Genomic DNA, 53,784 nt, shown 5'->3' with positions numbered 1-53,784 from the left:
CTGCCCGGCGTTGGCGAACCGGCTCGGCCCGGTGAACCGCTCCAGCACCGATTCTCCTGCCTCCTTGGCCTGCAGGAACAGCGGGTCGTGCTCGTCGTTGCCGAGCAGCAGGATCATCCAGCAGCGGGTGCCGACGCTGCCGACGCCCACGACCTTGAGCGCCATGTCGGCGACCGCGTAGCGGTCCAGCAGCGCGCGCCGTTCCGGCTCCAGCGAGCGCCGGTACGCCTGCAGGATCGCGTCCAGCCGCTCCGCCGTCTCGGCCGGGTCCACCCCGTCGCCCGCGACGCGGTCCAGCGGGATGATCCGCGGCTCGTCCGGGACGATCCGCAGCCGCCCGCCGTCGACCGCGGCGAACCGCCGCAACGAGCCGCTGTGGCCGGAGCTGCGGGCCTTGGCCACGGTCCGGTCCAGGCGCCGCCGCCGCCCGGCCGAGAGCTCGCCGGCGTACACCTCGCGCACGGTCTCCACGTCGGCGTGGGCGTACCAGACCTCCAGCGCGGTGCTCGCGGCGAACTCGCGCAGCGCGCGCCGGTACTCGCCGACCACCGCGAGCACGGCGGTCGTCCGCTGCCCGCCGGTGTGGCCGTTGTCCCGCCCGGCGACCTCGACGCTCGCCGCCAGCCGCTTGACGTCCCACTCCCACGGCCCCGGCAGCGTCTCGTCGAAGTCGTTGATGTCGAAGACCAGACGCCGTTCCGGCGAAGCGTAGAGACCGAAGTTCATCAGGTGGGCGTCACCGCAGGCCTGCACGGTGAACCCGGTGACCGGCGTGCCGGCCAGGTCGGCGGCCATCGGCAGCGCGGCGCCGCGGAAGTAGGTGAACGGCGTGACCGCCATCCGCCCGTAGCGGATGGGCACCAGCTCGGGCACGCGGGAGGCGTCCTGGCCGGCGAGAAGTTCCAGCGGCCCGGGCCCGTCACGGGTCCAGGCGGCGTGCCGGGACCGCGGAACCCGCGTCCGCGCGGCCTTTCCGCGTCCGGCCCGCTCGGCGCGGGTCAGGCCGGCGCCGTCCACGGCCGCCAGGGGCATCGTGCGTGTCGTGGTGCGTGTCATCCCGGCACGGTCCGCGCCGGCGCCGCGGAACGCCTCCTCCGGCCCGGGTGAGGCCGGTCCCGGGCCCCGCGGTCACAGTGGTGGCCCGGCAGCGGGAGGCGGTGTGTGGCGATGACCGGTCGTGCGGTTCGCGTCCCCGCGGCGCGGCGCGGGTTCGCGCTCGCCGCTCTGCTCGCGGGCGCCGCGGCGCTCGCCGTCACGGTCCTGGTGCTGTTGCGGGACCCGCTCGAGCTCGTGGTCGCGGCGGTACTCGTGGGGGTTGCCGTGGCGGCCGCGTGGGCGGCGCTGGTGCGGCGGGGACCGCGGCGCGTCCTGTCCGCCGCGGTGGCGGTGCTCGCGCTGGCCGCCACGGTGGCCCTCCCGGATCTGCGCGCCTACCTGTGGTTCCTCGTGGTGGTCGTGCTGGTCGCGCTGTCCGGGGCGGCGACGCGGGCCGCGCTCGGGCACCCGCCGTCCGCCGACGGCAAGCGCGTCGGCCCGGCCCGGCACGGGGTGCTGATCCTGAACCCGCGGTCGGGCGGCGGGAAGGCGGCCCGGTTCGGGCTGGCGGAGCGGGCCCGCGCGCTCGGGGTGGAGCCGGTCGAGCTGCGCCCCGGCGACGACCTGCGGGCACTGGCCGAACAGGCGGCCGACGGCGGCGCGGACGTGCTCGGCATGGCAGGCGGCGACGGGTCGCAGGCGCTGGTCGCCGACGTGGCCCGGCGGCACGGACTGGCGTTCGTCTGCGTCCCGGCGGGCACCCGCAACCACCTCGCGCTCGACCTGGGACTGGACCGGGAGGACGTGCCCGCGGCGCTGGCCGCGTTCGGCGACGCGCTGGAACGCCGCATCGACCTGGCCGAGCTCAACGGGCGGGTGTTCGTCAACAACGTCTCGCTCGGCGTCTACGCCTCGGTCGTCCAGTCGCCCGACTACCGCGACGCCAAGGCGGCGACGGTCGCCCGGCAGCTGCCCGGCCTGCTCGGCCCGGACGCGCCGCGGCCGGACCTCCGGTTCGGCCTGCCGGACGGTTCCCGCAGCGAATCGGCCGACGTGGTGCTGGTGTCCAACGGCCCCTACCGGCTGGAGCACCTGAGCGGGTTCGGCACGCGGGAACGCCTGGACCGCGGATCGCTCGGCGTGGTCACCGTGACGGTGAACCGCGCGGCCGAGGTGCCGCGGCTGGTCTCGGCGGAGATGGCGGGCCGGATCTCCCGGTTCCCCGGGTACCGGTCGTGGTCGGCGCCGGAGTTCGTGGTGGAGTCGGGACTGCCCGCGGTCGAGGCGGGCGTCGACGGTGAGGCGGCGCGGCTGGCGCCGCCGCTGCGGTTCCGGATCCTGCCGGGCGCGCTGCGGGTGCGGGTGCCGCGCGACGCGCCCGGAGCGTCCCCGGCGGCGCTGCTGCCACCGGGGACGCGGGCCGTGGTCGCGGCACTGTTCCGGGTGCTGTCCGGCCGGACCACCTGACGGTCACACCCGCTGCGCCTCCTCCGACTCGGCGAAGGCCTCGCGCAACCGGGTCTCCTGCTCGGCGGAGAGGTTGGTGGTGATCAGGGTCGCGCCGGTCTCCTTGAACGGTTCGAGCACCCGGTCGGCCACGACCTCGCTGGTGACGACGAACAGCGCCGACGTCCCGGGCGTCACCTGGCGCTGCACCTCGCGGATGAAGTCCTCGTCGATGCCGCCGTGCCGCATCGACCCGGCCAGCGCGCCCATCGCGGCGCCCACCGCCATGCCCAGCAACGGGATGAAGAAGATCAGCCCGAACAGGAAGCCCCAGAAACTGCCGCCGAGCGCGCCCGCACCGGTCAGCTTGCCCAGTTCCTTGGTCTTCGGCCTCTTCCGCCCTTCGGGCCAGCTGACGTACGCCGCGTCCTGGATCCTGATCAGCTGTTCCTTCTGCAGCCTGGTCAGCAGCCCGAGTGCGTTCTCGGCCCCGTGCGGCGACTCGAACTTCCACACGCTCAACGTGCCCATACCGTCCTCCTGTTCACCCGGTTCGGGTTTCGACGCGGGGGACTGTGCGCGGCGCGCGGCCCGGTGCCATCACCCGCGGGGAATGAGGCGTCCGCGCGGGCGGCGGTGCACCGTGGAACGTCCGGACCCCGGCTTCCGCGGGAGGCGCGACATGACCGACAGCTACACCTCTTCCACCCCAGCCCGGACGGCCACGGGCTGGACCGGGTGGGTCTCCTTCGGCGGGATCATGCTGGTCCTGCTCGGCCTCTTCCACGCGGTGGAGGGCCTCGTCGCGGTGTTCGACGAGGACTACTTCGCGGTGCCCTCGTCGGGTCTCGTCGTCGAGGTCTCCTACGACGTGTGGGGCTGGGTGCACTTCGGGCTCGGGGTCACCGCCGTCGTCATCGGCTGCGGCGTCCTGGCCGGCAACCGCGTCGCGCAGTACCTCGGCGCGATCCTGGCCGGCGCGAGCGCGATCATCCACCTCGCCTTCGTGCCCGCGTACCCGGTCTGGTCGCTCATCGTCATCACGCTCGACGTCTTCGTGATCTACGCGCTCATCGCGCACGGGCGGGAGATGCGGCTCACCGACTGATCCGCTCCAGCAGGAGGAACCCATGACTCAGCAGCATGCGCAGCCCCACGTCGAGCCGCTGGGCGGCACCCGTCCCCCGGAACCGGCGCCCGCCCCGTACGAGTCACGCTCGGCCTGGATGGGCTGGGTGTGGTTCGGCGGCGCGATGATGGTGCTGCTCGGGATCTTCAACGTCATCGAGGGGCTGGTCGCCCTGTTCAACGACGAGTACTACCTCGTCGGGGCCGCGGGCACGCTGGTGTTCGACCTGACCGGCTGGGGCTGGGTGCACCTGATCGTCGGGGCGCTCGCCGTCGCCGCCGGCATCGGGCTGTTCACCGGCGCCGCGTGGGCCCGTGTCACGGCGGTCGTCCTGGCCACGGTGAACGCGGTCGCCCAGCTGGCGTTCCTGTCGGCGTACCCGGTGTGGGCCACGCTCGTCATCGCGCTCGACGTGGTGGTCATCTGGGCGGTGGTCGTCCACGGCGGCGAGGCACGCCGGCTCCAGCGGTGACGGCCGCGGAGGGCCCTGCGCCACACGGATTTTCCTGGGAGCGCTGACGGATCCCCGGATAATCGCGGACGACGGCGGAGCCGGGGTGATCGTCATCGACCCGCTCCTCGTGCGCGTGGTCGTCCAGGTCACCCCCGGCACCGAGGCGCCCGCGGAGAGCGACGTGGCGCAACTTCTTCCTGACCGGAGCCGTGGAACTGCGGGGAACGCCGGCGAGCACGGCGTCGGCCGGACACGATCGCCGCGATGACCGCTGCCGGACCTGTTCGACGCCCTGGCCGGCCCGTCACCTTCCGACCGGAGAACCGGACGAACGTCACATCCGCACCCTACGCGAAAGTAACCTACGGTCCCGTAACCTGACGGGATGGCAGAGCTCGTGTACCCGCCCGTCGTCCTGTTCGCCAAGACCATGTTCCGGGTCCTCGACCTGAAGCTGCGGGTCGAGGGCAGCGAGCACGTGCCTGCCCGCGGCGGCGCGGTCATCGTTTGCAACCACGTCTCCTACCTGGACTTCGTCTTCTGCGGGCTGGGCGCGCAGCCCGCGAAGCGGCTGGTGCGCTTCATGGCCAAGAAAGAGGTCTTCGACCACCGGATCTCCGGGCCGCTGATGCGCGGAATGCGCCACATCCCGGTCGACCGCAAGGCAGGCCGCGGCGCCTACGACGAGGCGGTCGCCCGGCTGCGCGCCGGAGAGGTCGTCGGCGTCTTCCCGGAGGCCACGATCAGCCCGTCGTTCACCGTCGAGGAGGTCAAGTCGGGCGCGGCACGCATGGCGGCGCAGGCCGGGGTGCCGCTGATCCCGATGGCGGTGTGGGGCTCGCAGCGCCTGTGGACGAAGGGCAGGCCGCGCAACCTGACGCAGCGGCACGTGCCCGTCTCGATCCTGATGGGCGAGCCGCTGCGCCCCGGCCCGGACCACGACGCCGACGCGGTCACCCGCGAGCTGCGCGACCGGATGAGCCTGCTGCTCGACAAGGCGCAGGCGGAGTACCCGGACAAGCCCGCGGGCCCCGACGACCTGTGGTGGCTGCCCGCCCACCTCGGCGGCACCGCGCCCGCGCCCTGAATTCAGACGTCGATCAGCGCGGTGGCCAGCCACCGCCCGTCAGGCGCCGGCTCGCAGCGCAATCCCGTCGCGGACACGCGCTTCGGGAGCGCGCCGCACGGCAGGATCGCGCCCGCGTCCACCGTCGCGCATTCGACCGACAACCCGGTGGCCGTGCGGACGACCGTGACGGACACCGGGATGCGGTTCAGCACGCGGATGCAGTCGATCGCCCTGGTGAGCAGGGCGCGGAGCAGGTCGGTGTCGCTGCCGCCGGACACGCTGAACCGCACGTCGGACGACGGCCGCGGCACCCGGCCCAGGAAGCTGCGGACCATCGCCTCCACCGCCTCGGCCAGGCAGGCCTCGCGGCCGGCGGCCCACGCCCGGATCCGCAGATCCGCGGCGTGGACCGGACGGCGGCCGTCCCGGCCGGCCAGTGCCCGCGATCCCACGCGGTCCACGATCCGCCCGCCCGCGGCCGCACGCACCACCCGCCGGGGATGAACCGTGGTCAACCGGGCGCCAGGCGGACGTCCACGGTGATCTTGATGTGACGGCCGATCACGAACCGCGGGACGCGCATCCGCAGCGGGGCCCGGTCGAGGACGCCGGTCGCGATCAGGTGCGGGGCCTCCGGGCGGTCGTCCGGGGCCGGCTGGACCGTCAGCGTGATCGGGCAGATGGCGCCCCGGAGCTCCAGCGCGCCGTCGACACGCCCGGCGTCGACAGCAGTGCCGGTGAACCGCAGCACCGGCCGGGCCGCGCTGTCGAGCAGGCTCGGCTTGCGCAGGTCGGCGTCCCGTTTCGCGTGGCCGGTCTCCAGCCCCGCGAGGTCGAGCTCGGCCCGCACGGCCATGCCCTGCACCGAGCCGCCGCGCACCGGGATGGTGCCGGTGACCCGATTGAACCCGAGGTTCCGGACGGCGAACCGCGCGGTGGTGCCCGCGGCGACGACGGTCCAGTTCCCGCTGCGCACGGCGGTCATCGGGGATCACCCACCGGCGCGGGCAGGTCCGCGTGGAGCACGCGGTGCACGTCGACGCGGTCCGGGCCGGGGAGCAGGGCCTCGTCCTCGCCGGGCAGCAGCTCGGTCGTCATCACGGCCCGCTGCGCCGCCTCGATCGCCTCGACGCTGTCGGCGAAACCCAGCACCAGGCAGGCGTTGTCCTCCCCCACCAGCGCGTAGCAGTTGCCTGCTCCCGGCACCTCGCGGACGGCGGGCCAGATCCGGTCGCGTCCCGCGCGCGCCCCGGCGTCGGAGACCTCCTGCCTGCGCGGCCCGGCGAACCAGGTGAGCTGCGCGAACCGCGGTTCGCCCGGCGCGGTGCCGGTGAACTCGACCTGGCAGACCGCCGAACCGCCGTCCGCGGCAGCGCTGTCGCGGTCCGGCCAGAAGGTGATCTCGGCGCCGGCCGCGCCGGCGATCTCGGCGAGCACGCAGCCGCCGAGGGAGCCGGGCCGGGACGTGCCCCGGTCCTCGTCTCCGTCGCCGGACGAGCGCCGGAACTGGTGAACGGTGGCGTACATCGGGTTCTCCTTCCCGCTGTGGTGACCGCACGACTGTCCGCCCGGCGGCGGGGCCGCCACATCAGTGCCGGCACGGATGCGCGGCACTGAATCCCGTCACGGAGCGGGCCGCGCGGGCGATACTCCTGGCGTGGGCACCGAGCCGTTCGTCGGCCGCGCCGCGGCGCGGGGCGAGGTCGCGCGCCTGCTCGGCGACGCCGCCGCGGGCGCGGGCGGACTGCTGCTCGTCGCGGGCCCGGCAGGCATCGGCAAGACCCGGCTCTGCGAGGAAGCCACCGCGGGCGGCCCGGCGCCGGTGCGGTGGGGCCGGTGTGTCGACGATCCGGGCGCGCCGCCGCTGTGGCCGTGGCGCCGCGTCCTGGCCGGGCTGGACGTGCCGGAACCGGACCAGGTGGGCGACCTGGCCGCCGCGCGGTTCCGCTTCGCCGCGGCCGCCACCGACGCGCTGGTGGCCGCCGCCGAGCCGGAGGGCCTGGTGCTCGTGCTGGAGGACCTGCACTGGGCGGACGAAACGTCGCTGCGACTGCTGCGGCACCTAGGCGGCGAGCTGCACCGGTCCCGGCTCGCCGTGCTCGCGACCTACCGCGACACCGAGCCGGGGCGGCTCGACGCGGCGCTGCCGGACCTCCTCGGCCGTCCCGGCGCGCACGGCATCACCCTGCCGCCGCTGTCCGAAGCGGAGGTGCGCGAGTTCCTGGCTCACCACGGTTGCGGCCTCGACGCCCGGCACGCGTTGCGGCGATCCGGCGGCAACCCGCTGTACCTGCGGGCGATCGCGCGGTCCGGCGACGGCGTTCCGCTCGGTCACCTCGTGCGCACGACGGTCGCGGCGCTTCCGTCGCAGACGCGGGAACTGCTGGAGATCGCCGCCGTGCTCGGCGAGGAGGTCGACAGCGCCGTCCTCGCCGAAGTGTCCGGAGTGGACGAGGTGGCCCGCTGGCTCGATCCCGCCGTGCGGGCCGGGGTGCTGGTGCCGGCAGGAGCGGGGCTGCGCCGCTTCGCGCACGCCGTCGTGCGGGACGGGATCTACGCCGGCCTCGAACCCAGCGTCCGCGAGTCCCTGCACGCCCGCGCCGCGCGGGCGCTGGAAGACCGGGCCCGGCGGGATCCGGCGCTGGCCGGGGTGGTCGCCGGGCACTGGCTGCGGTCCGCCGCCGACACACCCGCACTGTCGCGCGCCGCGGACTGGGCCCGGCGAGCGGCCGCGGAGGCGACGCGCTCGCTCGCCTTCGCCGAAGCGGCCCGGTTCCTGGGTTTCGCGCACGACGCCCTGCGCCGGGCGGGCGAGTTGTCGCGCCTGCCCGAGCTGCTGATCGAGCTCGCCACCGCCGAGTACCGCGCGGGCCGCTTCCGGCAGGCCTTCGAGCACGCCCGGCAGGCCGCGCGCGGCCGTCCCGACCTCGCGGCGGCGGCGGCACTGGTCGTGCGGGACATCGCCGCCCCGGATCTGGTGCCGGCCCTGGCCGAGCTGGCCACGACCGCGCTCGGCGTCGTGCACGATCCCGCGCCGCGGTCCCGGCTGCTGGCCCAGTGCGCGTCACTGGCGGCCGAGACCGGGAGCACCGCGGAAGCCGCCCGGCTCGCCGACGAGGCGCTCGCGCTCGCCGAGTCCAGCGGCGACCCGGAGGCGCTCGTGGACGCGGTGCGGGCGCGGTTCAAGGTGTGGCCGATCGAGCTGCCGCTGCCGGAACGGCTCCGGCTCGCCACACTGGCCATCGACCTCGCCGCCCGGACCGGCCAGCCGCTGCTGGCGTTGTGGGGGCACAAGTGGCGGCTGGACGCGGCCTTCGAGGTTGGCACGATGACCGCCGTCGACGTCGAGCTGGCCGCGATCTCCGAGCTGGCGCGCGCCACCCGGCTGCCGCTGGTGCGCTGGCACGAGCTGCGGCTGCGCGCGTCGGTCCTGGCCTACCGCGGGTCGTTCGCGGCGGCCCGGGAGCTGGACGAGCTGGCCACCGAGGTCGCCACCGCCGAGCTCGCCGAGGACGAGACCGCGGCCGGGTTGTCCTTCGCGTTCCGCCAGCAGCTGGCCACGGTCACCGGCGACCCGGGCGAGATCCCCGAGGGCGCCGACTTGGCGCTGGACCAGACCCCGGCGCTCGCGATCGCCGTCGTGTCGGGACCGGTGGTGGCGCTCGTGCTCGGGCGGCGGGCGGAAGCGGCCGCCCGCTACGAGTCGGTCCGGCCGAAGGTCGACACCGCGTTCCTCGCCCAGAACCCGGCGACCGCGTTCCACCTGCTGTTGCTCGCGGACGAGTTCGGCGACCGCGAGATCGCCGGACTGGTGGCCGACCACCTCGCCACGCTGCCACCGGTGGTCTCCGGCGGGGCCGGGGTGTTCTGCTCGGACACGTTCGTGGCGTGGCGGGCGCGTGCCGCGGCGGTGCTGGGCCGTGACGAGGACGCGCGGCGCTGGTTCGCCGAGGCCATCGCGATCGACACCCGCACCGGCGCGCGCCCGTACGTCGTGCTGAACCGGCTCGCGCTGGCCGGACTGACCGGCGACACACCACTCGCGCGGGCCGCGCTTTCGGAAGCGCGGCGCCTGCGGATGCCCGGCGCCGTGCGGCGCGCGTCGGAGCTGCTGGACCGCCTGCGGGCGGCCGATCCGCTGACCGCGCGGGAACGGGAGATCGCCGGCCTGCTGGCGGCAGCGCTGTCCAACCGGGCCATCGCCGAGCGGCTGGTGCTCTCGGAGCGGACGGTCGAGAGCCACGTGCGCAGCATCCTGAACAAGCTGAACCTGGCCAACCGCACGCAGATCGCGGAGTGGGCGCGCACGGCCGGCGTCGGCTGACCGCCCGGCGGACCGGAGGTGACCGGTCCGCCGGGCGGGTGGATCAGGCCTTCCGGCGGGCGCGGACCACGAACAGCAGCGCCGCGCCGCCGAGGACCAGCGCCGCGCCGAGCGCGATCAGCCAGCCGCCGTCGAACCCGGTGTAGGCCAGTTCCTCGGCGTTCTGCGTGGTCGCCTTCGGGCCGCCACTGGTGGTCGCGACGGCGCCGCCGCCGGCCGCGGAGCTACTGGTGGTGCCCGCGCTGGACTCCGGCGTCGTGCTCACGGCGCTCGACGACGACGTGCCCGGGGACGCGGTCGTCGTCCCGGTGGTGGTCCCGGTCGCCGGCGTGCTGGGCGCGGTCGTCATGGTGGTGGTCGTGTTCTCGGTGCCGCAGACGAACCAGTGGCTCAGCTGCGGGATGTTGGCGTTCTGGCCGGTCACCGGGGCCCGCAGGTCCATCCACGATGGACTGTCCGGCAGGCCGAGCTTGCCGGGTTCGTAGACGTTGTAGGCGCTGCCGCCCTTGACGACGATGCCGGTCACCGTGATGTCCGGGGAGACGGTGAGGATGTCGAGGTACTGGTCGTCCTCGAGCTTGCCGCGGGTGTAGGTGTAGTCGTCCGGCGAGGTGAGGATCGAGCCGGCGAGCTTGGCATCGGCGCAGGTGCTGGCATTGCCCTCGTGCCGCGTGGCGCGGGGGTCTTCGGCGGCCGCGTGGGCCGTCGCGGTGCCGAGAACGAAACCGGTGGCCAGCAGGGCCCCGGCGACGGCCGCGCGCAGCGACCGGCGTCCGATGAACGTCATCGTGGGAACTCCAGGAAGGGTCGGGGATTTCGCGCGCCGCCGGGCGGCGCTACGAGCAGGCGCACGCTACCCCGGATGGCGGAACATGATCACGCGGGAATGCGCTCGGTGACCGTTTCGAGTCCGTTTGGTGCTCGTTCCGAAGTAGAACACCGGTAAACGCGAGTGTGTTTCAACCACGGTGTAGAGCAGTGGTGGGTGATTCTTTGACTGAACGCCGTGCAGATGGGGCCTCCACAGTGGACCGGTGTCGCCGCGAGGTCTCATTCCGGCGCCGATTCGGCGCAGGCGTGCCTGCACGTCCTCGGCCTCACCCGCCAGGCGCAGCGGGACGCCCGGGGCCAGGACGCACCACGAACCCGCCCGCTCCGTCGAACTCCACTTCGTACAGTGCGTCGAACCCTTCGGTCCAGTCCAGCGGCTCGAGCCGGGCCAGTGTCGCGAACAGGCCGACCTCCGGCACGCGGCGTGCACGGAAAGCGTTGCGCCGCAACGATCCCGCGCGGTCCGGCGGGCCCTGCCTCCGACAGCTCCGCGACCAACCGCGACTGAGGCGCCTCCCGCCGTCGCGCGTTCGGCCACAGGTCCTTGCTGACGTGCGCGTGGTCGCCGGCCAGGCATCGCGGGAAGAACGCCGTCTTGCCAGAGGCCTGCCGGCCGGCACGGCGAGCCGGGTCAGCGCGACGCCTCCCGGCGGTGCAGCGCCGACACCGCGGCCGTCAGCAGCTCCCCCGGGCGAGGCAGGCGCCCGACCGCCCGGCTGAACGCGCTGCCCCGGAACACCCGGCCGCCCTCGCTGCCGTGCACGCTCCCCGTCTCCGCCACCGGACTGTCCACATTGTCCACCCCGTTGTCCGGGCGCTCGTTGCGGAACGCCCCGGCTCCCAGCCGCCGCACCGAAAGCACCGCGTCGGTGAACGCGGGCGACAGCCGCTGCCCCAGGAAGAACGCCAGCGCCGCCCCGCCGACCGGGATCTCCCGTCGCGGGTGCTCCGCGGCGAACACCACGCTCTCGGCCACGCTTTCCGGCGCGTACACCGGGGGCGGCGGCTTCGGCAGGGCGCCCATCTTGCTGCGCGAGTGCTCGAAGAACGGGGTGTCGATCGCCGCGGGCAGGATCGTCGACACGGCGATCGGGTCGCCGCGCTGGGCCAGTTCGATCCGCAGGCAGTCGTAGAACCCGCGCAGCGCGAACTTGCTCGCCGTGTACGGGGCGTGCAACGGCACGGCGCGGACGCCCTCGACCGAGGCGATCCCGATGACGACCCCGCCACCGGCCCGCCGCAACGCGGGCAGCGCGGCCTTCGCGCCGTGCACGTGGCCCAGGAAGTTCACCCGCATGACGCGCTCGAACTCCGCGTCGCTGATCTCCTCGACATACCCGAACACCGCCACCGCCGCGGCGTTCACCCACGTGTCGATCCGCCCGAACTCGCGCTCGGCCTCGTCCGCCAGCCACCGCACCGCGGCCGGGTCGGCGACGTCGGTCGGCACCGCCAGGGCCTGGCCGCCGCCGTCGCGGATCTCCCGCACCAGCGAGTCCAGCGCCTCCACACCGCGCGCCGCGCACACCACCCGCGCGCCCCGCTCCGCGAAGGCGAGCGCGCTGGCCCGCCCGATCCCGCTGGAGGCCCCCGCGATGACGACCACCTGCTCGGACACCGGTTTCGGCATGGCGACTCCTTCCGTCCCCGGGGCGGTACCCGCTCGGCCGGGGTGGCAACCAAACGCCCCCGGCGCGCGTCGAAGCAGGAACAGCCAAGGGGAGGACCGGGATGACGACGAGCACGCGAGGCCGCTGGACCGGCTGGTGGTACCTGCCGGTGACGATCCTGTCGCTCGGCATCCTGGCGTGGGTGCCGTTCGTGCACGCCGCGGTGCGGCTGCGCCGGCCGCGGATCCACCTGTGGGCGGTCCTGTACTTCGCGGTGCTGGTGGCCGTGCTGGCGGTCCTGCCGCCCGCCGACCCGACGCCGACCCCGGCGGACGACACGCGCTCGGCCATCGGCGGCGCCGTGATGATCGCGATGATCGCCCTGGCGTCGGTGCAGCAGCACTTCCTGCGGCGCCGCGCGAGCACCCCGCGCCCGGCCGCGCCACCCGAAGATCCGGCGGTGGCCCGGGTGAAGGCCGCCCGGGAACGCCGTAGGCAGGCCCGCGAGCTGGCGGCGAACGACCCGGCGATGGCGCGCGAGCTGCGCATCGGCCGCCCCGACCTGCCCCGCGACTATGACGACGGCGGCCTGGTCGACCTCAACGCCGCCCCGGCCACGGCGATCGCCCAGACCTGCGCCGTCGACCCCGCGGTCGCGCAGCAGATCGTCGACGCCCGCGCCGGCGCCCGCTTCTCGGCCGTCGACGACGTCTTCGCCCTCACCGAGCTGCCCCTGGACACGTGGGACGCGATCCGGGAACGGGGCATCGTAATCTGAGCTACCAGGCGCGCGCCTCGCGCAGAAGGAGGTCCCGCACGCGCTCGACCGCGGGATTCACCTCGGCGCCGGGCCGCTGCGCCAGGAACACCGTGTTGAACGGCGCCTCCTCCGGCTCGTGCAGCGGGACGAGGGCGCCGGCCGCGAGCTCGGCCGCGCACAGGTACCGCGGCAACACGCTGTACCCGGCGCCGGCGGCCACCGCGGCCACCACCCCCCGCAGGTCGGGCATGGTCACCGCCGCCTCGACGGTCAGCCGCTTGCCGAACACGTCCCGCCAGTACCGGCGCGCGATCGGCAGGTCCTCGGCGTAGGTCACCAGCGGCAGGCCCGCCACCGCGCCGCACGGGTCGTCACCGGCCCGCGCGGCCCACGACGGCGCGGCGACGAGCACGTAGTCCTCGTCCATCAGCGGGTACGCCACCAGCGCACGGCCGCGGGGACGGCGGGTCGAGATCACCAGGTCGTGGTGCCCGGCGCGCAACTGCTCCAGCAGCGGATCCGTCAGCCCGGTCGCCACCCGCAGCCGCACGCCACCGGCGACCAGCGGCGCCAGCGCGGGCATCACACGCACGCACAGCAGCTCGGCCGGCCCGGCCAGGTACACCGGCTCCGGCGGTCCGGAGTGGACGGTGGCCGTCGCGGCGACGGCGGCCAGCGCGTCGACCGGCCCCGCGACCCGGCCCGCCAGCTCGTGCGCCAGATGGGTGGGTTCGGCGCCGCGCGGGAGGCGGGTGAACAACGCGCGGCCCAGCTGCTGCTCGAGGGTGCGCACCTGCGCGGTCACCGTCGGCTGGGACAGGCCCAGCAGCGGCGCCGCCGCGGTGAACGAGCCCGACCGATAGACGGCGAGGAAGGTGCGCAGCAGGTTCAGGTCCACACCAGCCAAGGTATCGGAACACCGATCGCACCGATTGCCAACTCTATTCGATTTCCGATGGCTTCCCGCCTACCGTCGCAGGCATGGCGAACATTCTCTTCGTGATGACCGGCGCCGACCGCTGGACGCTGGCGGACGGCACCCAGCACCCGACGGGCTTCTGGGCCGAGGAGGCCGTGGTCCCGTTCGAGGCCTTCACCGCGGCCGGGCACCAGATCACCGTGGCCACGCCCGGCGGTGTGGTGCCGCCCGTCGACGAGGCCAGCCTGAGCCCGGAGGCCACCGGCGGCGCCGAGACCGCCGCCCACCTGCGCGAGGCTGCCGCCGCCGACTTCGCCGACCCGGTCGCACTGGCCGACATCGACCTGGACGGCTTCGACGCGGTGTACGTGCCCGGCGGGCACGGCCCGATGGAGGACCTCGCCTCCGACGCCGACTCCGGCCGGCTCCTCGCCCGCGCCCTGCGGGAGGGCAGGCCGCTCGGCGTGGTCTGCCACGGGCCGGCCGCACTGCTGGCCGCCACCACCGACGAGGGCGGCAACGCCTTCGCCGGGTACCGGATCACGGCGTTCAGCAACGCCGAGGAGGAGCTGGCCGGCAACGCCGCCAAGGCGCGCTGGCTGCTGCAGGACCGGCTCACGGAGGCGGGCCTGAAGGTCGAGACGGGTGAGCCGTTCGCGCCGCACGTGGTGACCGACCGCACCGTGGTGACCGGGCAGAACCCCGCCTCGTCCGCTCTACTCGCCGCGGAACTGCTGAAACTGCTGGCTGCCGGGTCCGTGTCCTGACACAGGAGCCGACGCGCACCAGCCACCAGGACTGGCTGGTGCGCGCGGAGTCCACAGCGGACCGTGGCAGCATGGGGTGGTGACCGAATCCCGCGCCGAGGACGCCCCGCTGACCCTCTACCTGGTCAAGCGGCTGGAGCTGGTGATCCGCTCGCTGATGGACGACGCGCTGCGCCCGTTCGGGCTGACCACCCTGCAGTACACCGCGCTGACCGCGCTGCGGCACCGCAACGGGCTGTCGTCCGCGCAGCTCGCGCGCCGCTCGTTCGTCCGGCCCCAGACCATGCACACCATGGTGCTCACGCTGGAGAAGTACGGGCTCATCGAGCGCGCGGAGGACCCGGCCAACCGCCGGGTCCTGCTCGCCACCCTCACCGAGCGCGGCAAGCGGGTCCTCGACGAGTGCACGCCGCTGGTCCGGGAGCTCGAGGACCGGATGCTGTCCGGCATGGACGACGACCGCCGCGCCGGGTTCCGACGGGACCTGGAGGACGGCTACGGGATGCTCGCCTCGCACGCCAACGCTCAGCGCGCGTTGACGAACGGCGGCGGCGAGTAACGCGCGAACGCCGCGTCCCCGATCGTCGAAGCCACCTCCTGCAGCCGCTCCGGCCGCGCCGCGTCCGACCAGGCGCCGGTGCGGATGCGCTGCTGCACAGCGAACAACCCGGCGAGGTACTCGGCCGGGGTGAACGCGCAATGCCCCACCCGCTGCACGTACGCCTGCCGCAGCAGGGCGCTCTCCCCCGCGCGGGCCACGCGCAGCGCGTAGTCCCGCTGGTACTCCACCGGCGCGAGCTGATCGGCGATCGTGTGCAGGGTCAGCTCCGGCACGCGCAACTCCCCCGTCGGCGTCGACGTGCGCCGCATCCAGGCCAGCGCCCCGGCGTCCGGGGCGATGTCCGCGGCGCGGGTGAGCGCGCCCAGGTCGGCGTGCAGGTCCAGGCCCGCCTCCCGGTAGAGCGCGGCGACCTGCCGCAGCTGCGCGGACCGGTGCACCAGCCGCGCGTAATCGACGCCGGTGTTCCAGCCGCTGTCGCCGCCGGCCACCGAGACGATGCTGACGCGCGACGGGATCACGAACGGCAGCGTCTGCAACAGCCACGTGTACTGCGCTTGTTGCTGCTGGGCGAAGTCCGCAGGCGGCCGCGGCCCCGTGGACCACGTCGGCATGTTCATCAACGAGGCCGCGAGCGCGATCCGCGCGCGGCCGTCCGGAGTGGCCTGCGCCCGCTGCACCGCGGTGGTGAGGGCGGTGACGGTGGCGGCGGCCTGCGCCGGCGTGGTGAACCCGGTGAGCTGGACCTCCTGCCCGGGCAGCAACAGCTCGGCGAGGGCGTGCATGCCGTCGAGCTGGTAGTTGTTCAGGTTCACCCCGCCGCCGACGAGACCGCACGTGGTCAGCACCCCGTCGACGCGACCGCCCTCGGCGAGCAGCGCCGACACCAGGCCGCCCATCGACTGCCCCAGCGCGACCACCTCGCGCGCGGTTCCGATGCGCTCCTCGACCGTGGCGAGGGTGCCGAGCTGGTCGGCCACCGCGGTGTCGAGCGCCCAGCCCGCGTGGGCGTAGGACGATCCGGCGAGCGCGTAGCCGCGGTCCAGCAGCGCCTGCGCGGTCGCCGCGTCGGGCGCGTCGGCGGGCGGGTTGTCCGGGCCGGGGCGGAAACCGTGGCTGAACAACACCAGCGTGCCGTTCCAGCCGGCGGGCACGTCGGCGATCCAGGTGGCGCCGTTCGGCAACGTCCCGGTGAGCCGGGTCGCGGCGCTCGCCGGCGCGGCGGGCAGGACGACGGCGAGCACCAGCGCCAGCAGCAGGACCCCGAGACGGCGGGTCACGCCTCACCCCGCGGGGTCAGCGCGACGGCGACCAGCGCCAGCAGGGCCATCCCGGCGAGGTAGAGGCCCACCAGCAGCGAGCTGCCGGAGGCGGTGAAGATCGCGGTCGCCACCACCGGCGCGAGGCCGCCGCCGACCACGTTCCCCAGCTGGTAGCCCAGCGACACGCCGCTGTAGCGGATGCGGGTCGGGAACTGGTCGGACAGCAGCGCGGGCAGCGGCCCGTACTGGGCGGACACGGTGATGACCGTGACCACGCACGCCACCAGCGCCAGCACGAACACGCCGGTGTCGAACACGAGGAAGAACAGCAGCGCCGCGACGGCCTGCGCGATCGCGCCCGCGGCGATCACCTTGCGGCGGCCGAAGCGGTCGGCCAGCCCGGACAGCCCGTAGATCGCGCCGAGCTGCACCACGCTGGTGAGGATCACGACGATCAGCAGCTCGTTGCGGGAGTAGCCGACTTCCGCGGTGCCGTAGGACAGGATGTAGGTGAGGATGATGTAGCCCATCGCGGTCGACGCGCCGGTCACGAACACCGCCCGCAGCACGGCCAGCGGGTGGTCGCGCAGCACCTCCAGCAGCGGCACGCGCGCCGGGCGGTGCCGCGCGGCCTCCTCGAACAGCGGGCTTTCGGTGAGGCGGCGCCGGATCACCAGGCCGAAGATCACCAGCACGAAGCTGACCAGGAAGCCCAGCCGCCAGCCCCACTCGACGAACGCCTCGCGCGTCGAGGTCGAGGCGACCAGCAGCACCAGGTTCGCGACGATCGCGCCCGCCGGGACGCCGAGCTGCGGCGCTGCGCCGTAGAGCCCGCGGCGGGACGGCGGCGCGTGCTCGACGGCCATCAGCGCCGCGCCGCCCCATTCGGCGCCGACCCCGACGCCCTGTGCCAGCCGCAGGACCACGAGCAGGATCGGCGCGGCCACGCCGATCTGGGCGTAGGTCGGCAGCAACCCGACCAGCACGGTGGCCGTGCCCATGATCAGCAGCGAGATCACGAGCATCCGCTTGCGGCCGATCCGGTCGCCGAAGTGGCCCGCCACGATCCCGCCGACCGGGCGCGCCAGGAACCCGACCGCGAACGTGGTCAGCGACGCGAGCTGGCTGACCGCGGGGTTGCTGGAGGGGAAGAACTGCGGCCCGAAGACGAGCGCGGCGGCCGCGCCGTAGAGGAAGAAGTCGTACCACTCGATGGCGGTGCCCACGAAACTCGCCACGGCGACCCGCCGGGCTTCGCGGGTGCCCGAGGCCTGCGCGGAGACGGCTGGCTGGTGCGTCATCGAACCACCAATCATCAGAGACCCTGATATGAGGAGGAAGGATGGCATCGGGGCACGAACCCGTCAAGGCTCTTGACTGAGTACTCACTCAGGGGCAGTGTCGGCAGCGACCCGCGACGGCGCGGGAGACGAGGAGACTCACCATGGCGGGACGGGTTGCGGGCAAGGTCGCGTTGATCACCGGCGCCGCGCGGGGCCAGGGCCGGGCGGACGCGGTGCGCCTGGCGCAGGAGGGCGCCGACGTGATCGTGGTGGACATCGCCGCCACGCTGCCCAGCGTCACCTACGCCTCCCCCACGCTCGCCGATCTGGACGAGACCGTGAGCCTGGTGGAGAAGACCGGGCGGCGGGCGGTGCGGGTGCAGGCGGACGTGCGGGACCTGGCGGCGCTGCGGGCGGGCGTGGACGCGGGCGTCGCCGAGCTGGGCGGGCTGGACATCGTGGTGGCCAACGCCGGGATCTGCGTGCCCGCGCAGTGGGACGACGTGACCGAGGAGATCTTCGACGACACGATCGGCGTGAACGTGCGCGGCGTGTGGAACACGGTGATGGCGGGCGCGCCGCACCTGGTCGAGCGGGGCGGCGGGTCGATCATCCTGATCAGCTCGGCGGCCGGGATGAAGGTGCAGCCATTCCTCGTGCCGTACACGACGAGCAAGTGGGCGGTGCGCGGCATGGCGAAGGCCTTCGCGACCGAGCTGGCGCGGCACAACATCCGGGTCAACAGCGTGCACCCGACGGGCGTGAACACCGGGATGACCGGCGAGGGGCTGCAGGCCGCGTTCGCCAAGGGGTTCGAGCGCGACCCGAAGCTCGCCGGGATGCTGACGAACCTGTTGCCGGTGGTGATCACCGAACCCGAGGACGTCGCCGACACGGTGCTGTTCCTCGCCTCGGACGAGTCGAAGTACGTCACCGCGCACGAGCTGGCTCCGGACGCGGGGGTGACCGAGTTCTGAGCGCCGTGGACGAACCCGCCGCCTCCGGCCGCGACCGGATCCTGGCCGCGGCGGAGGAGCTGTTCGCCGAGCGCGGGTACGCGCGCACGTCGACCGCGCGCCTGGCGGCCGCGGCCGGGGTGCCGCAGGGGCTGATCTTCTACCACTTCGGCACGAAGGAAGGCCTGCTGCTGGCGCTGATCCGGGAACGGTCGACGCGCACGCTGGCGGACCTGGTGCCGGCCACCGTCCCGCCCGACGCGCACGCCGCGGTGGCCGAGCTGTGGCGGCGGCTGGCGCGGCACCTCGGCGAGCAGACGCCGATGCACCGGATCGTGTTCCGGGAAAGCGAGCACCACCCGGAGCTGCAGGCCCGCGCCCGCGAAATCCACGACTCCATCATCACGGCGGTGAGCGCCTACCTGGCCCGGGTGACTGGGGACGCCAGACCGGCGCCCCGGCACCACGCCGCGGCGCGGATGCTGGTGGCGACGTCGTCGGCGACCTCGGTGACGCCCGGCGCGCCCCCACTGGCCGCAAAGGTGGTGGCGGACCTGCTGCTGAACGGGCTCGGCTGAGCTTCAGCTCGCATAGGGCGGCGGGACGGCGGGACAGTGGTCACCATGACCGACACCGCACTGCAGCGCATGGACAACATCGCCATCGTCGTCGACGACCTCGCCGCCGCCAAGGCGTTCTTCACCGAACTCGGCTTGGAGCTGGAAGTCGAGGCGACACTGGAGGGCAGCCTGGTGGACCGCCTCCTCCGGCTCGACGGCGTCCGGACGGACATCGCGATGATGCGGACCCCCGACGGCCACGGACGGGTCGAGCTGACCAAGTACCACTCACCCGCCAGCCCGGACGGCGCCCAGACCGTGCACGCGCTGGGCGGGCACCGCATCATGTTCGCCGTCCGGGACATCGACGACGTGCTCGACCGCCTCCGGGCGCACGGCGCGGAACCCGTCGGCGAAGTGGTGCGGTACGGCGACAGCTACCGGCTCTGCTACGTCCGCGGCCCCGCCGGGATCTTCGTCGCGCTCGCCGAGGAGCTCGGCTGAGCGGCCACCCGGGCCAGGACGTCGACCGCGCGCGCCCAGCGCTCTTCGTCCAGCCCGGCCTGCGTCGTGATGCGCAGCCGGGAAATCCCGTCGGGCACGGACGGCGGCCGGAAACACCCCACCCGCACTCCCGCCGCGAGCGCGTCGGCCTGGGCGGCGAGCGCGGCGTGCGGTGAGGGCATCGGCACCGACAGCACCGCGCCCGCCGAGCGCGGCACGCTCAGCCGCTCGGCCAGTCCCGCGCCGCGCTCGTGGATCCGGGCCGGGAGGTCCGGCCGGGCGCGCAGTGTGCGCAACGCGGCCAGAGCCCCGGCGGTGGGCGCGGGCGCCAGCCCGGTGTCGAAGATGAACGGGCGCGCCCGGTTGACGAGGTGGTCGATCAGCGCGGCGGAGCCGAGGACCGCGCCACCCATCGCGCCCAGCGACTTGGACAACGTCGCCGTCATCACCACGTGCGGATGACCGGACAGGCCGAGTCCGTGCAGCAGTCCCCGGCCACCGTCGCCGGCCACGCCGAGCCCGTGCGCCTCGTCGACGACGAGCAGCGCGTCGTGCTCCGCGCACACCCCGGCCAGCTCGGCGAGCGGCGCGGCGTCGCCGAGGACCGAGAACACCGACTCGGTCAGCACGAGCGCCCTGCGGTCACCGGCGGCGGCCAGCGCATCCCGGACGGAGGTGACGTCGTTGTGCGGGACCACCCGGACGGCGGCCCGGGACAGGCGCGCGGCGTCGATCAGCGACGCGTGGACGTGGGCGTCCGAGACGATCACCGTGTCCCGGTCCGCCAGCGCGGTCACCGCCGACAGGTTGGCGTGGTAGCCGGTGGAGAACACCAGCGCCGCCTCGCGGCCGGTGAACTCGGCCAGTTCGCGCTCCAGCTCGGCGTGCAGCGTGGTCGTGCCGGTCACCAGGCGGGACGCGCCGGCGCCTGCGCCCCAGACGAGCGCGGCTTCGGCTGCCGCGCGGCGGACGCCGGGATCGCCGCTCAACCCCAGGTAGTCGTTGCTCGCCAGGTCGATGAGGTCATCGCCGGCCGTCCGCGGGCGCAGCGTGCGCTGCAGGCCGGCGGCCTCTCGCGCGGTGCGCTGCGTGGCGAGCCACTCCGCCCAGCTCATGCGACCGCCGCCGCGGCCGCGATGCCACGGCAGATCGTGGCGATGTCGTCGTCGGTGCACACGTACGGCGGCATGGTGTAGATCAGGTCGCGGAACGGCCGCAGCCACACGCCCTCCGCCAGCGCCGCCTCGGTCGCCTTGGCCACGTCGACCGGGTGGTCCAGCTGGACCACGCCGACCGCGCCGAGCACCCGCACGTCGGCCGCCTCGATCCCGTGCAGCGCCTGCAATCCCGCGTTGATCCGGCGCACGTCGGCCCGCCAGTCCACACTGGTCAGCAGGTCCAGGCTGGCGCTGGCGACCGCGCAGGCCAGCGGGTTGCCCATGAACGTGGGCCCGTGCATGAGCACACCGGAGTCGCTGGCCGACAGTCCCCTGGCGACCTCGGTCGTGCACAGGGTGGCGGCCAGCGACAGGTAACCGCCGGTGAGCGCCTTGCCGACGCACATCACGTCCGGCGCCACGCCCGCGGCGTCGGCGGCGAAGAGCGTGCCGGTGCGGCCGAAACCGGTGGCGATCTCGTCGAAGATCAGCACCAGCCCGTGCTCGTCGGCCACCTCCCGGAAGACCGGCAGACAGCTCGCCGGATAGGGGTGCATGCCGCCGGCGCCCTGCAGCAGGGGCTCCACGATCAGCCCGGCCAGACGTCCGGCGTGCTCGGCCGCGAGCGCGCGGAAGCCCGCCGCCCACCCGGCGACGTCCACGTCGGACCGGGGCGGGCGGTCGCCGAACACCTGCTCCGGCAGCAGCCCCGACCACATCGCGTGCATGCCGCCGTCCGGGTCGCACACGCTCATGCAGTCGAAGGTGTCGCCGTGGTAGCCGCCGCGAACGGTGAGGAACCGCGTCCGCTCCGGGTGGCCGGTTCCGCGCTGGTACTGCAGCGCCATCTTCATCGCCACCTCGACGCTCACCGAGCCGGAGTCGGCGAGGAACACGTGCTCCAGCCCGGCCGGGGTGAGGTCGACCAGCCGCGCCGCGAGTTCGACGGCGGGCTCGTGGGTGAGACCGCCGAACATCACGTGCGACATCGTCGCCAGCTGGCGCCGCGCCGCCTCGTCGAGCACCGGGTGCCGGTAGCCGTGGATCGCCGACCACCACGACGCCATGCCGTCGACCACCTCCCCGGCGCCGTCGACGGTGATCCGGCTGCCGGACGCGCCGGTGACCAGCCGCACCTGGGCCGGATCGGTCATCGAGGTGTACGGGTGCCACAGGTGCCCGCGGTCGAACGCGAGCAGTTCGGCGGGTGTCATCACGCGTTGGGGACGACGGCGGTGCCCGCGCCGCGCCGCCGGATCGCCGGGTCCACGGGTTCCCTCGCCGCGATGTCCTCTTCGGAGCCGAGCACGACGAAACCGTTGTCGCGGACCATTTCCAGGTCCGCCTCGGCGGCCTGCCCCTCGGAGGTGAGGTAGTCGCCGAGGAAGATCGAGTTGGCCACGTGCAGCGCGAGCGGCTGCAGCGAACGCAGGTGCATCTCGCGGCCGCCCGCGATGCGGATCTCCTTGTCCGGGCAGACGAACCGCGCCATGGCCAGGATCTTCAGGCACCGCAACGGGGACAGCTCCCACGTGTCCGCCAGCGGGGTGCCGTCGAAGGGCATCAGGAAGTTGACCGGGATCGAGTCGGCGTCCAGCTCCTTGAGCGCGAACAGCGCTTCGACCAGCTGCTCGTCGGTCTCCCCCAGCCCGGCGATGAGTCCCGAGCAGGGCGACAGCCCGCCGCGCTTCGCCTTCTCCACGGTGTCCACCCGGTCGGCGTAGGTGTGGGTCTGGACGATGTTGTGGTGGTGGCTCTCGGCCGTGTTGATGTTGTGGTTGTAGGCGTCCACCCCGGCGTCGGCGAGGCGCTCGGCCTGCCCGTCGGAGAGCAGGCCGAGGCAGGCGCAGACCTCGACGTCCGGGTGCTCGGCCTTCAGCGCCCCGACCATCTCGGCGACGCGGTCGATGTCCCGGTTGGACGGTCCGCGCCCGGAGGAGACCAGGCACACCCGCCCGGCGCCACCGGAGATCCCGGCGCCGGCCTGCTTGAGGGCCTCCTCCGTGGACAGCCAGGAGTACTTGAGGATGGGCGCCGCGGAGCCGAGCGCCTGGGAGCAGTAGTTGCAGTTCTCCGGGCACAGACCGGACTTCAGGTTCACCAGGTAGTTGACCTTGACGGTGTTGCCGAAGTGCGCGCGGCGCAGCCTGCCCGCCGCGGTGACGACGGACAGCACTTCGGCGTCGTCGGCGCCCAGCACGGCAAGGGCGTCGCCGGGCCCGGCGGGTACCCCGGCGAGGACCGCGTCGGCGAGCTGCTCGAACCTGGAGCCCATCCACTTTCTCCTGACTCAGAGTGACTATTCGATTACAACCTGAACGGTGTTCGGGTGAGCGGCGCTGACGGTACACTGGGCGCCGCGAACAGGTCAATGGGAGGAGTCCGGCGTGCGCTACCAGCGGCGCGATGTCGTCGAGCGCGCGATCGAGGTCCTCGACGAGTACGGCCTGGAGTCGCTCACCATGCGCCGGCTGGCCGCCGAACTCGGGCTGCAACCGAGCGCGCTCTACCACCACGTGCCGAACAAGCAGACGCTGCTGGCCGCGGTCGCCGACGAAATCCTCGAACGCGGCAAGCGTGAGCGCCGGGCCGCCGAGTGGGACCAGCGGGCGGTGGAGATCTGCGCCGAACTGCGCGACGCGATGCTGGCCTACCGGGACGGCGCCGAGGTGGTCGCCACCGCGCACACCTTCGGCCTCGGCGCGGGCGAACCGGCTGAGCAGTTACGGAAGGCCCTGCGCGACGGCGGCCTGCCGGACGACCTCGTCGACGTCGGCACCCGGGCGCTGCTGCACCTGGTGTTCGGCCACACGGCGGACGAACAGGCGGCGCTGCAGGCCTCCAGCGCCGGGGCGATCGACCGGGAACCCGGCGGTCCCGGCGACTTCGAGCAGGGAATCGAACTGCTCCTGGACGGCATCCGCTCGCGCGTGCGCCGCTGACCACCCTCCGGAGCAGCTCGCCAGGACGGCCGCGGCAAGTTCCTCCGGCGGTGCGACGAAGTCCGGGACGGAGTGCCCGAACTTCGGCTCCTCCGCAACGGCGACCGCCGCCTCGGCCCGCTCGTGGTCGGTCACGTCCAACGCGAACCGCAGCACGTTGCCGCCGGACCCGATCGACCCGGCCAAGGCCGCGCGTGTGCTGCTCGATCGCGCCAGTGAGATCCCGGTCCAGTCACGCCGGTACCAATCCGCCGTTCACGTGCTCGAGCCGTTCGCCCGGCGGCCGGCCGCCCCATCGCCGGGCTTCGGCGGAGCGGGCGTTCTCCGGTCAGCCGGGTGTCCCCGCCCGCGCCCGGTCCACGCCCGCCGCGTGCATCCGGTGCACGTGCAGTTCACCCTCGGACAACAGCGTCACGGCGGCACTGCGCCGGCGCGGGCAGCGGCGGCCACATCGGACAGAAGCCCGGCGCAGGTGCTGACTTAGGTCCTCGCCACGGGTGGCTTACGCCCGTTTCCCGCGGCGGCGCCGCTCGCACACGCTGGACCTGTAGAGCCGACGAGGAGGAACCATGCGACACACGCACCGGCACTGGCGCGAACTGAGCCGGACCGAGCAAGGAGCCATCGTTGCGGCGGCAGCCCTGCAGGTGGCCCTGGCCGCCGACGCGTGGTGGGACCTGTCCCGCCGCCCGGCCGAATCCGTGCGCGGCCCGAAGGGCGCCTGGGCGCTGGCGATCGCCGTGAACTTCCTCGGCCCGCTGGCCTACCGGCGCTTCGGCCGCAAGCCGGTCATCGAGCCGGAACCGGCGCACCCGTGAGGCGCTGCGCCCGGATCGCCGGGCTGGTCCTGGTCACGGCTCTGCTGGTCGCCTCGTGCGCGGCGGGGCCGAACGACGCCGCGGCGGGCACGCCCGACCCTGCCGGGTTCTGGCTCGGCGTGTGGCACGGGATCATCTGCCCGATCGCGTTCATCGTCTCGCTGTTCGACGACAGTGTCGGCATCTACGAGGTGCACAACAACGGCAACTGGTACAACTTCGGCTTCGTCTTCGGCATCGCCCTGATGAGCTCGATCTTCAGCCGCCCCGTGTTCACGGCACCAGCCAGGCGGCGACGGCGGAAGTCCTGACCACGGCGGCTCGGGAAGCCCGCTCACCGGTGGTGCGCGATCTCCTCCTGGAGCCGCTCGAACCGGTGCCGCGCACGCTCGTCGGCCGCGGCCTGCTCGGCGGCGGCCGCCACGTGCCCGTCCGGCCCCGGGAACACCAGCGTGATCCGGTCGTCCTCCAGCCAGTGCACCAGGTAGGGCGGCGCACCGTCGGGCGAGCGCACCTCGATGACCTGGCCGCGCCGCGCCGGCTGCCCGATCACGGGCGACTTGATGACCAGCCAGTCCCCTGGTTCAGCGCGCATGATCCACCGGTTCCCCTCCGTCGCCGGCCATCTCGGACCCCGTGAACGAGTTGAGCGACCGGAAGCTGCTCATCAGCTGCGCCGGGAAGACGATCGTGGAGTTGCGCTCGATCGCGGTCCCGGCGAGCACCCGCAGGTTGAGCGGAAGCCGCCGCAGTCGTGCCTCGGCCGCGGTCCAGCCGACCACGATCGGGCCGGCGGGGTGGCAGGACATCAGTGGGGCCTCGTTCTCAGGTCGGATTTGGTGCCGCATGCCAGGGGTTCAGGCCCTCGGGACGCGTTCGACGGCGTCGAAGTGCTCGACGTCTCCCGCATAACACCGCGCCTCGATCACGCCCGGCACGCCCTCCGCGAGCGCCGCGGCGATCTCGTCGTCCCGCTGCCCGCCCTCGCTGTCGAGGATCAGCGCCCGGCCGTCCTTGACGTCCACGTACCACCGGTCCGCCCGCCCGAGCACGGCCAGGCGGGCGCGGATGTCGTGTTCCAGCAGGGCGTCCGGCCGGGCCAGCACGCGGACCAGATCGCGCGCGGTGATCACGCCGACGATCCGGTTGCCGTCCACCACCGGGACGGCGCGGATCGCGCGGCCGGCCATCATCCGGCCCACTTCGGTCACGTCGGTCTCCGGACCGACCGTGACGACGCCGGTGGTCATCACCTCGCCGACCCGGCGGGCGACCTTCGTGCCCTCGCCGCGGAAGCGGTCGGCGACGAAGTCGGATTCGGTGACGATCCCGGCGAGCCGGTCCTCCTCGGTGACCGGCAGGGCCGTGAACCCGCGCTGGGCCATCAGCCATTCCGCCGTCTTGACGGGCGTGCCCGGCTCGACGGTGACGGCCGGGGCGCTCATGATGTCTCGTGCTCGCATGGGATTCTCGTTTCAGCGGTCGTGTTCGGGACGGACGACCATCACCGGGCACTGGGCGTGGTGCAGCAGCGCCTGGCTGGTCGAACCGAGCAGCAGCCCGCCGAACCCGCCGCGCCCGCGGCTGCCGACCACGACCAGCTGGGCCTGCGCACTCCAGTCGAGCAGCTGGTGACGGGGGCGGTCCCGCACCACGACCCGCTCGACCTTCACGTCCGGGTGCCGCTCCTGCCTGCCGCTCAGCTGCTCGGCCAGAAGCCGCTGCTCGTCCTGCTCGATCTCGTCCCAGTCCACCGCCAGCGGCAGGGTCCCGTAGTAGCCGGTGAACTGGTCGTCGCTCCACGCGTGCACCGCGATCAGCGGCGCGCCCCGCCAGGACGCCTCCTCGAACGCCGTGTCCAGCGCCCGCTCGCTGTTCGAGCTGCCGTCCACGCCGACGACCACCGGCCCGTCCTCGGTGTCCCGGCCGCGGACGACCGCGACGGGGCATCGGGCGTGGGCCGAAACCTCGACGGTGGTCGATCCGGTGAGCATGCCGGTGAAGCCACCGGCGCCCGAGCTGCCGAGCACGATCATCCGGGCGCCGCGGGACCGGGACACCAGCAGGGGCGCCGCGGGCTCGTCCGGCATCTCCGAGGTGATCGTGACTTCGTCGCCGGCGACCTCGCGGGCGGTCCGCACCGCCTCCGCCAGCGTCTTCTCGCCTGCCCGCACCAGCTCGTCGTAGGTGTTCTGCAGCACCGGCATCCCGGCCCCGTAGAACCCGGCGAGCGGGGCGAACGCGTACACGACGTGCAGTGGCTCGTGGCGGCGCCGCGCGTTCGCGGCGGCCCACCGAAGTGCCCGGAGGGAATGTTCGGATCCGTCGATCCCGACGACGATCGCGTCCTGCGCGCTGCTCATGGTCATGCCCACGAACGTAGGGAGACGAGGCGCCCGCGGGCAGCAGGCCATGGTCACCGGCCGCAGGGACTTCCGGCCCTGCCGCGGCCGCCGGGCCGAAGGTCCCGGCGACCGGGGACCAGCGGCCGTCGTGCACGCGCGAGCCGCGGGCGCACGGTGGAAGCGCCAAGGAGGTGGTCACCGTGACCGACACCGAACTCGACCGTCGCCGGCTCGCACTGGCGCGGCTCAAGCGCAAGCACGACTACTACGCGCACGTGCTCGTCTTCGTCCTCTTCAACGGATTCCTCGTCGGGATCTGGGCGCTCACCGACGCGGGGTTCTTCTGGCCGGTGTTCTCGCTCGGGCTCTGGGGCTTCGGCCTGATCATGCACACCTGGGACACGTTCGCGCCGAACTCGCCCAGCGAGAAACGAATCCGCAGGGAGATGGACCGGATGCCGTGACCGCGTCGCTCCGGCCCCGTGCGGCTCCGCGGTCCACATCGGACTGGGCGTCGTCCGGGCTCAGCTGATCCACACGCCGCTGTCCACCACCCAGATCCCGCCGTCGCCGGCGCGCGCCGGCTGCCGCAGCTGCAGGCTCACGATGCGGCCGGTCGCGGTGTCGGTCACCTCCGCGGTGTGCGGGTCGGCGAGGGCGACGTCCGCCCCGCTCCAGCCGAGCCGGGACCGCACGAACGCTCCGGCCACGGCCGCCACGTCCAGTCGCCACGGCTGGTGCCCCTGGTCCACCGACTCCTGCAGGGCGGCGGCGTCCGCGGCGGACATGCCCTCCCCGGCGATGGTCGTGCCCGGCGCGGGGGTCTGCGCGGTCTTCGTGGTCTGTGGGGTCTGGGGCGCGGTGGTGGTCTTCCTCGTCGTGGTCGCCGGGCCCGGCCCGCTCGCCGAGGTCGGGCCCGCCGGCTGCGCGGAACTGGTCTGCGGCGCGGGCGGCGGATTGTCGTCCCCGCCGCACGCGGTGAGCGCGCCGACGAGCGCGGCCGCGGCCACCGCGGCGGCGGTCCGGGCGACTGTGGTCATGGCGGTCCCCTTTCTGCTGTCCCCCGCCTCATCAACCGCCGGGAGCGGAAAGCGGCGAAAGAGCCGGTGGTCCCCGGAACAGGGCCCGAAGTCCCGGGCAGGAAGGACGGAACCGCCCGTGGCGGACGGGCACTTCGGCCCTGGGCCGGCCGCCGCGGGAGCAGCAGCATCGGCCTTTTCCGGGAGAGGAGCCAAGCATGACGGTCCGGGTGGGCATCAACGGATTCGGCAGGATCGGACGGGACCTCCTGCGCGGAGTGCTCGACCGCGCGGGCAGCGACATCGAAGTGGTCGGCGTCAACGACGTGGCCTCGGCCACCACGCTCGCGCACCTGCTGCGCTACGACTCGACGTTCGGGCCGCTCCGGCAGCCCGTCGAGGTCCACGACGGCGGGCACTTCGGGCCGGTTCTGGAGGTCGGCGCGCACCGGGTGCACGTCAGCTCCTGCCCGGACCCGGCGGACCTGCCCTGGGAGGCGCTCGGCGCCGACGTCGTCATCGAGTCGACCGGCCGGTTCCGCACACGGGAGGCCGCCGCGGCGCACCTGGCCGCGGGCGCCCGCAAAGTGGTGATCTCCGCGCCCGGCAAGGGTGTCGACGCCACCATCGTGATGGGCGTCAACGAGGACGACTACGACCCGCACGCGCACGACGTCGTCTCCAACGCCTCCTGCACCACCAACTGCGTGGCGCCGATGGTCAAGGTGCTGCACGAGGCGTTCGGGGTGCGGCGCGGCCTGCTGACCACGATCCACAGCTACACCAACGACCAGGCGCTGCTCGACGGCCCGCACAAGGACCTGCGCCGCGCGCGCTCGGCCGCGGTCAACATGATCCCGACCAGCACCGGCGCCGCCAAGGCGGTCGGCGAGGTCCTGCCCGACCTGGCAGGAAAGCTCGACGGGGTCGCCGTCCGCGTCCCGGTCGAGAACGGCTCGCTCACCGACCTCGCCGTCGAGGTCTCGGAGCCGGTCACGCCCGGGCAGGTCAACCGCGCCTTCGCGGTCTCCGCCGACGGCGAGCTCAAGGGGATCCTGCGGTACACCGAGGACCCCATCGTCTCCCGCGACATCATCGGCGACCCCGCATCCTGCGTGTTCGACGCGAGCCTGACCAAGACCGAGGACAACCTCGTGAAGGTCTTCGGCTGGTACGACAACGAATGGGGCTACAGCCAGCGCACCCTCGACCTGGTCGAGCTCATCGGCCACAGCCTGTGAGGAAGAGCCGGCCATGACCGCGTGCAGCAGCATCAAGGCCGACACCGGCGGGTTCGTCGGTCACTCGGCAGTGCACCCCGAGATGCTCTCCACCGCGCAGGACCTGCTCTCGGACGCGTTCAGCGGCAAGCTGCGCGGCGTAGGCGCCGGATACGCGGAGCCGGTGATCCGCTTCCTGGCGGACAAGACCGGGCCCGGCGCATGGAACCTCCGGCCGCACAAGATGCGCTCCGGGTTCTCCTTCGAGGTCTACGACCTCTACGAGGAGAGCCGCATCGTCTTCGACTGCCCGGAACGGATCTACGACCTGCTCATCGCGTTTCCACACTCCCTGGTCGGCTGTATGCGCGGCTCGCACCACGCGCCCGTCGTGCCGGTGTCGGAGTCGCACCCGGCGCGGTTCGACGGAGCGCGTCGACAGGCCGGGGAGATCATGGACTACCTGCGCCGCCACGGGCCGTTCGAGCCGCACCGCCTCGCGCTGGAGGACCTGGAGTACACCACCATGCACGCGCTGGAGGAACGGCTGATCGACCGCTGGCAGCCGCTGCCCGCCCAGCCCGTGCCGGCCGGGCACTGAGGAGCCCGCGGTGCTCCGGGGCACGATCCCGCTCGGGCGGTACGCCGGTGTGCCGGTCGGCGCGCACTGGTCGGTGCTGGTCATCCTGGTGCTGCTGACCGACGTCATCGCGACGTCCGTCCTGCCCGCCGCCGCCCCCGGTCACGCCACCGGCGCGTACTGGGGGACGGCGGTGGCGGCGTCGGTGTGCTTCCTCGCCTCGTTGCTGGCGCACGAGCTGGGGCACGCGGTCACCGCAAGGCACTACGGCGTCGGGGTCAAGCGGATCACGCTCTGGCTGCTCGGCGGCGCGGCGGAACTGGAAGGCAGCACGCCGAACCCGCGCGCGGACTTCGTCATCGCCGCGATCGGGCCTGCGATCAGCCTCGTGCTCGGCGGCCTGTGCTGGGGCACCGCGTTCCTCGCCGCCGGCGTCCTGCCCGAGCTCGTGGCCACCGGCATCGCCTGGATCGGGATCACCAACGTCGTGCTGGCGCTGTTCAACCTGCTGCCCGGCACACCGCTGGACGGAGGCAGGGTGCTGCGTGCCGCGGTGTGGAAGCGCACCGGCGACCGCGCCCGCGCCGCGCTCGTCGCCGGGCGCACCGGCCAGGTGCTCGGCGTCCTGCTGATGGTGCTGGGCGTCAGTGAAGTGCTCGTGCTGGGGCAGCTGAGCGGGTTGTGGCTGGCGCTCATCGGGTGGTTCCTGGTGTCCGCGGCGCAGGCCGAGCTGACCGGGGACACCACCCGGTCCCTGCTCGGCGACCGCACGGTGCGAGCGGTCCTGGATCCCGCCCCGGTGACCGCGCCCGGCTGGCTGACCGTGGAGGCGTTCCTCGACACCGTCGCGGTCGCCGCCAGGACACGGGTGTTCCCGGTGGTCTCGTTCGACGGCGCCCCGCTCGGTGTGGTCACTCTGGGCGAGCTGGCCCGGCTGCCCGCGCGGCTGCGCTTCGAGACCCGGCTCGCCGACGTCGCGCGGCCGCTGGACGCCGCGGTGACCGCGGGCCCGGACGAGCGGCTCGCCGACGTGCTCGCCCGCACCGCCCTGCGGCCCGGCCGGGACCTGCTGGTCGTCCTCGACCACGGCAGGCTCGCGGGCGCCGTGACCGCGGACGACCTCGTCCGCACGGTCGAACTCGCCGTCCTCGGCAAGCAGGCGGAGGCGCCGGCCGCCGAGCCGCGCTCCCAGGCGTGACGCCGCCCGGGAGGCAGGGCCTTCCGCCACCGCGGCCGGGGACTTTCGCCGCTCCCCCGCGCCGGGGAGATCGCGGTTGGCTGAACCGGAGACCCACCGGAGGAGAGGACACCCGACATGTCGCGTGCGGCGAAGCCAGGGCCCCCGCCCGATCCCGCGCCCAAACCCCAGCCGCCGAAGCCGCCGGCCTGGCAGCGCTGGTTGTCGCCCCTGCTGTGGCTGGTCGTGCTGGGTGCGGTGCTGGGGCCCATCTGGCTGTTCTCGCCCGGCGGATCGACCCTGCCCTACACCGAGTTCGTGGCCAAGGTCGACGCGAACCAGGTCGAGAAGGTCACCGTCGACGACGTCGGCACGGTCACCGGCACCCTCCGCGACGGCACCGCGTTCAGCAGCCAGGTCCCGACCGCGCTCGGCGACACCGGGCTGGAGCGGAGGCTGGCCGACCACGGCGTCGCCGTCTCCGGCAAGCTGCACACGTCGTGGACCTCGCTGCTGGTCACCTTCCTGCCGGTGGTGCTGCTGATCGGCCTGTTCTTCTGGATGGGCCGCCGCGCGCAGGGTTCGCCGATCGGCGGTGTCATGGGGTTCGGCCGCGCCAAGGCCAAGATCATCGAGGCCCAGCGCCCGACCACCCGCTTCACCGACGTCGCCGGCTACGAGGGCGTCAAACAGGAGATCGGCGAGGTCGTCGACTTCCTGCGCAACCCCGGCCGCTACGCCGCAGCGGGCGCCAAGGGGCCACGCGGCGTGATCATGGTCGGCCCGCCCGGCACCGGCAAGACCCTGATCGCCCGTGCGGTCGCCGGCGAGGCCAGCGTGCCGTTCCTGTCGGTCACCGGCTCGGCGTTCGTCGAGATGTTCGTCGGGGTCGGGGCCTCCCGGGTGCGGGACCTGTTCACCGAAGCCCGCAACCGCGCCCCGGCGATCATCTTCATCGACGAGATCGACGCCGTGGGCAGCCGCCGCGGGCTCAACGGGTTCGGCGGGCAGGACGAGCGCGAGCAGACCCTCAACCAGCTGCTGTCCGAAATGGACGGATTCGACCAGAGCAGCGGGATCGTCGTGCTCGCCGCCACCAACCGGCCCGAGTCGCTGGATCCGGCGCTGCTGCGGCCCGGCCGCTTCGACCGGCAGGTCACCATCCCGCTGCCCAACCAGCAGGAGCGGCTGGCGATCCTGCGCGTGCACGTCGACGGCAAGCACGTCGGCGAGGACGTCGACCTGGAGGTCGTCGCCCGCGGCACGCCAGGCTTCTCCGGCGCCGACCTGGCCAACCTGGTCAACGAGGCGGCCATCAACGCGGTGCGGGACAACCGCACGGTCATCCGCGCCGCCGACCTGGCCGCCGCCCGCGACCGCGTGCTGCTCGGCCGCCGCGAGACCTCCAACGCGCTGCTCCCCGAGGAACGGCGCGCCGTCGCGGTGCACGAGTCCGGGCACGCCCTGATCGCGGCGCTGTGCGACCACGCCGATCCCGTCGCGAAGGTGACCATCCTGCCCGCCGGCATGGCGCTGGGCAGCACCGAGCAACTGCCCGAGGCCGAACGGCACCTCTACAGCGAGGCCTACCTCCGGGACCTGCTCGCCGTGCGGATGGGCGGCCGGGCGGCGGAGATCGTCACCTTCGCGCAGGGCTCCACCGGCGCCGCCAACGACATCGCCGACGCCACCGAACTCGCCACCAAGATGGTCACCGAGTTCGGCCTCTCCCCCGCGCTGGGCCCGGTCGGCTACCCCACCGCGACACCGGCGTTCCTCGGCGGACCGCCACAGACGGCCAGGCACTACGCCGAGGAGACCCAGCGGATCGTCGACACCGAGGTGGCCCGGCTGCTCCGCGAGGCCGAAGACTTCGCCGTCCGCACCCTGCAGGACCACCGTGTGGCGCTGGAACACCTGGCCGCCCAGCTGGTGGAGCACGAGACCGTCGACGGCAGCGCGGTCACCGAAGCCCTGCGCGCCGAACGATCGCAGCGAACCCTGGCGTCGTGAAAGGACACGGCATGCGCACACTCCTGATCACGGTCGCGGCGGCCGTCGCGCTGGCGCTGACCACCGGGTGCGGCGCTGATCCGCCGCCCGCGCCCCGGCCCGGCGCGCCCGCGGGCAGCTCGATCCCCGCGCCGGTCATCAGCCCCCAGCCGCCCGGCCCGGGACCGATGGGCCGCGGCCCGATGCGGACGGCGCCACCCGGGCCAGGCGGCTGCGGGATCACCGCCGGCTGGACCACCTGGCCGCAGGAGGCCGGCGCGATGGCGCCGGAGGCGCTGTACTTGGTGCGGGCAGGCCAGCACGGCTGCTTCGACCGGCTGGTGTTCGACGTCAACGGCCCGGAGGAAGCCGGGTACGCGCTGCGCTACACCGACGTGGTGACCGCGGACGGCTCGGGCGAGCCGGTCCCGGTCGCGGGCGGCGCGGCGCTGGAGATCGTGGTGCGGGCGCCCGCGCTCGGCTACGACTCGTCGGGGCACGCGCCGGGACGCCTGCTCGCCGCCGTCGGCGACCGCCTCTACACCACCGACCAGCTGCGGGACTGGGCTGCGCTGCACGAAGTCCGCTTCGCGGGCTCGTTCGAGGGACAGAGCACCTTCGCCGCCGGCGTGCGGGAGCGGTTGCCGTTCCGTGTGTTCACCGTGCTCGACGACTCCTACCGCCGGGTCGTCGTCGACGTCGCCCACTGAAGGTGCGCCATGGACCGGCTCAGCCCGCTCGACGCCCTGTTCCTCGCCATCGAGGACGAGGACCCCTCCGCCTCGCTCGCGATCGCCTCGATCGCCGTGCTGGAGGCACCGGCCCCGCCGCAGGACGAGATCGTGCGGGACCTCACCCCACGGGTGTGGTCCCTGCCGCGGTACCGGCAGCGCCTGCGGAGGTACCCGCTGGACCTGGCCGCCCCGGCGTGGGTCGAGGAGGACGGGTTCGACCCCGCCACCCACTTCCACCGGGTCGCCGCGCCGTCGCCCGGCGACGACGCCGCGCTGCGCGAGGTGGTCGGCCTCGTCATGTCCGAACGGCTGCCGCGGGACCGTCCACTGTGGGAGTGCTGGGTGATCGAGGGGCTGGCCGAGGGCCGGTGGGCGATGCTGTCCAAAGTGCACCACTGCCTGACCGACGGGATCGGCGGGAACGCGCTGCACGAGGCGATGTTCGGTGACGAGCCCCCGCCCCGGCCTGAAGCCTGGCCGGCCGCGGAGACGGCGCCGGAGCCGGGCGGGCTGCGCCTGCTGGCGGGCGGCCTGCGCACCGCGTTGTCCGTCCCGGTGGAGCAGATGCGCGTGCTGGCCGGCGCCGCGCGATCGCCACGGCGGATGGCCGCCCAGGTCACCGGCGCGGTTCGGGGCCTGGCCTCGCTCGCCCGTGCCCTGGTCCCGCTGAAGGCCTCGTCGCTGCGCGGGAAGATCCACGCCGACCGGCGGTACGCGATGACCGGCACCTCGCTCGGCGAGGTCGCGCGGATCGCCACCGGGTTCGGCGTGACCGTCAACGACGTCGTGCTCGCCACGATCACAGCGGGCCTGCGGCAGCTGCTCCTGGAGCGGGGCGAGGAGCCCTCCGCGACGTCGGTGCGCAGCCTGGTGCCGGTGAGCGTCCGGTCGCGCTCCGACCAGTCCACACTGGACAACCACGTGTCGCTCATGCTGCCCATGCTGCCAGTGGACGTCGCCGACCCGGTCGAGCGGCTGCGCACCGTGCACGAACGCCTCGCCGTGCACAAGGCGAGCAGGGAACGGGAAGCGGGCCAGGCGGTGCTGTCGTTCGCCGGGCACGAGCCCTATCCCCCGGTGTCCTGGGCGATGCACGCCGCGCCGTGGCTGGTCGAGCGCATGCTCGTCACCGTCACCACCAACGTGCCGGGACCGCGCGAGCAGCTGCACCTGCTCGGCCGTCCGGTGGTCGCGCTCTACCCCTACGTGCCGATCGCCCTGCGGCTGCGGATCGGCGTGGCCGTCCTCAGTTACCACGACCGGCTCGCGTTCGGCGTGACCGCCGACTTCGACAGCGTGCCCGACGTGGACGTCGTCGTCCGCGCCATCGAGAAGGACCTGGACCAGCTGGGCAAGGCCGTGCCCGGGAAGGAAGGCAGCCGTGCTGCACACCGTCGACGTCGGTGACCTCGCCGTCTCCGCGTACCGCCACGTGGTCCCGGACGAGATCATGGACCCGCTGCTCGACCTCGCCCGCGAGCTGCGCGGCGCCCGGATCCTGCACGTGAGCGCCACCCCCTACGGCGGCGGGGTGTCGGAGCTGCTGCGCTCGGCCGTGCCGCTCTACACCGACCTCGGGCTGCCCGCGACGTGGAAGATCATCAGCGGCCGGCCGCCGTTCTTCACCGTCACCAAGAAGATGCACAACGCCCTGCAGGGCTCCCTCGAGCCGCTCACCACGGCGGACATCGCACTGTACGAGGAAACCGCCGAGCGCAACGCCGCCGAACTGGCCGCCGACCCGCAGTTCGCCGGCACCGACTTCGTCTTCGTGCACGACCCTCAGCCGGTGCCGCTGCTCGCCTACGCCGGCCGCGACCACCGGTCGTGGATCTGGCGCTGCCACATCGACACCTCCGAACCCGACCCCGCCACCTGGTCCTACCTGGCGGGGTTCGCGGACCACTACGACGCCGCCGTGTTCACCATGGCGGAGTTCGTCCCGCCCGACCTCGACCCGGGACGGGTGGAGATCATCCCGCCCGCGATCGACCCGCTCAGCCCGAAGAACATGTCGCTGGACGACCGCACGGCGCGGGCGGTGCTCAACTGGATCGGCATCGAGACCGACCGCCCGCTGATCACCCAGATCTCCCGCTTCGACCCGTGGAAGGACCCGCTCGGCGTGATCGAGGCCTACCGCCTCGTCCGCGCCGAGGTGCCCGGGGTCCAGCTCGCGCTCGCCGGCTCGATGGCGCTGGACGACCCCGAGGCGTGGGACATCTACCGCACGATCAGCGAGGCAGCCCAGTCCGATCCGGGGATCCACCTGTTCACCAACCTCACCGGCGTCGGCAACGTCGAGGTCAACGCGTTCCAGCGGCTGTCGGACGTGATGGTGCAGAAGTCGCTGCGCGAGGGGTTCGGCCTGGTGGTGTCCGAGGCGATGTGGAAGGGCACCCCCGTCGTCGCCGGCCGGGCGGGCGGTATTCCGCTGCAGATGGCCGACGGCGCGGGCGGGCTGCTGGTCGACTCGGTGGCCGGGTGCGCGGAGGCGGTCGTGGACCTGCTCACCGGGCGGGCGCGCGCGGCGGTGCTCGCCGCCGCCGGGCGGGAACGCGTGCGCAAGCACTTCCTGCTGCCGCGCCTGCTGCTCGACGAGCTGACCCTCCTCGCGGGACTGCGTGCTGGGAATCGCCCCGGCTCCCTGCGCACCGCCGGCGACGGACGGGACCCGGAGTGCGGCATGACCGTCGCCGCCGGGCCGGGGATCCCGCTCGACCAGGACGGCAGGCACTACCGGTTCTGCTCGCACCGGTGCCGGGACGCCTTCCGCTCCCGGCGGAAGGAGGTTTCCGCATGACCGCGACATCCTGGCACGGCGGAGAACTCCGCCAGGACCCGCTCACCGGCGACTGGTCCGTGCTCGCGCCGCACCGCGCCCGCCGCCCGCACACCGGCGCCGTGGGCTGCCCGTTCTGCCCCGGCCCGTCGGAGGACACGCCGCCCGAAACGTGGCGGCTGCCCGCGCCGGGCGGCGGCTGGCTCGTGCGGTCGGTGCGCAACCGGTACGCGCTGTCCGACCACCACGAGGTGATCATCGAATCGCCGCGCCACGACTGGGACCTGGCTACCGGCACCGACGCGGAGGCGGCGAACGTGCTGTTCGCGTGGCGGGACCGGCTGCGCGCGCTCCGGACGGACGCGGCGCAGGTGGTGGTGTTCCGCAACCGCGGCGCCGCCGCCGGAACGTCGCTGGACCACCCGCACTCCCAGGTCGTCGGACTGCCGGTGCTGTCCGCGTCGGCGCGGCGCGAGCTGTCCGCCCAGCGGGAGCGATACGAGCGGCAGGGCAGGCCGTACACAGGCGAGGTGTCCGACACCTCGCGCGTCGTCCTCGACGACGGGCAGACCGTCGCGTTCGCGCCGTTCGCGCCCACCGCGGAGTTCGAGGTCCGGGTGGCGCCCCGCCGCCCGGCGGCCGACTTCGCGGGTGTGAGCACCGGCGAGCTGACCTCCGCCGCGGCCACGGTCCGCGCGATGCTGCGCGCACTGCGCGACGAGCTCGGCGACCCGCCGTACAACCTGTTCCTGCACACGGCGCCGTCCGGTCTGGAGCACGCGCCGTGGTTGTGCTGGTCGATGCGGATCGTGCCGCGCCTGGCTGTGCCCGCCGGGCTGGAACTGGCCACCGGCATCCCGGTGGTGACCACGATGCCGGAGGACGCCGCCCGACGGCTGCGCGCCAGGGCCGCGATTCCGGCGGTTCCCCCGGCGTAGACCCGGGGGAACCACTCGCGGTCGTCAGTCGTGGTACAGGTTGAACGGCATGATCTCGGTGCGGCCGCCAGGGCCGATCGCCACCACGCTGAAGTGCGCCAGCAGCGGCTCGTCCGGGTAGGCCCAGGTGAGGGTCCAGGCGCCGTTCTGCACCACGCCGGTGCCGAGCAGCTTCGCCAGGGACTCGGTCTCCGTGCCGGTCGGGGTGCTGTAGAACTCCACGCGGTCGGCTCCGGTGACCTCGGCGGTGACGGTGAGCGTCCCAGGCCCGTCCGGCAGCCGCAGCCAGCCGTCGCCGGCCGGGATCGGCGGCTGCCAGGTCACGGCGCCGATCGTGGGCGCCGCCGGCTGCCCGGCGAAGGACACCCGCACCGAGGTGGCGTTGATGACCTCGCCGTTGGCCGCGGACTCCTCGAAGAAGACCAGCCAGCCGGACCCGGCGGCCGCGGGCGGCGTGAACGTCACCGGCCCGCTGAACGGCCGGATCACGTCGCCCCCACCGGTGACGAACCCCCGGCCGATCTCGCCCTTGCCGTCGGCGAGCACCCGCACCGTCACCGTGCCCTCGAAGGCGACCGCCCTGCCGGTCACGGTGACCGGGGAGGTGATCGCCTGCCCGGCGCGGGGCTGGTCCACCAGGATGTTCGCGGTGCGGGTCCCGGTGACCGACCACCCGCCGCCGCCACGCCGCAGTGACACGATGGTCGCCAGCGCCTTGTTGGGCTGGCCGTCGGGCGTGCGGCTGTAGAAGGTGGCCTCGGCGGTGCCGCTGCCGGTGCGGGTCACCGGTCCGGGCACCGGCCGGTTCATGCCGGCCACATCGGTCAGGAAGGCACGAGCCGCTTCGGTCACGGCCGCGTCCTGTCCGCTGTCGTCGGTGGGCGGGGTCAGCTGGAGCCATTCGTAGAAGGCCGCCACGTCGCCCTCGAAGGAGTACACAGTGGACTTCACCGTCGGGAACTGCTTCAGGGTGGCGTCGAGTTCGGCCAGCAGCGCGGCGCTGCCGTAGCTGGAGGAGGCGTTCGGGATGATCCGGCTGAAGTCCTTGAAGTCCGCGCGGGCCACGCCGTTCGCGACGCGGACGCTGATCAGGGCGTCCGCCGTGGCGGAGCTGAAGAACGAGTGGTAGCCGGCGGCGCGTTCGGCCGCGGTCGGGCCGGCGAGCAGCTGCCCGAGCGCCGCGGTGGCCACCTGCTCGCTCCGCGGCACGGTCCGCTCGACCGGCACGACGCGGGCGGGGTCGTCGGCTTGGCCCTGGTGGAAGTACACGCGCACGACCATCGTGTCGCCGCCCGGCGGCGTCGGCCCGGGTGGCCCGCCGGGTTCGGCGGCCCGGTCGCGGATGGCGAAGAAGGTGACGCCGACAGCGACCAGGACGACGCCGGCGAGTGCGCCGATGGTGGCCCAGAGGCGGCGCTTGCTGACGGTGTTCATGGGTACCTCCCCGTTTTCCCACCGACGCTAGGAACCGGCCCCCGCGGCGCGGAACGGCCGGAAGGCCACTGCCGCGGGGACCAAGTTCCCGGCCGGCGCGGCGGTCAGGTGTCCCGCTGTCCCGACGGCGGGACCAGCTCGCCCGGAGCGTCATTCGCACGCTCCCCGGCGGCGCCGCGGGTGCGCAGCCAGCTCGCGGTGACCGCCGCGGCGAGCAGCACGGCGACCACGGCGAGCGACACGACGGTGGGGATCTTGACCAGGTCCAGCAGCAGCATCTTCACGCCGACCCACACGAGCACCAGCGCGAGGCCGAGCTTGAGGTACACGAAGCGGTGCACCAGGTCGGCGAGCAGGAAGTACATCGCGCGCAGGCCGAGGATGGCGAAGGCGTTGGAGGTGAACACCAGGAACGTCTCCTGGGTGACGGCGAAGATCGCGGGGATGGAGTCGACCGCGAATACGATGTCGGTCACCTCGATCAGCACGAGCACGGCCAGCAACGGGGTCGCCACCCACCGGCCTCCCTGCCGGACGAGGAACTTCGAACCGTGGTAGTCGGCCGTGACCGGGACGAACCGACGGAACAGCCGGAGCACCAGGCTGTGCCCGGGGTCGACGGTTTCGTCGCGGTGCCGCGCCAGGCGAACTCCGGTGGCGACCAGGAACGCGCCGAACACGTACAGGATCCAGGCGAAGCTCGCGATCAGCACCGACCCCGCGGCGATGAAGGCCGCCCGGAACACCAACGCCCCGAGCACCCCGTAGAACAGGACCCGGTGCTGGTGCTCCCGCGGCACCGCGAAGTAGCCGAAGATGATCGTGAAGACGAAGACGTTGTCGACCGCGAGCGACTTCTCGATCAGGTACCCGGCGAAGTACTGCGCGGCGAACTCACCGCCCCACACCCACCAGACGATCCCGCCGAACCCCGCGCCGAGCGCGACCCACACCGCCGACCAGGCGGCGGCCTCCCGCACGCCGACCACGTGCGCTCGGCGGTGGGCGAACAGGTCGGCGGCTAGCATCACGACGATCACGCCGAGCACGGCGGCCCACACCCACACCTCGACGACCACTGTCACACCTCCGGTTCAGTCCGACGAACCGGAGGTCTCCCCGACCACCCGGCTCCGCGAGCCGGGGCGGGTGGCGCCGGGACCGGGCAGCCGCATCCGCTGCCGTAGTGACGATCCCGGACGGGGTGGGTACTCCCCTCCGCACCACCAGAATGACGAAACAGAGTTCGCCTGTCAAGGACGCGGGCCCTATGCTCGGCGCCATGGCGGCGAGCGATCACCCTGGCACCGGCGGCGGCACGTGGACCTTCCTGAGCAACCACGCCCACGTGCTGCTGTGCCTCGTGGCCGATCCGGACCAGACGCTGCCCGCGATCGCGGCGCGCGTCGGCATCACCACCCGCGCCGTGCAGCTCATCCTCGCCGACCTCATCGAGGGCGGTTACGTCGAGCGGACGAAGGTCGGCCGCCGCAACCACTACCGCGTCAACGGCGACGGTCACCTGCGCCACCCGCTGGAGGCGCACCACCGGGTCGCCGACCTCATCGCCGCGCTCGGCCCGGCCTGACGCGCCGCTCGAAACCGCCGCGGCGGGAGCCGCGCCCAGCGGCTGCCCGCGCTTCGGGGAACAGGCCGGCCAGGGATCCGCCCTCCTCCCGCACTGGGCCGAGCGCGGCGTCCCGGTGATCGCAGGCGCCCGGCTACGCCCTGCGGCGCAAGCGGTCCCACGGGGACGCCGCCGCGGTGGTCCACGGCTCCCGACGTGTGGCGGCGAGCGTCGCCTTCGCGGTCGCGACCGCCGTGATTCTCCTCGACGCCCGCTGAGCGCCCGGAGCGCCGCGTTCAGGCCAGTTTCCGCGCCATGCGCCACGACGCCGCGCCGACCAGCACGGCCGCGAACCCGGCGAGCACCGCCAGCTGGCCCGCGATGTCGGCGACCCCGCCGCCGCGGGAGAGCACCGTCGTCCAGGCGTCCACCGCCCACGCGTGCGGCGTGACGTGCCCCACCGCACGCAGCGCCGGCGGCACGATCTCCAGCGGCCACATGCACCCGCCCAGCATGCCGAACGCGATGCCGATGGCAGGCCCGATCGCCGAGGCCTGTTCGGAGGTGCGGAACAGGGTGCCGCTGAGGATGCCGGCGCCCGCGCCGACCACCGCCCACAGCCCGGTCAGCAGCAGCGCCGCCACCGGATCGCCCCAGGACACCCCGAACAACGCGGCCGACGCCCCGATGATCAGCGCCGACTGGCCCAGCGCGAGCACAACGTAACCGAGCGCCTCGCCGAACACGATCTCGCGCGGACGGACCGGTGCCGCCAGCGAACGCGAGTAGACGCCCAGCTTGCGGGTCTCGATCACGGCCGCCCCGGCGGCGAGCGTGTTGACGAACACGAACAGCACCAGCATGGTCGGCGCGCTGCCGGTGAACCCGCCCGCCCGCTCGTCCGGGGCGCCGCCCGCGGATTCGGTCCGGACCGTGATCCGGTCACCCGTGGCGGCGAGCGATCCGGCCAGCGGCAACCACCGCGCCGGATCGGTCCCGGTGCGCTCGGCGGCGAACCCGGCCGCCTGGACGAGCGCCGCGTGGTCGGCCACGACCGCGGACACTGCCGACCACGCGCCCTGCGTGGTGCCCGCCGAACCGGTGCTCAGCAGCGGCAGCTCGACCGGGGCGCCGGACAGCAGGCGCTCGTCGAAGCCGTCCGGCAGCACCAGGACGGCGTCGACCTGGTTGCGGCGCAACGCGGCGGTGGCGGGGTCCTCGTCGGAGTAGGTCCGGGTCTCCAGCGCCGGCGAGGTGTCCAGGGCGCGGGACAACCCGGCGGCCAGCGGGGTGCCCGGCTCGACGACCCCGATGCGGAAGCTGTCCTGGCCGCGGATGGTCGCGCCGACGATGAGGATCACCACCAGCGGCAGCAGGACGATGAAGAACATCGCGACCCGGTCGCGGGCGAGCCGGCGCAGCGCCACGCCGGTGAACAGCAGCGCGGTCATCGGGCCGCATCCCGTCGCGCCAGGAGCGCGGACGCCCCGCCGAGAACCATGCAGAACGCCAGGATCGCCAGCAGCGGCGGCCAGACCGCGGGCCAGCCCGCGCCGCCGGAGAGGTCCGTGAACCCGCGCAGCGCCCAGCCGTTCGGCGTGGCGAGGGTGAGGGTGCGGATGACGTCCGGCGCGCCGCCGAGGTAGACGAAGTTGCCGCCGAGCAGCACCAGCCCGAACGTGACGATCGCGGCCAGCCCCTCGGCCTGTCGCTCGGTGCGGGCGAGCGTGATGACGAACGCGGTCAGGCACACCAGCGCCAGGCCCAGTGCGACGATCAGCAGCGCGACCGGACCCGGCGGCCCCCAGTCGGCGCCGAACCCCAGCGTGGTGATCAGCGCGACGGTGCCCAGGCTGGCCGTCCCGTACGCGAACGTCGCCAGCGCCTTCCCGGTGAGCACGGTGCCCGGCGCCACCGGCGCGGCCGCGACGCGGTCCAGCAACCCGCTGCGTTGTTCGGTGAAGTAGCCGCGCGCGGTGAACCCGATGGAGAAGAACATGAAGAACATGCCCATCGCGGGGGCGTAGTAGCTGACTCCGGCCTGTTGCGCCGTGCCGCCGGCCCGGCTGACGACCTTTTCCGGCAGCCGCAGGGCGGCGGCCCGTTCGGCGAGCCCGGCCGGATCCGCGCCGGCCGCCAGCGCGGTCCGCGTGGCGAGCAGGTCGGCGTTGAGCTGGGCCACGAACGCCGCGGCCACCGAGCGGGCCACCTCGCCCGCCAGCGGCGCGTCCACGTCGGTCAGCACCGTGACCGGCACCGCGGCCCCGGAATGCGCGGCCGCGGAGAACCCGGCGGGGATCACCAGTGCCGCGCTCGCGCCGCCGTCGTCGACCCGCTGCCTCGCCTCGGCCACCCCGGGCACGGTCTCGACGGCCAGCACCGAGTCCAGCTCCGGCCCGGTCAGGAACCCGGTGAACGCGGCCGCGACGGGTCCCCGGTCCAGATCGGCCACCGCCACCGTGGTGTGGAAGGTCTCCGCGCCGCGGAAGGCGAAGCTGATGAGCATCGCGACACCGACGGGCGCCAGGATCCCCAGGATCCACGCCGAGCGGTCGCGCAGGCGCTGGCGCAGGTCCTTTCCCGCGATCACGAGTGCCGGATGCATGCTCACTCCCGCAGGGCCGTGCCGGTCAGGTGCAGGAACACCGCTTCCAGGTCCGGTTCGGTGACCTCGGCGGACCGGATCCCGGACCGCAGCCGTTCGGCGACGTCGAACACCGTGGGCAGCAGCCGCCTGCCGTCGCGCACGATCAGGTGCAGCTCACCGCCCGCCACGTCGACACTGTCCACTTCGGACAACTCGCGGCAGGCCGCGGCGAGCGCGGCGACGTCGCCGTCCACGGTGAGCGTGATGCGGTCGCGCTCGCCGAGACGGGCGACGAGTTCCCGGCGGGTGCCCTCGGCGACCAGCCTGCCGTGGTCGATGATGCCGACCCGGTCGCACAACCGCTCGGCTTCCTCCATGTAGTGCGTCGTGTAGAGGACGGCGAGGCCGGCGGCGCCGAACGAGTGGACGCTTTCCATGATCGCGTGGCGGCTCTGCGGGTCGACGCCGACGGTGGGTTCGTCGAGCACGAGCAGGGTAGGGCGGTGCAGCAGGCCGGCGCCGATGTTGAGCCGGCGCCGCATGCCGCCGGAGAAGGTCTCGACCTTCTCCCCAGCCCGGTCGGCCAGGCCGACGAGCTCGAGCACCTCGTCGGTCCGCCGGGCGAGCGTGGCGCCGCGCAGCCGGTACAGGCGGCCGAAGAACCGGAGGTTCTCGCGCGCCGTGAGGTCCGGGTAGAGCGCGACCTCCTGCGGCACGTAGCCGACGAGGGCCTTCGCCTCCCGCGCGAACCTGTTCATGGGGAAGCCGCCGATCACCGCGCTGCCGGCCTCGGGGGCCAGCAGCCCGCACAGGATCCGCAGCGTCGTGGTCTTGCCCGCGCCGTTGGGGCCGAGCAGGCCGTAGGTTTCGCCAGGGGCGATGTGGAAACCGACGTCGTCCACCGCGATCCGGCCGTCGAACGCCTTGCGCAGACCGGTCACGGTGAGGACGTCGGCGGTCCCGGTGAGCACCGTGGAGGTCATGGGCTCCACCGTGGCGGCGGACACCGCCGGGGGCGAGGGGCGAAGGTCCCGCGAGCCGGTGACTTCCGCCCGCCGCGGCGGCTCAGCCCGGCGGTTCCGCCAGGAACCGGTCCACCGCCGCCACCGTCGCTTTGGCGCTCTGCGCCGCCACGTGCCCCAGCCGGGGGTGCAGCAGGAGCCGGCCATTCGGAAGCCCGTCCGCGGTCTCCCGGAAGACCGCGGCGCCGTAGAACCGGTCGCCGCCCCCGCCGACGACGAGCACGGGCGCGGCGATCGCGGGCAGCCGGGCGGTGAGGTCGAAGGCGTCCTCGGCGTCGATCACGGTCAGCATGTCGGCGCAGTCGCCGCGCAGCATCACCGGGCCGGACAGCCATCCGGCCACGGCCAGCGCCCGGTGTGCCACCCGTCCCCCGGCGAGCGTCGCGAACATCAGGGCGCCGGCCCGGCGACGGCGGCCGGCGCGCACGGCGGCGGCGAGTTCCCGCTGCACGGCCAGGCCGCCGTCGCCCAGCCGGCAGGCCGACGAGAGCAGCACCACCCGCCGCACCACATCGGGGTGGTCGGCGGCGAGCTGTAGCGCCACGCTGCCCCCGGTGGAGGAGCCGGCGAGGTCGACCGGACCACCGAACCGCTGCCGGATCGCGGCGGCGTAGTCGGCGGCGATCGAGGCCATCGTGGTGCCGGCGGGCAGGTTTTCGCGGCGCTGGACCCACCACACCCGCCGCCGCCGGGCGAACGGCCGGACCTGGGCGAGCTGGAACCGGCGGTCGAGGCCCGCCGGTGGGCGGTGGTGGGGGCCCAGCCCCGGGAGAAACACCAGCGGCGGGCCGCTGCCGGTCACGAGGCAGGCCAGCCCGGCCGGCCCGAGCCGCCGCGGCTCCGTCGAGGTGGACGACATCAGGCGGCTCCTCTTCGCTTGCGCGGGTGATCCGCCTTCGACACTGACGGCTCCCGTCCGGCGGGAGAAGGGTCGAACGGCACTCCTCCGCCACCCCGGCCCCGGCTAGCCTCGCCGGGATGGGCATCGCTCCAGAGGAAATCGCGCCGGGCGTGCACCGGCTGCGGCTGGGCCGCCACGCGCTCGCGTCCAATGTGTACTTCGTCGCGACCGGGGGCGGCTGGGCGCTCGTCGACGCGGGATGGGCGTCCAGCGCGCCGGTTATCCGGGCGGCCGCGGCCACCCTGTTCGGCGAGGGAACCCGCCGCGGGCGATACTGCTCACCCACATCCACCCCGACCACTCCGGCGCGGCCGGGACCCTGGCGCGGCAGTGGCACGTCCAGGTCCACGTCGCCGCCGCGGAGCTGCCGATGGCCCACGGCCGGTACCTGCCCGCGTTCGGCATGCCCCTGGACCGGTGGGCCGTGGTGCCGCTCCTGCGCCTGCTCCCGGCCCGGGTGCGGGACCGGATCGAGGCGGCCGGCGACATCAGCGACGTGACCCGCGCGTTCGGCGATCCCGCGGACCTGCCCGGTCTGCCGGGCTGGACCGCGGTGCCGACACCGGGGCACACGCCGGGTCACGTCGCCTACCACCGGGCCGACGGCGTGCTGCTCTCCGGCGACGCCGCGCTGACCGTGGACCTCAACGCGCTCACCGGCGTGCTGACCGGCCGGCGACGACTGTCCGGCCCGCCGCGCTACACCACCTGGGACCCGGTGCGCGCCAGCCGCTCCCTCGCCGGGCTGGCCGCGCTGCGCCCGCGGCTGCTGGCGCCCGGTCACGGCGACCCGGTCCCGGTCACCGGTGACGAACTGGCCGCCCTCGCGACCCGCCTCACCTGGTGGCAGCGCGCGGCGCGACCGCAGGCGTCCACATCGGACGGCGACTACCGGCCGCCACCCCGTCTCTACACCCGCCTGCAGGGCACCGGCCGCCTGCTCACACGGCTGGGGCTCACGCCGCGCGACGTGGTCACCCTCGAAGTGCCCGGCCGCCGCACCGGCGCCATCCGGCGCACCACCCTGCTGCGCACCGACCACGACGGCGCCGGGCACCTCGTGTCCATCACGGGCGAATCCGAATGGGTCCGCAACGTGCGGGCCGCCGGCGGGCGCGCGGTGCTCGCCCGGGGGCGGCGCAAATGGCCAGTGCTGCTCACCGAAATTCCGGCCGGCGAGCGCGCTCCGGTGATCCGCGCGCAACTGCTCCGCACCGGACAGCGACCCGACTCGGCCCGGGTCGCCGGTGATGCCCTGGCGTTCTTCGGGATCACCGGCAAACCGGGCCTGGCCGAGATCGCGGAAGTCGCACACCGTCACCCGGTGTTCCGCATCGGGCCGCGGGCGGCGGGCTGAGCCGGCGTCCTCACCCGATCCGGCTCCGGATCAGCTTGTCGGCCTCCACGACCACGAACGCGGCGGCCGCGGCGGCGAGCACCGGCCACCACGAGTCCCACCCGATCGGCGCCGTGTGGAACATCCGGTTCATCCCGGGCACGTAGGTGATCAGCGCCTGCAGCAGCACGGTGATGCCGAGGCCGACGCCGAGCATGCGGTTCCGCCCCGGCCGCGCGCGCAGCAGGCTGTGGTCCAGCGAGCGGCAGCTGAACAGGTAGGCGATCTGCACCCCGACGAACACGTTGACCGCCACCGTGCGGGCCTGCGCGAGCGACCCGCCGTCGGCCAGCTCCCAGTGATAGCCGGCGAAGGCCGCGGCCACGAGCAGCGCCGACACCAGCCCGATCCGCCGCACCAGGTTCCGGGTGAGCAGCGGACGGGCCGGCGGGCGCGGCGGCCGCCGCATCAGCCCGGGTTCCTTCGGCTCGAACGCCATCGTCAGCCCGAGGAAGACGGCGGTGGTCATGTTGATCCACAGGATCTGCACGGGCACGATCGGCAGGACCGCGCCGAGCACGACGGCCACCAGGATCACCATGCCCTCGCCGATGTTCGTCGGCAGCGTCCAGGCGATGAACTTGCGCAGGTTGTCGAACACCCCGCGGCCCTCCTCGACCGCGGACTCGATCGCCACGAAGTCGTCGTCGAGGAGCACCATGTCGGCGGCCTGCCGGGCCGCGTCGGTGCCGCCGCGGCCCATCGCGACGCCGATGTCGGCGCGGCGCAGGGCCGGCGCGTCGTTCACCCCGTCCCCGGTCATCGCGACGACCTGGCCGCGCCGCTGCAGCGCCCGCACCAGGCGCAGCTTCTGCGCCGGGGAGACACGGGCGAACACGTCCGCGCGGGCGGCGGCCTCGTCCAGTGCGCCGTCGTCCAGCTCGTCGAGGTCGCGGCCGGTCAGCACGGTGGCCTCGCCCGGCCGCGCGAGGCCGACCTGCCCGGCGATCGCCCCCGCGGTGACCGCGTGGTCGCCGGTGATCATCTTGACCGCGATGCCCGCGTCCCGGCAGGCGGCGATCGCGCGCGCGGCCTCCGCCCGCGGCGGGTCCTGCATCGCCTGCAATCCCAGGAAGGTCCACTCCCCCTGGCCGGCGAGCGGCCCGCCGGTGGGCGTGAACCGGGCGAAGGCCAGCACCCGGAGTCCCTGTGCGGCGAACTCCGCCTGGGCGCGGTGCACCTCCGCCGTGTCGAGCGGCCGCTCGGCGCCGTCCTCGCCGAGTTCGGCCGAGCACCGGGCGAGCACCTCCTCCACCGCGCCCTTCACGTACGCGGCGCCGCGATGCGCGGTGATCATCAGGCGGGTTTCCGAGTCGAAGGGGACGACGTCGAGGCGTGGCCGCTCCGCCCGCAACCGGGCCGGGTCCAGGCCGGCCGCGGCCGTGAGCAGCGCGATCTCCGTCGGATCGCCCTCGGCGGGGCTCGCGTCGTTGCACAGCACCCCCGCGACCAGGCACTCCCGTACGGCCGGGCCCGGATCGGCCCACTCGTCCACGGTGCGCCCGGCGGCGTGCACGGCGACGACCGTCATCCGGTTCTCGGTGAGCGTGCCGGTCTTGTCGGTGCAGATGACCGTGGTGCTGCCCAGTGTTTCGACCGCGGGCAGGTGGCGCACCACCGAGCGGCGGCGGGACATCCGCACCACGCCGATCGCGAGGACGATCGACACCGCGGCGGGCAGCCCCTCCGGGATCGCGCCCACGGCGAGGGCGACCGCGGCGGTGAACATCTCCGCCACCGGGGTGCCGCGCAGCAGGCCGAGCGCGAACGCGAAGGCCGCGACCACCACGATCCCGACGCTCAGCTGGCGGGAGAACACGCCGAGCTTGCGGGTCAGCGGGGTGGCGACGGTGGCGGTCGTGGCGACCAGCCGCTGGATGTCGCCGAGCTGGGTGTGCGCGCCGGTCGAGGTGACCACCGCGCGGCCGGTCCCGCGGGTGACGAGGGTGCCGGAGTGCACCATGTTGACCCGGTCGGCGGCGGCCGTCTCCGCGGGCAGGACCTCGTCGTGCTTGGCCACCGGGGCGGACTCGCCGGTGAGCGCGGACTCGTCGACCTCCAGCTGGTGCGCTTCGGTCACGCGGCCGTCGGCGGGCACCCGGTCCCCCGCGGCGATCTCGACGACGTCGCCCGGCACGAGTTCCTCCGCCGGTACGCGGACGGGCGCGCCGTCGCGCAGCACGGTCGTCTCGGTGCGGACCAGCCGGGTCAGGGCGTCCAGGGCCCGCTGGGCACGCGACTCCTGCACGTACCCGATCACGGCGTTGAGCACGACCACCCCGCCGATCACGGCGGCGTCGACGTAACCGCCGAAGACCGCCGTCACCACGCCGGCGGCGAGCAGCACGTACACCAGCGGGCTGTGGATCTGCGCGGCCAGCCGGCGGATCACGCCCGGCCCGCGTGGCGCGGTGAGCACGTTGCGCCCGTACCGTTCCCGCCGCCGGTCCGCGTCCGGTGTGGACAGACCGGTGGCGGGGTCGGTGTCCAGGGACGCGGCGACGGTCTCCGCCGTCGCCGCGTGCGCCCGCAGGCCGGGCTGCTCCGTGGTGGTCATCGAATGTCCTTCGGTCGTCGAGCCCGGATCGCCTTGTGCAACGCGTCGGCGGCCCAGACCGCGGGCACGGCCAGCGCGGCCAGCGCCCAGCCGAGCGGGCTGGGCAGGTCTCCGCCGAGCAGTCCGGGCAGGGGCGGGAGCAGGAGGAACACTGCGAGCATCGCGGCTTCGAGCGCGGTCGCCCACAGCAGCAGCGGGTTGCCGCCGAAACCGCGGCGGCCGACCCAGCTGGACTCGCTGCGGCAGGCGAACGCGTTGGCCAGCTGGCCGAGCACGATCGCGGTGAACGCGGTTCCGGACGCGGTGGCCAGCAGCGCGGCCCCGGGTTCGGCGCCCCACCGCCAGCCGCCCGCGACGAGCACCACCACGAACGCGCCCATCGCGACGAGCGCCTCGGCCGGGCCGAGCACGCCGAACGCGCGGCGCACCAGCCGGCCGTCGATGAGGTTGCCGGTGCGCGCCCGCCCGCGCATCGTGCGCGGATTGGGTGGCTCGGCGCCCAGCGCGAGAGCGGGCACCAGGTCAGTGCCGATGTCCAGCGCCAGCACCTGCAGCACGGTCAGTCCCAGCGGGATCGAGCCGCCGGAGAGCGCCCACACCGCGAACGGCGCGAGCTCGGCGACGTTGTCGGTCAGGTGGTAGGTGAGGAACCGGCGGATGTTGGCGAACGTCGCGCGGCCCAGTTCGATCGCGTTGACGATGGTGGCGAAGTGGTCGTCCAGCAGCACCAGGTCGGCGGCCTCGCGCGCCACGTCGGTGCCGGACGCGCCCATCGCCACCCCGATGTCGGCCGTGCGCAGCGCGGGCCCGTCGTTGACCCCGTCGCCGGTCATGGCCACCACGTGCCCGCGGGACTGGAGCACCCGTGCGATGCGCAGCTTCTGCTCCGGCGTCACCCTGGCGACGACGGAACCGTCGGCGTCGAGCAGCTCGCCCAGCGCGGCGTCGTCGGCGGGCAGGTCCTTGCCCTCCACCACCACCGAGGCGGGCCCGAGCAGGCCGACCTCGGCGGCGATCGCGGCGGCGGTGCCCGGGTGGTCGCCGGTGATCATCGCGAGCTTGATCCCCGCGGTCCGGCACGCGGCGATCGCGCCGGCGACGTCGGGCCGCGGCGGGTCCTCGAGACCGACCAGGCCGAGCAACGCCAGCTCGCGTTCGTCGTCGCCGTCGCCGCGCGCCACGGCGAGCACCCGCAGACCCCGCGCGCTGAGCTCGTGGACCGCCTCCGCCGCGCCGGGCGGCACGTCCCGGCACAGCGGCAGCACGCTGTCCGGCGCCCCGGTCACGTGCAGACCGTCCTCGTCGGACACCGACGAGCGGCGGCGGTACGGGTCGAACGGGCGCCGGTCCCGCGGCGCCGGGCGGGCAGCGCGGCCGGCGCGGGTGGCGAGGACGTGCAGCGCGACCTCCATCGGGTCGCCGACCGGCCGCCACACCCCCGACTGCTCGACGGCGCGGGAGTCGGGCGAACAGCGGGCCGCCGAGTCGGCGAGGGCCGCGGCCGCCGCGACGGCGTCCGGGTCGCCGAGCAGGCGGCCCTCCGGCCGGTAGCCCTCCCCCTCCACGGTCGCGCTGCCCGCGCCGGTCCACACCGTGACCACCGACATCTCGTTGCGGGTGAGGGTGCCGGTCTTGTCCGTGCAGATGAACGTGGTGGCGCCGAGCGTCTCGACCGATTCCAGGCGGCGCACGAGCGCGTTGCGGCCGGCCATCTTCTGCACCGCGCGGGCCAGCGACAGCGTCACGGTCGGCAGGAGCCCCTCGGGCACCAGCGCGACGGTGACGCCGATGGCGAACAGGAATCCTTCGCTCGGCGCGAAGTCCAGGAGCAGCGCGACACCGAAGAACAGCACGCCGACCGACACCGCGATCACCGAGACGATCCGCACCACGCGCTGCAGCTGCCCGGTCAGCGGGCTGCGCGGTCGTGTGGCCCCGGCCGTCACCGCGGCGATGCCGGCCAGCCGGGTGCGGCTGCCGGTGGCGGTGACGACGGCCGCGCCGTGTCCCTCGACCAGGTAGGTGCCCGCGTGGACGACGCCGCCCGGCTCCGGGCGCACCGGCGCGCTCTCCCCGGTCAGCAGCGACTCGTCGACCGAGAGCCGTCCGCCCGCCAGGACCTCGGCGTCGGCGCAGACCCGGTCCCCCGCCTCCAGCAGGAGCACGTCGCCGGTGACCAGCTCGGTCGCGTTCACGACCAGGGGTTTGCCGTCGCGGCGCACGGTCGCCCGCACCGGCAGCAGGTCCCGCAGCCGCTCGGCGGCCCGGTCGGCGCGGTACTCCTGCACGAACGAGAACACACCGTTGACCACGACCACCACGGCGATCGCGATCGCGAGGGCCGGCATGCCCGCGAGCAGGGCCAGGCCCGAGGCGACCCACAGCATGAGGGCGAAGAAGTGCACCAGCTGCTTGACGAACTCGACCGCCGGGTTGCGCCGCCGTGCCGCGGGCAGGGCGTTCGGCCCGTCCCGCCGCAGCCGCTCCGCCGCTTCCGCGGCGGTCAGCCCGCGTTCTCCCGTCGTCGTCCGCCCGGCGACCTGCATGGTGTGCACCCCTCTTCTCGTCGTCCGGGTCCAGCCAACGCCGCCGGACGGCACGGCGGCAGGGCCGCCCGGCCGCGACGGGGTGGACTTTGGTCCCTTCCCGTTGCGGCGGAACGGCCCTGGTCAGTCCGTTGTGGACGTCCGGCTCAGCGCGCCTGGTCCTGCCAGACGTAGTCGAGCCGGTTGCGGACCTCCAGCACGCCAGGGACCTGTGCCGTCAGCTGACCCGCGATGCGCACCGCGCTGCGGCGCTCCAGCAGGCCCAGCAGCGTCACGCACCCGCCGGTCACGCTGACCCGGTAGGACCCCGGCCTTGCCCGCAGCACCCGGTCGAACACCTCCGCCTCGACCTCCGCCTGGACGTCGGTGTCCGGCCGCAGGTAGACCCCCATCAGGTCGCGGCGGGCGATCACCCCGACGAGCTTGCCGCCATCGAGCACGAAAAGCCGGCGGAGGTGGTGGCCGGCGAGCCGCTTCGCGACCGCGGGCAGCGGGTCGCCGACGTCGACCGTCCGCACCGGCGAGGTCATCAGGTCACGGGCCAGCAGCGCCGCCGCCTTCCGACGGCGGGCGCGTCCGCGCACCCGCCCGCCCGCGGCTTCCCCGCGGGGCAGCAGGTCCGCCTCCGACACCACGCCGGCCAGTGCGCCGTCCGGACCGACGACCGGGACCGCGCTGACGGCCGCACCGGCCATCAACGCGGCGATCTCCTTGAACTCGGTGTCCGGCGTGACGGTGACGAGGTCCCTCGTCATCACCGAGCCTGCCGTCAATGTGCGCATCACGTCCCCCGGGTCCTCAGAGCAGCCAGCGGTTGTGCCGCGCGACGGTGGCCCACTGGCGCCCGGCGCCCCAGGTGTTGCCCGCGTAGACGGCGGCCAGCACGATCAGCACCAGCGCGTAGAGCAGGTGGTAGTCGATGATCGGGTTGGTCGACCGGCTCGGCTCGCCCGCCTCGGTGAAGCGGTCCAGCGGCCACTCCGCGGCCCACATCAGCAGCATCATCACGGTGCCGGTGATCGCCGACAGGCGCAGGCCGATGCCGACGGTCACGGCGACACCGATGCCGAGCAGGCCGGCCATGAACAGCCAGTCCGCCCAGGCGTCGCCCGCCCACGAGCGCAGGGTCGACGCCATCGGGCCGACGTCGACGCCGCTGAGGAACCCGCGGGTCGGTGAGCCGCCGTTGATCCAGGCCTGCTCGCTCGTCGTCGCGTAGCCCCAGCCGAAGGTCTTGTCCAGGAACGCCCACAGGAACGCCAGCCCGGTGGCGATCCGCAGCACCGCGATGAGCCGCGCGGCGGTGGGAGTCATGACCGCGTCGTGCCCGGACGCGGATTCAGCGGCGTCGCGCGGGGGCACCTGCATCGCTTCGGTCAGTCCCGGTTGGTCCTTGATGGACATGGTGTCCGCCCTTCACTCGGATTCCGTTGAGATGCCCCGAGTGTGTTGGTCGCGGACTCGGCCGGTGAGGGGACAAAGTCCCGGGACGGCGGGCCTTTCGGTTGGTTCTGGAAAGCGCTTCTCGGCTGAGCGAGTGTGGAGTGAGAAGGACCTGGTCAGGCGCGCGAACCGGCTTCTGGCTGTGCTTCGTCATGCCGAGGAGGTCAGCGGCAATGTGGCCGCGACGTGCCGCTAAGGAATGGGAGGACTACTACAACTACCACCGACCCCACGCCGGCCTCGGCGGCCAAACCCCCTATGAGAGGCTGCTACAGAAGTCCCAAGCCCAGCCTGTCACCGGCCACTGTCAGTAGCACAGCTAGGCGGGCAGTTCGGCCGGGAGCTCGTCGCCGCCGTCGAGGGCGAAGCCGGTGACGAGTTCCGGGTCGATCCGGATCACCTCGGTCATCTCGCCCGCCACCCACGGGCGCGGCAGCGTCCGGAACCGGGTCAGCTCGCGAGCGCCGACGCGGCGCGCGTACCCGACCGCGATGACGCTCCACGCGATCCGGTCACCTTCGTGGATGAAGTCAGCCTCGTAGGCGACCACGGTGCCGACCGCGGACAGCAAAGCCGCGCCGGGATGGGTCCGGACGATGACGCATCCGTCGTGGAGCACGTGGTTCACCGGCCGGATGGTGGGCAGCGCCTGGTGGGTGAACACGACGCGGCCGACGCCCACACTGCCCAGCAGGTTCAGCGACTCGGCGCGGCCCAGTTCACGCGGGACCCTCGGCGAGGTCTGATCGATCACCCCGCCATCGTCGCCCCGGCTGCGCGCGGACTGACAGGGCCGAAGGTCACCGGATCGATCATCGGGGTGACAAGTGACGTTGGTCCCTGCCGGAGGTGACTTCCGCCGGTTCGCGGCGCCTTCGGTGGGGCCCTAGATTGGAAAGGTCATCTGCGGAAGGGGCCGTGCCGTGATCACCGTGTTCCTGGTCGACGACCACGAGGTCGTCCGCCGCGGCGTCGCCGAGCTGCTCGGCACCGACCCCGGCCTGGAGGTCGTCGGCGAAGCCACCACCGCCGCGCAGGCCATGGCCCGGATTCCGGCGCTCAAGCCCGACGTCGCGGTGCTCGACGTGCGCCTGCCGGACGGCAACGGCATCGAACTCTGCCGCGAGCTGCGCTCCCGGCTGCCCGAACTCAACGTCCT

At 73.8% G+C, this 53,784-nt stretch carries 56 protein-coding genes (1 of these 56 only partly in view); 27 read left to right on the top strand and 29 right to left on the bottom strand.

Going from position 1 to position 53,784, the window contains the following annotated elements; genetic code table 11:
* Positions 1-1,056 carry the 5' portion of a DUF2252 domain-containing protein gene (locus ABZ193_RS14880; RefSeq protein ID WP_354710208.1) on the bottom strand. The gene continues 375 nt to the left of window position 1, outside the view, so the window shows 1,056 of its 1,431 coding nt (coding positions 1-1,056); its start codon is at positions 1,054-1,056; its stop codon lies off the left edge, out of view.
* A gap of 111 nt (positions 1,057-1,167) precedes the next feature.
* On the opposite strand from ABZ193_RS14880, the gene ABZ193_RS14875 reads away from it, so the two are divergent.
* On the top strand, positions 1,168-2,502 hold the full coding sequence (locus ABZ193_RS14875) for a diacylglycerol kinase family protein (protein WP_020420113.1): 1,335 nt from the start codon (positions 1,168-1,170) through the stop codon (positions 2,500-2,502).
* A 3-nt stretch (positions 2,503-2,505) separates the two neighbouring features.
* Here the strand turns inward: ABZ193_RS14875 and ABZ193_RS14870 are convergent, their stop codons facing one another.
* Positions 2,506-3,012, bottom strand: a complete 507-nt coding sequence (locus ABZ193_RS14870) for a DUF1269 domain-containing protein (RefSeq protein WP_020420114.1) — start codon at positions 3,010-3,012, stop codon at positions 2,506-2,508.
* Between the two features lie 151 nt (positions 3,013-3,163).
* Between ABZ193_RS14870 and ABZ193_RS14865 the strand changes: the two genes are divergently transcribed.
* The 4 genes from ABZ193_RS14865 to ABZ193_RS14850 all read left to right on the top strand — a co-directional run bounded on the left by ABZ193_RS14865 (position 3,164) and on the right by ABZ193_RS14850 (position 5,151).
* Positions 3,164-3,589 carry a hypothetical protein gene (locus ABZ193_RS14865; protein ID WP_354710206.1) on the top strand — a complete coding sequence of 142 codons (426 nt, stop codon included), beginning with the start codon at positions 3,164-3,166 and terminating at the stop codon, positions 3,587-3,589.
* Positions 3,590-3,611: 22 nt separating this feature from the next.
* Positions 3,612-4,082 carry a hypothetical protein gene (locus tag ABZ193_RS14860; RefSeq protein WP_020420116.1) on the top strand — a complete coding sequence of 157 codons (471 nt, stop codon included), beginning with the start codon at positions 3,612-3,614 and terminating at the stop codon, positions 4,080-4,082.
* Between the two features lie 85 nt (positions 4,083-4,167).
* Positions 4,168-4,332 (top strand): hypothetical protein, encoded by a 165-nt coding sequence (locus ABZ193_RS14855; protein WP_237334618.1) that lies wholly within the window; start codon positions 4,168-4,170, stop codon positions 4,330-4,332.
* Between the two features lie 117 nt (positions 4,333-4,449).
* Positions 4,450-5,151 carry a lysophospholipid acyltransferase family protein gene (locus ABZ193_RS14850; protein WP_354710205.1) on the top strand — a complete coding sequence of 234 codons (702 nt, stop codon included), beginning with the start codon at positions 4,450-4,452 and terminating at the stop codon, positions 5,149-5,151.
* A gap of 2 nt (positions 5,152-5,153) precedes the next feature.
* Here ABZ193_RS14850 and ABZ193_RS14845 read toward each other — a convergent pair whose 3' ends face one another.
* The 3 genes from ABZ193_RS14845 to ABZ193_RS14835 are packed head-to-tail and all read right to left on the bottom strand — an operon-like array spanning position 5,154 to position 6,660.
* A complete protein-coding gene (locus ABZ193_RS14845; RefSeq protein WP_354710203.1) occupies positions 5,154-5,585 on the bottom strand; it encodes an archease in 432 nt (143 codons plus the stop codon).
* Positions 5,586-5,644: 59 nt separating this feature from the next.
* Complete coding sequence (locus ABZ193_RS14840) at positions 5,645-6,118, bottom strand: YceI family protein (RefSeq protein WP_354710202.1); 474 nt, start codon at positions 6,116-6,118, stop codon at positions 5,645-5,647.
* A complete protein-coding gene (locus ABZ193_RS14835) occupies positions 6,115-6,660 on the bottom strand; it encodes a hypothetical protein (protein WP_354710200.1) in 546 nt (181 codons plus the stop codon). Before ABZ193_RS14835 ends, ABZ193_RS14840 begins: the two co-directional genes overlap by 4 nt.
* 130 nt (positions 6,661-6,790) lie before the next feature.
* Here ABZ193_RS14835 and ABZ193_RS14830 point away from each other — a divergent pair, with 130 nt between their 5' ends.
* Complete coding sequence (locus tag ABZ193_RS14830) at positions 6,791-9,457, top strand: AAA family ATPase (protein ID WP_354710199.1); 2,667 nt, start codon at positions 6,791-6,793, stop codon at positions 9,455-9,457.
* Between the two features lie 43 nt (positions 9,458-9,500).
* Here ABZ193_RS14830 and ABZ193_RS14825 read toward each other — a convergent pair whose 3' ends face one another.
* Positions 9,501-10,244: an LPXTG cell wall anchor domain-containing protein gene (locus ABZ193_RS14825; protein WP_354710198.1), complete on the bottom strand. Its 744-nt coding sequence runs from the start codon at positions 10,242-10,244 to the stop codon at positions 9,501-9,503.
* A gap of 675 nt (positions 10,245-10,919) precedes the next feature.
* The gene (locus ABZ193_RS14820) at positions 10,920-11,918 is read right to left on the bottom strand and encodes an SDR family oxidoreductase (protein ID WP_354710197.1); all 999 of its coding nucleotides are present in this window, start codon (positions 11,916-11,918) and stop codon (positions 10,920-10,922) included.
* A gap of 101 nt (positions 11,919-12,019) precedes the next feature.
* Here ABZ193_RS14820 and ABZ193_RS14815 point away from each other — a divergent pair, with 101 nt between their 5' ends.
* Positions 12,020-12,676, top strand: coding sequence for a hypothetical protein (locus ABZ193_RS14815; RefSeq protein ID WP_354710196.1), 657 nt, complete (start codon positions 12,020-12,022; stop codon positions 12,674-12,676).
* Position 12,677: 1 nt separating this feature from the next.
* On the opposite strand, the gene ABZ193_RS14810 is transcribed toward ABZ193_RS14815, so the two are convergent.
* Positions 12,678-13,556, bottom strand: coding sequence for a LysR family transcriptional regulator (locus tag ABZ193_RS14810; protein ID WP_354710195.1), 879 nt, complete (start codon positions 13,554-13,556; stop codon positions 12,678-12,680).
* A gap of 83 nt (positions 13,557-13,639) precedes the next feature.
* Between ABZ193_RS14810 and ABZ193_RS14805 the strand changes: the two genes are divergently transcribed.
* Together ABZ193_RS14805 and ABZ193_RS14800 are read left to right on the top strand one after the other, a co-directional pair.
* Entirely contained in the window at positions 13,640-14,344 is a 705-nt protein-coding gene (locus tag ABZ193_RS14805) for a type 1 glutamine amidotransferase domain-containing protein (RefSeq protein WP_354710194.1), read from the top strand.
* A gap of 76 nt (positions 14,345-14,420) precedes the next feature.
* Positions 14,421-14,903 carry a MarR family transcriptional regulator gene (locus ABZ193_RS14800; RefSeq protein ID WP_354710193.1) on the top strand — a complete coding sequence of 161 codons (483 nt, stop codon included), beginning with the start codon at positions 14,421-14,423 and terminating at the stop codon, positions 14,901-14,903.
* Here the strand turns inward: ABZ193_RS14800 and ABZ193_RS14795 are convergent.
* Together ABZ193_RS14795 and ABZ193_RS14790 are read right to left on the bottom strand one after the other, a co-directional pair.
* Complete coding sequence (locus ABZ193_RS14795; protein ID WP_354710192.1) at positions 14,870-16,183, bottom strand: alpha/beta hydrolase; 1,314 nt, start codon at positions 16,181-16,183, stop codon at positions 14,870-14,872. The two genes, ABZ193_RS14800 and ABZ193_RS14795, sit on opposite strands and share 34 nt — an antisense overlap.
* Positions 16,180-17,466 (bottom strand): MFS transporter, encoded by a 1,287-nt coding sequence (locus tag ABZ193_RS14790; protein WP_354710191.1) that lies wholly within the window; start codon positions 17,464-17,466, stop codon positions 16,180-16,182. The genes ABZ193_RS14795 and ABZ193_RS14790 overlap by 4 nt, the downstream gene beginning before the upstream one ends.
* Positions 17,467-17,609: 143 nt before the next feature.
* Here ABZ193_RS14790 and ABZ193_RS14785 point away from each other — a divergent pair, with 143 nt between their 5' ends.
* Genes ABZ193_RS14785 through ABZ193_RS14775 form a run of 3 tightly spaced genes read left to right on the top strand, consistent with a single transcriptional unit; the run spans position 17,610 to position 19,468 of the window.
* On the top strand, positions 17,610-18,425 hold the full coding sequence (locus ABZ193_RS14785; RefSeq protein WP_354710189.1) for a mycofactocin-coupled SDR family oxidoreductase: 816 nt from the start codon (positions 17,610-17,612) through the stop codon (positions 18,423-18,425).
* 5 nt (positions 18,426-18,430) lie between these two features.
* Positions 18,431-18,982 (top strand): TetR/AcrR family transcriptional regulator, encoded by a 552-nt coding sequence (locus tag ABZ193_RS14780; RefSeq protein ID WP_020420132.1) that lies wholly within the window; start codon positions 18,431-18,433, stop codon positions 18,980-18,982.
* Between the two features lie 45 nt (positions 18,983-19,027).
* Complete coding sequence (locus ABZ193_RS14775; protein ID WP_354710187.1) at positions 19,028-19,468, top strand: VOC family protein; 441 nt, start codon at positions 19,028-19,030, stop codon at positions 19,466-19,468.
* Here the strand turns inward: ABZ193_RS14775 and ABZ193_RS14770 are convergent.
* Genes ABZ193_RS14770 through bioB form a run of 3 tightly spaced genes read right to left on the bottom strand, consistent with a single transcriptional unit; the run spans position 19,414 to position 22,900 of the window.
* Positions 19,414-20,583 (bottom strand): 8-amino-7-oxononanoate synthase, encoded by a 1,170-nt coding sequence (locus ABZ193_RS14770; RefSeq protein ID WP_354710186.1) that lies wholly within the window; start codon positions 20,581-20,583, stop codon positions 19,414-19,416. The genes ABZ193_RS14775 and ABZ193_RS14770 overlap by 55 nt on opposite strands.
* Positions 20,580-21,839, bottom strand: coding sequence for an adenosylmethionine--8-amino-7-oxononanoate transaminase (locus ABZ193_RS14765; RefSeq protein ID WP_354710185.1), 1,260 nt, complete (start codon positions 21,837-21,839; stop codon positions 20,580-20,582). The genes ABZ193_RS14770 and ABZ193_RS14765 overlap by 4 nt, the downstream gene beginning before the upstream one ends.
* The gene (gene bioB, locus ABZ193_RS14760) at positions 21,839-22,900 is read right to left on the bottom strand and encodes a biotin synthase BioB (RefSeq protein ID WP_354710184.1); all 1,062 of its coding nucleotides are present in this window, start codon (positions 22,898-22,900) and stop codon (positions 21,839-21,841) included. Before bioB ends, ABZ193_RS14765 begins: the two co-directional genes overlap by 1 nt.
* A gap of 112 nt (positions 22,901-23,012) precedes the next feature.
* Here bioB and ABZ193_RS14755 point away from each other — a divergent pair, with 112 nt between their 5' ends.
* The 3 genes from ABZ193_RS14755 to ABZ193_RS14745 all read left to right on the top strand — a co-directional run bounded on the left by ABZ193_RS14755 (position 23,013) and on the right by ABZ193_RS14745 (position 24,696).
* Complete coding sequence (locus tag ABZ193_RS14755; RefSeq protein WP_354710182.1) at positions 23,013-23,567, top strand: TetR/AcrR family transcriptional regulator C-terminal domain-containing protein; 555 nt, start codon at positions 23,013-23,015, stop codon at positions 23,565-23,567.
* Positions 23,568-24,136: 569 nt separating this feature from the next.
* Entirely contained in the window at positions 24,137-24,385 is a 249-nt protein-coding gene (locus tag ABZ193_RS14750) for a PLDc N-terminal domain-containing protein (RefSeq protein ID WP_020420138.1), read from the top strand.
* Entirely contained in the window at positions 24,382-24,696 is a 315-nt protein-coding gene (locus ABZ193_RS14745) for a hypothetical protein (protein WP_354710180.1), read from the top strand. Before ABZ193_RS14750 ends, ABZ193_RS14745 begins: the two co-directional genes overlap by 4 nt.
* Before the next feature lie 23 nt (positions 24,697-24,719).
* Here ABZ193_RS14745 and ABZ193_RS14740 read toward each other — a convergent pair whose 3' ends face one another.
* The 4 genes from ABZ193_RS14740 to ABZ193_RS14725 are packed head-to-tail and all read right to left on the bottom strand — an operon-like array spanning position 24,720 to position 26,754.
* Positions 24,720-24,980, bottom strand: coding sequence for a DUF1918 domain-containing protein (locus ABZ193_RS14740; protein WP_354710179.1), 261 nt, complete (start codon positions 24,978-24,980; stop codon positions 24,720-24,722).
* Positions 24,970-25,194 (bottom strand): hypothetical protein, encoded by a 225-nt coding sequence (locus ABZ193_RS14735; RefSeq protein ID WP_020420141.1) that lies wholly within the window; start codon positions 25,192-25,194, stop codon positions 24,970-24,972. Before ABZ193_RS14735 ends, ABZ193_RS14740 begins: the two co-directional genes overlap by 11 nt.
* Before the next feature lie 48 nt (positions 25,195-25,242).
* The gene (locus tag ABZ193_RS14730) at positions 25,243-25,848 is read right to left on the bottom strand and encodes a CBS domain-containing protein (protein WP_354710178.1); all 606 of its coding nucleotides are present in this window, start codon (positions 25,846-25,848) and stop codon (positions 25,243-25,245) included.
* Positions 25,849-25,860: 12 nt separating this feature from the next.
* On the bottom strand, positions 25,861-26,754 hold the full coding sequence (locus tag ABZ193_RS14725; RefSeq protein WP_354710177.1) for a universal stress protein: 894 nt from the start codon (positions 26,752-26,754) through the stop codon (positions 25,861-25,863).
* Positions 26,755-26,930: 176 nt separating this feature from the next.
* Here ABZ193_RS14725 and ABZ193_RS14720 point away from each other — a divergent pair, with 176 nt between their 5' ends.
* Positions 26,931-27,194: a 2TM domain-containing protein gene (locus tag ABZ193_RS14720; protein ID WP_354710176.1), complete on the top strand. Its 264-nt coding sequence runs from the start codon at positions 26,931-26,933 to the stop codon at positions 27,192-27,194.
* A gap of 60 nt (positions 27,195-27,254) precedes the next feature.
* Here ABZ193_RS14720 and ABZ193_RS14715 read toward each other — a convergent pair whose 3' ends face one another.
* Positions 27,255-27,770, bottom strand: coding sequence for a hypothetical protein (locus tag ABZ193_RS14715; protein WP_354710175.1), 516 nt, complete (start codon positions 27,768-27,770; stop codon positions 27,255-27,257).
* Positions 27,771-27,967: 197 nt separating this feature from the next.
* Here ABZ193_RS14715 and gap point away from each other — a divergent pair, with 197 nt between their 5' ends.
* From gap to ABZ193_RS14675, 8 genes are all read left to right on the top strand, one after another.
* Positions 27,968-28,990: a type I glyceraldehyde-3-phosphate dehydrogenase gene (gap, locus tag ABZ193_RS14710; RefSeq protein WP_020420145.1), complete on the top strand. Its 1,023-nt coding sequence runs from the start codon at positions 27,968-27,970 to the stop codon at positions 28,988-28,990.
* A 13-nt stretch (positions 28,991-29,003) separates the two neighbouring features.
* The gene (locus ABZ193_RS14705) at positions 29,004-29,570 is read left to right on the top strand and encodes a fructose 1,6-bisphosphatase (protein WP_020420146.1); all 567 of its coding nucleotides are present in this window, start codon (positions 29,004-29,006) and stop codon (positions 29,568-29,570) included.
* Between the two features lie 10 nt (positions 29,571-29,580).
* Complete coding sequence (locus ABZ193_RS14700) at positions 29,581-30,747, top strand: site-2 protease family protein (RefSeq protein ID WP_020420147.1); 1,167 nt, start codon at positions 29,581-29,583, stop codon at positions 30,745-30,747.
* Between the two features lie 117 nt (positions 30,748-30,864).
* A complete protein-coding gene (ftsH, locus tag ABZ193_RS14695) occupies positions 30,865-32,739 on the top strand; it encodes an ATP-dependent zinc metalloprotease FtsH (protein ID WP_027936186.1) in 1,875 nt (624 codons plus the stop codon).
* Between the two features lie 11 nt (positions 32,740-32,750).
* The gene (locus tag ABZ193_RS14690) at positions 32,751-33,428 is read left to right on the top strand and encodes a hypothetical protein (protein WP_354710174.1); all 678 of its coding nucleotides are present in this window, start codon (positions 32,751-32,753) and stop codon (positions 33,426-33,428) included.
* Between the two features lie 9 nt (positions 33,429-33,437).
* Complete coding sequence (locus tag ABZ193_RS14685) at positions 33,438-34,859, top strand: wax ester/triacylglycerol synthase family O-acyltransferase (protein ID WP_020420150.1); 1,422 nt, start codon at positions 33,438-33,440, stop codon at positions 34,857-34,859.
* A complete protein-coding gene (locus ABZ193_RS14680; protein ID WP_020420151.1) occupies positions 34,834-36,255 on the top strand; it encodes a glycosyltransferase in 1,422 nt (473 codons plus the stop codon). The genes ABZ193_RS14685 and ABZ193_RS14680 overlap by 26 nt, the downstream gene beginning before the upstream one ends.
* Entirely contained in the window at positions 36,252-37,172 is a 921-nt protein-coding gene (locus ABZ193_RS14675; protein WP_354710173.1) for a galactose-1-phosphate uridylyltransferase, read from the top strand. The genes ABZ193_RS14680 and ABZ193_RS14675 overlap by 4 nt, the downstream gene beginning before the upstream one ends.
* A gap of 24 nt (positions 37,173-37,196) precedes the next feature.
* Here ABZ193_RS14675 and ABZ193_RS14670 read toward each other — a convergent pair whose 3' ends face one another.
* Complete coding sequence (locus ABZ193_RS14670) at positions 37,197-38,606, bottom strand: Gmad2 immunoglobulin-like domain-containing protein (protein WP_020420153.1); 1,410 nt, start codon at positions 38,604-38,606, stop codon at positions 37,197-37,199.
* 104 nt (positions 38,607-38,710) lie between these two features.
* Positions 38,711-39,685: a TerC family protein gene (locus tag ABZ193_RS14665; protein WP_020420154.1), complete on the bottom strand. Its 975-nt coding sequence runs from the start codon at positions 39,683-39,685 to the stop codon at positions 38,711-38,713.
* A gap of 203 nt (positions 39,686-39,888) precedes the next feature.
* Here ABZ193_RS14665 and ABZ193_RS14660 point away from each other — a divergent pair, with 203 nt between their 5' ends.
* Positions 39,889-40,194, top strand: a complete 306-nt coding sequence (locus ABZ193_RS14660; RefSeq protein WP_051123592.1) for a winged helix-turn-helix domain-containing protein — start codon at positions 39,889-39,891, stop codon at positions 40,192-40,194.
* A gap of 275 nt (positions 40,195-40,469) precedes the next feature.
* On the opposite strand, the gene ABZ193_RS14655 is transcribed toward ABZ193_RS14660, so the two are convergent.
* The 4 genes from ABZ193_RS14655 to ABZ193_RS14640 all read right to left on the bottom strand — a co-directional run bounded on the left by ABZ193_RS14655 (position 40,470) and on the right by ABZ193_RS14640 (position 44,641).
* A complete protein-coding gene (locus tag ABZ193_RS14655) occupies positions 40,470-41,624 on the bottom strand; it encodes an ABC transporter permease (RefSeq protein ID WP_020420156.1) in 1,155 nt (384 codons plus the stop codon).
* Positions 41,621-42,778, bottom strand: coding sequence for an ABC transporter permease (locus ABZ193_RS14650; RefSeq protein ID WP_020420157.1), 1,158 nt, complete (start codon positions 42,776-42,778; stop codon positions 41,621-41,623). The genes ABZ193_RS14655 and ABZ193_RS14650 overlap by 4 nt, the downstream gene beginning before the upstream one ends.
* Before the next feature lie 2 nt (positions 42,779-42,780).
* The gene (locus ABZ193_RS14645) at positions 42,781-43,743 is read right to left on the bottom strand and encodes an ABC transporter ATP-binding protein (RefSeq protein WP_020420158.1); all 963 of its coding nucleotides are present in this window, start codon (positions 43,741-43,743) and stop codon (positions 42,781-42,783) included.
* Between the two features lie 82 nt (positions 43,744-43,825).
* A complete protein-coding gene (locus tag ABZ193_RS14640) occupies positions 43,826-44,641 on the bottom strand; it encodes an alpha/beta hydrolase (protein WP_020420159.1) in 816 nt (271 codons plus the stop codon).
* Between the two features lie 241 nt (positions 44,642-44,882).
* Between ABZ193_RS14640 and ABZ193_RS14635 the strand changes: the two genes are divergently transcribed.
* The gene (locus tag ABZ193_RS14635; protein WP_202961456.1) at positions 44,883-46,040 is read left to right on the top strand and encodes a nitroreductase/quinone reductase family protein; all 1,158 of its coding nucleotides are present in this window, start codon (positions 44,883-44,885) and stop codon (positions 46,038-46,040) included.
* A gap of 10 nt (positions 46,041-46,050) precedes the next feature.
* On the opposite strand, the gene ABZ193_RS14630 is transcribed toward ABZ193_RS14635, so the two are convergent.
* The 5 genes from ABZ193_RS14630 to ABZ193_RS14610 form a co-directional block, all read right to left on the bottom strand.
* Complete coding sequence (locus ABZ193_RS14630; RefSeq protein ID WP_020420160.1) at positions 46,051-48,636, bottom strand: HAD-IC family P-type ATPase; 2,586 nt, start codon at positions 48,634-48,636, stop codon at positions 46,051-46,053.
* Positions 48,633-51,182, bottom strand: coding sequence for a cation-transporting P-type ATPase (locus tag ABZ193_RS14625; protein ID WP_039791726.1), 2,550 nt, complete (start codon positions 51,180-51,182; stop codon positions 48,633-48,635). Before ABZ193_RS14625 ends, ABZ193_RS14630 begins: the two co-directional genes overlap by 4 nt.
* A gap of 146 nt (positions 51,183-51,328) precedes the next feature.
* Positions 51,329-51,964 (bottom strand): CBS domain-containing protein, encoded by a 636-nt coding sequence (locus ABZ193_RS14620; protein ID WP_027936188.1) that lies wholly within the window; start codon positions 51,962-51,964, stop codon positions 51,329-51,331.
* Positions 51,965-51,980: 16 nt separating this feature from the next.
* Positions 51,981-52,586, bottom strand: a complete 606-nt coding sequence (locus ABZ193_RS14615; protein ID WP_354710171.1) for a hypothetical protein — start codon at positions 52,584-52,586, stop codon at positions 51,981-51,983.
* A 358-nt stretch (positions 52,587-52,944) separates the two neighbouring features.
* The gene (locus ABZ193_RS14610; protein WP_354710170.1) at positions 52,945-53,379 is read right to left on the bottom strand and encodes a pyridoxamine 5'-phosphate oxidase family protein; all 435 of its coding nucleotides are present in this window, start codon (positions 53,377-53,379) and stop codon (positions 52,945-52,947) included.
* A 169-nt stretch (positions 53,380-53,548) separates the two neighbouring features.
* Between ABZ193_RS14610 and ABZ193_RS14605 the strand changes: the two genes are divergently transcribed.
* Positions 53,549-53,784, top strand: a 236-nt coding sequence (locus ABZ193_RS14605) for a response regulator transcription factor (protein ID WP_354710169.1), incomplete at its 3' end; no start/stop codon positions are given.

Source organism: Amycolatopsis sp. NPDC006125, from assembly GCF_040614195.1.
Taxonomy (GTDB): Bacteria; Actinomycetota; Actinomycetes; order Mycobacteriales; family Pseudonocardiaceae; genus Amycolatopsis_E; species Amycolatopsis_E tucumanensis.
Note: the sequence above shows the minus strand (reverse complement) of the source record. Positions and strands in the feature narration are given on the sequence as shown.

What these genes read in the sequence shown, in the direction of transcription:
- ABZ193_RS14690 (WP_354710174.1), top strand. Translation starts at nt 32,751, where the DNA reads ATGCGCACACTCCTGATCACGGTCGCGGCGGCCGTCGCGCTGGCGCTG.
- gap (WP_020420145.1), top strand. Translation starts at nt 27,968, where the DNA reads ATGACGGTCCGGGTGGGCATCAACGGATTCGGCAGGATCGGACGGGAC.
- ABZ193_RS14685 (WP_020420150.1), top strand. Translation starts at nt 33,438, where the DNA reads ATGGACCGGCTCAGCCCGCTCGACGCCCTGTTCCTCGCCATCGAGGAC.
- ABZ193_RS14840 (WP_354710202.1), bottom strand. Translation starts at nt 6,118, where the DNA reads ATGACCGCCGTGCGCAGCGGGAACTGGACCGTCGTCGCCGCGGGCACC.
- ABZ193_RS14750 (WP_020420138.1), top strand. Translation starts at nt 24,137, where the DNA reads ATGCGACACACGCACCGGCACTGGCGCGAACTGAGCCGGACCGAGCAA.
- ABZ193_RS14640 (WP_020420159.1), bottom strand. Translation starts at nt 44,641, where the DNA reads ATGTCGTCCACCTCGACGGAGCCGCGGCGGCTCGGGCCGGCCGGGCTG.
- ABZ193_RS14790 (WP_354710191.1), bottom strand. Translation starts at nt 17,466, where the DNA reads ATGACGCACCAGCCAGCCGTCTCCGCGCAGGCCTCGGGCACCCGCGAA.
- ABZ193_RS14735 (WP_020420141.1), bottom strand. Translation starts at nt 25,194, where the DNA reads ATGTCCTGCCACCCCGCCGGCCCGATCGTGGTCGGCTGGACCGCGGCC.
- ABZ193_RS14650 (WP_020420157.1), bottom strand. Translation starts at nt 42,778, where the DNA reads ATGCATCCGGCACTCGTGATCGCGGGAAAGGACCTGCGCCAGCGCCTG.
- ABZ193_RS14620 (WP_027936188.1), bottom strand. Translation starts at nt 51,964, where the DNA reads ATGCGCACATTGACGGCAGGCTCGGTGATGACGAGGGACCTCGTCACC.
- ABZ193_RS14655 (WP_020420156.1), bottom strand. Translation starts at nt 41,624, where the DNA reads ATGACCGCGCTGCTGTTCACCGGCGTGGCGCTGCGCCGGCTCGCCCGC.
- ABZ193_RS14870 (WP_020420114.1), bottom strand. Translation starts at nt 3,012, where the DNA reads ATGGGCACGTTGAGCGTGTGGAAGTTCGAGTCGCCGCACGGGGCCGAG.
- ABZ193_RS14820 (WP_354710197.1), bottom strand. Translation starts at nt 11,918, where the DNA reads ATGCCGAAACCGGTGTCCGAGCAGGTGGTCGTCATCGCGGGGGCCTCC.
- ABZ193_RS14805 (WP_354710194.1), top strand. Translation starts at nt 13,640, where the DNA reads ATGGCGAACATTCTCTTCGTGATGACCGGCGCCGACCGCTGGACGCTG.
- ABZ193_RS14785 (WP_354710189.1), top strand. Translation starts at nt 17,610, where the DNA reads ATGGCGGGACGGGTTGCGGGCAAGGTCGCGTTGATCACCGGCGCCGCG.
- bioB (WP_354710184.1), bottom strand. Translation starts at nt 22,900, where the DNA reads ATGGGCTCCAGGTTCGAGCAGCTCGCCGACGCGGTCCTCGCCGGGGTA.
- ABZ193_RS14670 (WP_020420153.1), bottom strand. Translation starts at nt 38,606, where the DNA reads ATGAACACCGTCAGCAAGCGCCGCCTCTGGGCCACCATCGGCGCACTC.
- ABZ193_RS14730 (WP_354710178.1), bottom strand. Translation starts at nt 25,848, where the DNA reads ATGCGAGCACGAGACATCATGAGCGCCCCGGCCGTCACCGTCGAGCCG.
- ABZ193_RS14770 (WP_354710186.1), bottom strand. Translation starts at nt 20,583, where the DNA reads ATGAGCTGGGCGGAGTGGCTCGCCACGCAGCGCACCGCGCGAGAGGCC.
- ABZ193_RS14775 (WP_354710187.1), top strand. Translation starts at nt 19,028, where the DNA reads ATGACCGACACCGCACTGCAGCGCATGGACAACATCGCCATCGTCGTC.
- ABZ193_RS14725 (WP_354710177.1), bottom strand. Translation starts at nt 26,754, where the DNA reads ATGACCATGAGCAGCGCGCAGGACGCGATCGTCGTCGGGATCGACGGA.
- ABZ193_RS14825 (WP_354710198.1), bottom strand. Translation starts at nt 10,244, where the DNA reads ATGACGTTCATCGGACGCCGGTCGCTGCGCGCGGCCGTCGCCGGGGCC.
- ABZ193_RS14875 (WP_020420113.1), top strand. Translation starts at nt 1,168, where the DNA reads ATGACCGGTCGTGCGGTTCGCGTCCCCGCGGCGCGGCGCGGGTTCGCG.
- ABZ193_RS14645 (WP_020420158.1), bottom strand. Translation starts at nt 43,743, where the DNA reads ATGACCTCCACGGTGCTCACCGGGACCGCCGACGTCCTCACCGTGACC.
- ABZ193_RS14765 (WP_354710185.1), bottom strand. Translation starts at nt 21,839, where the DNA reads ATGACACCCGCCGAACTGCTCGCGTTCGACCGCGGGCACCTGTGGCAC.
- ABZ193_RS14850 (WP_354710205.1), top strand. Translation starts at nt 4,450, where the DNA reads ATGGCAGAGCTCGTGTACCCGCCCGTCGTCCTGTTCGCCAAGACCATG.
- ABZ193_RS14715 (WP_354710175.1), bottom strand. Translation starts at nt 27,770, where the DNA reads ATGACCACAGTCGCCCGGACCGCCGCCGCGGTGGCCGCGGCCGCGCTC.
- ABZ193_RS14635 (WP_202961456.1), top strand. Translation starts at nt 44,883, where the DNA reads ATGGGCGTCCAGCGCGCCGGTTATCCGGGCGGCCGCGGCCACCCTGTT.
- ABZ193_RS14865 (WP_354710206.1), top strand. Translation starts at nt 3,164, where the DNA reads ATGACCGACAGCTACACCTCTTCCACCCCAGCCCGGACGGCCACGGGC.
- ABZ193_RS14625 (WP_039791726.1), bottom strand. Translation starts at nt 51,182, where the DNA reads ATGCAGGTCGCCGGGCGGACGACGACGGGAGAACGCGGGCTGACCGCC.
- ABZ193_RS14815 (WP_354710196.1), top strand. Translation starts at nt 12,020, where the DNA reads ATGACGACGAGCACGCGAGGCCGCTGGACCGGCTGGTGGTACCTGCCG.
- ABZ193_RS14630 (WP_020420160.1), bottom strand. Translation starts at nt 48,636, where the DNA reads ATGACCACCACGGAGCAGCCCGGCCTGCGGGCGCACGCGGCGACGGCG.
- ABZ193_RS14860 (WP_020420116.1), top strand. Translation starts at nt 3,612, where the DNA reads ATGACTCAGCAGCATGCGCAGCCCCACGTCGAGCCGCTGGGCGGCACC.
- ABZ193_RS14835 (WP_354710200.1), bottom strand. Translation starts at nt 6,660, where the DNA reads ATGTACGCCACCGTTCACCAGTTCCGGCGCTCGTCCGGCGACGGAGAC.
- ABZ193_RS14740 (WP_354710179.1), bottom strand. Translation starts at nt 24,980, where the DNA reads ATGCGCGCTGAACCAGGGGACTGGCTGGTCATCAAGTCGCCCGTGATC.
- ABZ193_RS14615 (WP_354710171.1), bottom strand. Translation starts at nt 52,586, where the DNA reads ATGTCCATCAAGGACCAACCGGGACTGACCGAAGCGATGCAGGTGCCC.
- ABZ193_RS14675 (WP_354710173.1), top strand. Translation starts at nt 36,252, where the DNA reads ATGACCGCGACATCCTGGCACGGCGGAGAACTCCGCCAGGACCCGCTC.
- ABZ193_RS14660 (WP_051123592.1), top strand. Translation starts at nt 39,889, where the DNA reads ATGGCGGCGAGCGATCACCCTGGCACCGGCGGCGGCACGTGGACCTTC.
- ABZ193_RS14705 (WP_020420146.1), top strand. Translation starts at nt 29,004, where the DNA reads ATGACCGCGTGCAGCAGCATCAAGGCCGACACCGGCGGGTTCGTCGGT.
- ftsH (WP_027936186.1), top strand. Translation starts at nt 30,865, where the DNA reads ATGTCGCGTGCGGCGAAGCCAGGGCCCCCGCCCGATCCCGCGCCCAAA.